General features: G+C 38.7%; 41 protein-coding genes (2 of these 41 running past the window's edge). 17 read left to right on the plus strand and 24 right to left on the minus strand.

The genetic code is table 11. The features are described 5' to 3' along the window. Together FLEMA_RS69605 and FLEMA_RS69610 are read left to right on the plus strand one after the other, a co-directional pair. On the plus strand, window positions 1–242 hold the end of the coding sequence (locus FLEMA_RS69605) for a DMT family transporter (RefSeq protein WP_044171867.1). The gene continues 631 nt to the left of window position 1, outside the view; 242 of the gene's 873 nt are visible here — the last part of the coding sequence; its start codon lies beyond the left edge, outside the window; the stop codon is at window positions 240–242. A 231-nt stretch (window positions 243–473) separates the two neighbouring features. Continuing rightward, a complete protein-coding gene (locus tag FLEMA_RS69610) occupies window positions 474–1556 on the plus strand; it encodes a M15 family metallopeptidase (protein ID WP_081681321.1) in 1083 nt (360 codons plus the stop codon). Between the two features lie 97 nt (window positions 1557–1653). Here FLEMA_RS69610 and fmt read toward each other — a convergent pair whose 3' ends face one another. Continuing rightward, window positions 1654–2577, minus strand: a complete 924-nt coding sequence (gene fmt, locus FLEMA_RS0122355) for a methionyl-tRNA formyltransferase (protein ID WP_229359440.1) — start codon at window positions 2575–2577, stop codon at window positions 1654–1656. A gap of 394 nt (window positions 2578–2971) precedes the next feature. On the opposite strand from fmt, the gene greA reads away from it, so the two are divergent. From greA to FLEMA_RS69635, 4 genes are all read left to right on the plus strand, one after another. Then, window positions 2972–3445, plus strand: a complete 474-nt coding sequence (gene greA / locus FLEMA_RS69620) for a transcription elongation factor GreA (protein WP_044171870.1) — start codon at window positions 2972–2974, stop codon at window positions 3443–3445. Window positions 3446–3704: 259 nt separating this feature from the next. Beyond that, window positions 3705–5768 carry a BatA domain-containing protein gene (locus FLEMA_RS69625; protein ID WP_044171871.1) on the plus strand — a complete coding sequence of 688 codons (2064 nt, stop codon included), beginning with the start codon at window positions 3705–3707 and terminating at the stop codon, window positions 5766–5768. Window positions 5769–5832: 64 nt separating this feature from the next. Further along, the gene (locus tag FLEMA_RS69630) at window positions 5833–6303 is read left to right on the plus strand and encodes a redoxin domain-containing protein (RefSeq protein ID WP_044171872.1); all 471 of its coding nucleotides are present in this window, start codon (window positions 5833–5835) and stop codon (window positions 6301–6303) included. After that, window positions 6303–6893 carry a DUF6992 family protein gene (locus FLEMA_RS69635; RefSeq protein WP_052354105.1) on the plus strand — a complete coding sequence of 197 codons (591 nt, stop codon included), beginning with the start codon at window positions 6303–6305 and terminating at the stop codon, window positions 6891–6893. Before FLEMA_RS69630 ends, FLEMA_RS69635 begins: the two co-directional genes overlap by 1 nt. 93 nt (window positions 6894–6986) lie before the next feature. Here the strand turns inward: FLEMA_RS69635 and FLEMA_RS0122475 are convergent, their stop codons facing one another. The 6 genes from FLEMA_RS0122475 to FLEMA_RS0122540 all read right to left on the minus strand — a co-directional run bounded on the left by FLEMA_RS0122475 (window position 6987) and on the right by FLEMA_RS0122540 (window position 15719). Further along, window positions 6987–9821 carry a T9SS type A sorting domain-containing protein gene (locus FLEMA_RS0122475; RefSeq protein WP_081681322.1) on the minus strand — a complete coding sequence of 945 codons (2835 nt, stop codon included), beginning with the start codon at window positions 9819–9821 and terminating at the stop codon, window positions 6987–6989. A gap of 296 nt (window positions 9822–10117) precedes the next feature. Beyond that, complete coding sequence (locus FLEMA_RS0122495) at window positions 10118–12964, minus strand: T9SS type A sorting domain-containing protein (RefSeq protein WP_044171874.1); 2847 nt, start codon at window positions 12962–12964, stop codon at window positions 10118–10120. 283 nt (window positions 12965–13247) lie between these two features. Beyond that, window positions 13248–13691, minus strand: a complete 444-nt coding sequence (rplI, locus tag FLEMA_RS0122515) for a 50S ribosomal protein L9 (RefSeq protein ID WP_026996022.1) — start codon at window positions 13689–13691, stop codon at window positions 13248–13250. A gap of 95 nt (window positions 13692–13786) precedes the next feature. Then, entirely contained in the window at window positions 13787–14038 is a 252-nt protein-coding gene (gene rpsR / locus FLEMA_RS0122520) for a 30S ribosomal protein S18 (RefSeq protein ID WP_026997792.1), read from the minus strand. Window positions 14039–14115: 77 nt separating this feature from the next. Then, a complete protein-coding gene (rpsF, locus tag FLEMA_RS0122530; RefSeq protein WP_026996023.1) occupies window positions 14116–14478 on the minus strand; it encodes a 30S ribosomal protein S6 in 363 nt (120 codons plus the stop codon). Window positions 14479–14729: 251 nt separating this feature from the next. Beyond that, window positions 14730–15719 (minus strand): DUF8428 domain-containing protein, encoded by a 990-nt coding sequence (locus tag FLEMA_RS0122540; RefSeq protein ID WP_026996024.1) that lies wholly within the window; start codon window positions 15717–15719, stop codon window positions 14730–14732. Window positions 15720–15939: 220 nt separating this feature from the next. Between FLEMA_RS0122540 and FLEMA_RS69640 the strand changes: the two genes are divergently transcribed. Continuing rightward, complete coding sequence (locus tag FLEMA_RS69640; RefSeq protein WP_044171875.1) at window positions 15940–16605, plus strand: YggS family pyridoxal phosphate-dependent enzyme; 666 nt, start codon at window positions 15940–15942, stop codon at window positions 16603–16605. Window positions 16606–16652: 47 nt separating this feature from the next. On the opposite strand, the gene FLEMA_RS0122570 is transcribed toward FLEMA_RS69640, so the two are convergent. The 5 genes from FLEMA_RS0122570 to FLEMA_RS0122595 form a co-directional block, all read right to left on the minus strand. Continuing rightward, on the minus strand, window positions 16653–17357 hold the full coding sequence (locus FLEMA_RS0122570; RefSeq protein ID WP_026996026.1) for a peptidylprolyl isomerase: 705 nt from the start codon (window positions 17355–17357) through the stop codon (window positions 16653–16655). A gap of 213 nt (window positions 17358–17570) precedes the next feature. After that, the gene (gene hemC / locus FLEMA_RS0122575) at window positions 17571–18497 is read right to left on the minus strand and encodes a hydroxymethylbilane synthase (protein WP_044171876.1); all 927 of its coding nucleotides are present in this window, start codon (window positions 18495–18497) and stop codon (window positions 17571–17573) included. A 102-nt stretch (window positions 18498–18599) separates the two neighbouring features. Then, window positions 18600–19724, minus strand: coding sequence for a DNA polymerase III subunit (locus FLEMA_RS0122580; RefSeq protein WP_026996028.1), 1125 nt, complete (start codon window positions 19722–19724; stop codon window positions 18600–18602). A 108-nt stretch (window positions 19725–19832) separates the two neighbouring features. Continuing rightward, a complete protein-coding gene (locus FLEMA_RS0122585) occupies window positions 19833–21020 on the minus strand; it encodes a GlmU family protein (RefSeq protein WP_026996029.1) in 1188 nt (395 codons plus the stop codon). Between the two features lie 188 nt (window positions 21021–21208). Next, window positions 21209–21454 carry a type B 50S ribosomal protein L31 gene (locus FLEMA_RS0122595; RefSeq protein ID WP_026996030.1) on the minus strand — a complete coding sequence of 82 codons (246 nt, stop codon included), beginning with the start codon at window positions 21452–21454 and terminating at the stop codon, window positions 21209–21211. Between the two features lie 777 nt (window positions 21455–22231). Between FLEMA_RS0122595 and FLEMA_RS0122615 the strand changes: the two genes are divergently transcribed. The 4 genes from FLEMA_RS0122615 to FLEMA_RS69655 all read left to right on the plus strand — a co-directional run bounded on the left by FLEMA_RS0122615 (window position 22232) and on the right by FLEMA_RS69655 (window position 27696). Continuing rightward, window positions 22232–24712: a ribonucleoside-diphosphate reductase subunit alpha gene (locus FLEMA_RS0122615; protein ID WP_026996031.1), complete on the plus strand. Its 2481-nt coding sequence runs from the start codon at window positions 22232–22234 to the stop codon at window positions 24710–24712. 147 nt (window positions 24713–24859) lie between these two features. Continuing rightward, window positions 24860–25315: a regulatory protein RecX gene (locus FLEMA_RS69645; protein WP_044171877.1), complete on the plus strand. Its 456-nt coding sequence runs from the start codon at window positions 24860–24862 to the stop codon at window positions 25313–25315. Between the two features lie 336 nt (window positions 25316–25651). Further along, a complete protein-coding gene (locus FLEMA_RS69650) occupies window positions 25652–26824 on the plus strand; it encodes a pyridoxal phosphate-dependent aminotransferase (protein WP_044171878.1) in 1173 nt (390 codons plus the stop codon). Between the two features lie 23 nt (window positions 26825–26847). After that, complete coding sequence (locus FLEMA_RS69655; protein ID WP_044171879.1) at window positions 26848–27696, plus strand: prephenate dehydrogenase; 849 nt, start codon at window positions 26848–26850, stop codon at window positions 27694–27696. Between the two features lie 103 nt (window positions 27697–27799). On the opposite strand, the gene FLEMA_RS0122700 is transcribed toward FLEMA_RS69655, so the two are convergent. From FLEMA_RS0122700 to FLEMA_RS69670, 4 genes are all read right to left on the minus strand, one after another. Beyond that, complete coding sequence (locus tag FLEMA_RS0122700; RefSeq protein WP_044171880.1) at window positions 27800–28411, minus strand: DUF4230 domain-containing protein; 612 nt, start codon at window positions 28409–28411, stop codon at window positions 27800–27802. Between the two features lie 132 nt (window positions 28412–28543). After that, window positions 28544–29821, minus strand: a complete 1278-nt coding sequence (hemA, locus tag FLEMA_RS0122715; protein WP_026996036.1) for a glutamyl-tRNA reductase — start codon at window positions 29819–29821, stop codon at window positions 28544–28546. A 442-nt stretch (window positions 29822–30263) separates the two neighbouring features. Next, window positions 30264–31097 (minus strand): group I truncated hemoglobin, encoded by an 834-nt coding sequence (locus FLEMA_RS76585; RefSeq protein WP_081681323.1) that lies wholly within the window; start codon window positions 31095–31097, stop codon window positions 30264–30266. Window positions 31098–31308: 211 nt separating this feature from the next. Next, complete coding sequence (locus tag FLEMA_RS69670) at window positions 31309–31734, minus strand: hypothetical protein (protein ID WP_044171881.1); 426 nt, start codon at window positions 31732–31734, stop codon at window positions 31309–31311. A gap of 441 nt (window positions 31735–32175) precedes the next feature. On the opposite strand from FLEMA_RS69670, the gene FLEMA_RS69675 reads away from it, so the two are divergent. Continuing rightward, window positions 32176–33090, plus strand: coding sequence for an SDR family oxidoreductase (locus FLEMA_RS69675; protein WP_044171882.1), 915 nt, complete (start codon window positions 32176–32178; stop codon window positions 33088–33090). A 188-nt stretch (window positions 33091–33278) separates the two neighbouring features. Here the strand turns inward: FLEMA_RS69675 and FLEMA_RS0122780 are convergent, their stop codons facing one another. The 5 genes from FLEMA_RS0122780 to recG form a co-directional block, all read right to left on the minus strand. Further along, window positions 33279–36776, minus strand: coding sequence for a T9SS type A sorting domain-containing protein (locus FLEMA_RS0122780; protein ID WP_044171883.1), 3498 nt, complete (start codon window positions 36774–36776; stop codon window positions 33279–33281). 354 nt (window positions 36777–37130) lie between these two features. Continuing rightward, window positions 37131–38180 carry a GTPase ObgE gene (gene obgE / locus FLEMA_RS0122790; RefSeq protein WP_026996039.1) on the minus strand — a complete coding sequence of 350 codons (1050 nt, stop codon included), beginning with the start codon at window positions 38178–38180 and terminating at the stop codon, window positions 37131–37133. A gap of 110 nt (window positions 38181–38290) precedes the next feature. After that, a complete protein-coding gene (locus tag FLEMA_RS0122795) occupies window positions 38291–38863 on the minus strand; it encodes an adenylate kinase (RefSeq protein WP_026996040.1) in 573 nt (190 codons plus the stop codon). A 496-nt stretch (window positions 38864–39359) separates the two neighbouring features. Next, a complete protein-coding gene (locus FLEMA_RS0122815) occupies window positions 39360–40154 on the minus strand; it encodes a DUF3050 domain-containing protein (RefSeq protein ID WP_026996041.1) in 795 nt (264 codons plus the stop codon). A 141-nt stretch (window positions 40155–40295) separates the two neighbouring features. After that, window positions 40296–42395, minus strand: a complete 2100-nt coding sequence (gene recG / locus FLEMA_RS0122820; protein WP_044171884.1) for an ATP-dependent DNA helicase RecG — start codon at window positions 42393–42395, stop codon at window positions 40296–40298. 325 nt (window positions 42396–42720) lie between these two features. On the opposite strand from recG, the gene FLEMA_RS69680 reads away from it, so the two are divergent. The 5 genes from FLEMA_RS69680 (at window position 42721) to FLEMA_RS69700 (ending at window position 51128) form a co-directional block, all read left to right on the plus strand. Continuing rightward, window positions 42721–45144 (plus strand): T9SS type B sorting domain-containing protein, encoded by a 2424-nt coding sequence (locus FLEMA_RS69680; RefSeq protein ID WP_081681324.1) that lies wholly within the window; start codon window positions 42721–42723, stop codon window positions 45142–45144. Window positions 45145–45283: 139 nt separating this feature from the next. Beyond that, on the plus strand, window positions 45284–47713 hold the full coding sequence (locus FLEMA_RS69685; RefSeq protein WP_044171886.1) for a T9SS type B sorting domain-containing protein: 2430 nt from the start codon (window positions 45284–45286) through the stop codon (window positions 47711–47713). Window positions 47714–48036: 323 nt separating this feature from the next. Further along, a complete protein-coding gene (gene nuoB / locus FLEMA_RS69690; protein WP_044171887.1) occupies window positions 48037–48588 on the plus strand; it encodes an NADH-quinone oxidoreductase subunit NuoB in 552 nt (183 codons plus the stop codon). 192 nt (window positions 48589–48780) lie between these two features. Next, complete coding sequence (locus tag FLEMA_RS69695) at window positions 48781–49269, plus strand: NADH-quinone oxidoreductase subunit C (RefSeq protein WP_044171888.1); 489 nt, start codon at window positions 48781–48783, stop codon at window positions 49267–49269. Window positions 49270–49304: 35 nt separating this feature from the next. After that, the gene (locus FLEMA_RS69700; RefSeq protein WP_044171889.1) at window positions 49305–51128 is read left to right on the plus strand and encodes an ABC transporter ATP-binding protein; all 1824 of its coding nucleotides are present in this window, start codon (window positions 49305–49307) and stop codon (window positions 51126–51128) included. A 157-nt stretch (window positions 51129–51285) separates the two neighbouring features. On the opposite strand, the gene FLEMA_RS0123075 is transcribed toward FLEMA_RS69700, so the two are convergent. The 3 genes from FLEMA_RS0123075 to FLEMA_RS0123085 form a co-directional block, all read right to left on the minus strand. Beyond that, window positions 51286–53262, minus strand: coding sequence for a glycoside hydrolase family 127 protein (locus tag FLEMA_RS0123075; RefSeq protein WP_026996047.1), 1977 nt, complete (start codon window positions 53260–53262; stop codon window positions 51286–51288). Between the two features lie 5 nt (window positions 53263–53267). Beyond that, window positions 53268–56489 carry a VCBS repeat-containing protein gene (locus FLEMA_RS69705; RefSeq protein ID WP_159102691.1) on the minus strand — a complete coding sequence of 1074 codons (3222 nt, stop codon included), beginning with the start codon at window positions 56487–56489 and terminating at the stop codon, window positions 53268–53270. Between the two features lie 225 nt (window positions 56490–56714). Continuing rightward, window positions 56715–57671: the end of a VCBS repeat-containing protein gene (locus FLEMA_RS0123085; RefSeq protein WP_044171890.1), read on the minus strand. The gene runs 2382 nt beyond the window's last position; only the last 957 of its 3339 coding nucleotides appear in the window; its start codon lies off the right edge, out of view; it ends in the stop codon at window positions 56715–56717.

Consider the following 57671-nt stretch of genomic DNA (forward strand, 5'->3'; position numbering starts at 1 on the left):
GGTCGGTATTCTGGTTAGTAGTTCCAGTGTCTATTGGAGCAGTACAGTTATGGTTATACTTACTCAAAACCGATGCCGTAAAAGCCTCGTTGTGGTTGTTTTTATGTCCTATATTTGGGTTTGTGTATGCCTCTTTTCTGCTCAACGAACCTATTACTACTTATACCTACGCTGGTACAGCTTTAGTAATAGTAGGCTTATACTTAGCCCAAAGAACGAAAATATCTCGTACCGAAAAATAAGTTTTTCAAACTCCCCTATGCTTAAAAAACTAAATTGTGCATTCACTATTTTTCACCTAACCAACAGTATAAAACCTATAAAATATCAGCTCGTTAGACCCGATATTTGGTTATAATCCCGTTGAGAGCGTATTTGATGTGATAAGAGACCTTCATTCTCTAAAAAATCAATATTATATTTGCTAGCAGATATAACATATATTCCCCAAACCCTCTCTCTCAATCACTTTTATGAATCATTCACCTAGATATTGTCTTTTTTTGGCAGCTTGCCTCTTGCTCTTGGCTTGTGGTTTTATCAAAACAGATATAGAACACGCCCCTTGGCAAGATCTAGGTTGCGATTCTACCCAGCAAGTAAGCGACTTGTCTATCTACGACCTTGCCCAACCGTTTTATGAATCAGATACTCTTTTAGAACAAAATATTGTACCTCGGGCTGTTTTTGTAGCTATTGCAGCACATGACGGTACTATCAAAGCTACAGGAGTAACTCCTCTTCCAGAACAACATCCTCAGCTTATTACAACACCTGTGGGGGTCAACTCATTAAATAGTACTTGGATTGAACAAGAGTTTCTTGGAGGATTGGCCACAGCACCACGCTATTTGTACACGCGTTGGGAACAACTTTTGCTTAACGACCGTAATGATTTTTTGGCCAAGCGTGATACAATCAAGTCATTGATGGCACAAAAACATAAAAGTATTAGGGTAATTTCGGATTTGAGGTCGATTGCCAACCAAAGAAAATATCTAAAACGAAAACGTACGGCAGCTCCTGTGTCTATGCACAATTTTGGGCTAGCAGCCGATTTTGCCATTATGCGTGGGCGACGTATTTCTAACAATCTTGCCAGTTATCGTCCTCTGGACACGCTCACAGCTCAATTTGGCTTAACTTGGGGAGGCAATTTTGTAGGCTTTATGGATGTTGGACATATTCAGTATTTCAAAAATGGAGCCGAACTTATCCGTAAATATCCAGTACTTCGCTACGAATTTGAGCCTTACCGTCCACATTATTTGAGTACTATGCAAAAAGCCGTAGCCAATGGAAAACTACAGAAATCTGAAGATACAGCCGAGCTATTAACTACGATGAACGAGTTGCGCAAAAATCAGGCTTGCCCTTGTCACAACCCTCATGTTGCTATTCCTAAAGCAACCATTCAGCGTATTCAAGAGAAACTACAAGCGGCTAGTTATCAACAGTCAAGCGATTTATTATTGGTAGGCGATTTAGCTAGTCAAACGATTTCTTTGGTAAGTGCCAAAAGCACTATCAGCTATCAGTTAGGCAAATGGAGATAAGAAGAGGTAATGGTTTACCTCTTCTTTCAGTAAGCATATTGAATAACAAATCTTAGTTTTTAAAATAAACCAATAACTATCAAATAGTTAGTAAAAACTACAGTTTATTCCCTCTTAGAAAATCCCCTATATTCATTCGTTTTTTCATTTCGAGCTGCAATTCTTCTATGGCCAAAAAGGCATCCGAACACTTGAAATACAAATAGTTTTTGTTGTCAGATACCCACTGACCAACCGATACATCACTGGCAGGCTCAAAGTTGTTGACAATACGTGTCTTGTAAACCTTACAACCTTTTTCCTGTAGGGTAGTCCAGGCAGCAGGATATGGCGATAAGCCTCTTACAAAATCATAAACAGCCTTGGCTGGCTGATTCCAATTGATTTCACAAGTTTCTTTAAAAATTTTAGGAGCATGCTTTAACTCCTGATTTTCGTTTTGAGGCTCTTGTGGATAGCTACCAGCCTCGATAGCCCTAACGGTTTTTAGCACCAAATTAGCCCCAATGTGCATCAATCGCTCATAAACTGTCCCTACGTTGTCGTCTTCATGAATAGGCTCTTTTTCTTGAAAAATCACCGAACCTGTATCTATTTCATGTTTTAGGAAAAAAGTTGTAACCCCAGTTTCTTTTTCACCATTGATAATCGCCCAGTTGATTGGAGCAGCCCCTCGGTACTGTGGCAATAGCGAACCATGCAAATTAAACGTACCCAAAGGTGGCATATCCCAAACCACTTCGGGGAGCATCCTGAATGCTACTACAATCTGTAAATCAGCTTGGTAACTTTTCAGCTCGTCTAAAAAAGCGGGAGCTTTTAGCTTTTCGGGCTGTAATACTGGAATCTCAGGAGCATGGTTCAGCACATATTCTTTTACAGCCGACATCCCTATTTTTTGTCCACGCCCAATAGGCTTATCAGGAGCAGTAACTACCGCTACCACATTACAGTTGTTTTCCACCAATACCTTCAGGCTTTCCACTGCAAACTCGGGCGTACCCATAAATATAATTCTCATAACACTGGTAGTTTTATTGTAATCACGCAATAAAAATGAGGCCAAGGCGTTGTCAACAACACGCAAAATACTCGCTATCAATTATTGCGTTATATTTATTCTTTTAAAAACACAAAAGTAATTTCATTTTGAATTAGACAGAAAAAAAATTACCTTTGTAATCTCAATTCAAAAAATATGAAACGAGCAACAACAATAACAAATAAAATATAGCTTCGATTTTTCTGCAAAGGTCTCAAAAAATCTTGTAGAACGGTTCGAGGCCGTTCTTTTTTGTTTGTTAGGGTTTTGTTTATTTTTTCAGATTTACTTTTTTTGCTGGCAACCACTTGTCAGTAATTTTTTTTGTATACAGTTCAAAATAGTCAATAACTTATAAACATAGCATAATAGTATGGCAAAGATACAGTATTACACGCAGGAAAAACTAGAGGAACTAAAAGCAGAGTTACACTACTTGAAAATTCAAGGACGTGCAGATATGGCCAAACAAATCGCCGAGGCCCGTGACAAAGGAGACCTTAGTGAGAATGCCGAGTACGATGCAGCTAAAGATGCCCAAGGGTTGTTGGAAATGAAGATTTCAAAAATGGAGGAAATTGTATCCAATGCTCGTGTATTGGACGAATCGTCTATTGACACATCGAAAGTATCTATTTTGTCGAAAGTAAAAATCAAAAACCGTAGAAATGGAGCCGAAGTAACCTACACTTTGGTATCGGAAGAGGAAGCCGACTTAAAAGCGGGCAAAATTTCGATTTCATCGCCATTTGGAAAAGGTTTGTTTGGTAAAAAAGTAGGCGATGTGGCCGAAATCACCGCTCCTGCTGGAAAATTAGAGTTTGATATTTTGGATATTTCTCGGTAATCACTGTGTTGGGCAACACCCCAACCCTTCTTTTTATCGAAAATAGAATTATTGGAATAAATTTTGCAAAAGCCCTTATTGAGATCAATCAATGAGGGCTTTTTTGTAGCTTTATGTTTTCTTTACAAATAGGAATTCTCCTTTTTCAAAAAGATATTCATCGATTGCTCTGATTTTTACGTAATATTTGTCTTGGTAAGGCGTTGATTCCTTCACTAACCATGATAATTATTGATACAATAAGACCTATATTTAGTACATGCAATTTCTATATCCAGCCTTTTTGTGGGGTTTATTAGCAGCGGCTATTCCTCTGATTATCCACCTGTTTAATTTTCGCAGGACCAAGAAAGTATTCTTTACCAATGTAGCTTTCTTAAAAGCTGTAAACACTACTACTTCTTCTTTCCGACGACTGAAGCACTTGCTTATTATGGCAAGCCGTATTTTGGCTATTATTTGCTTGGTATTGGCATTTGCTCAGCCTTTTTTACCTCCAAAATCTGGCTCTGGTATTAGTGCCAACGCCATTACGAGTATTTATATCGACAACTCGTTGTCGATGCAAAACGAACTCAATAGCAAAAGCTATCTTGATAAGGCTATCAATAAGGTTGAAGAATTACTAATGGCTTTTCCGCAAGGTTCAAGGTTACAGATGCTCACCAACGATTTTTCATCGCAAGAACATAGTATCGAAAATACGCAGAAAATCAAGGAACGTACCACTACCATTAATTATACCCATACGCCTCGTACTTTCGAGAATATCCTAAAACGTCAAGCTAGTTTGGCGGCAAAACATTCGTCACAAAATCAAAATCAATATATTTGGTTTTCAGATTTTCAGAAAAGTACTGCTGGCAATTTGACCAATATCAAGCTCGACTCCACGTCTCAATTGTTTTTAGTACCCGTTCAGGCCAAGGCTATTCAAAATGTATTTGTAGATTCGGTTTGGTTAAATACCCCTTTTGTGCGTGAAATGCAGGTAAATTCGCTTACAGTCAAGCTGTCGAATACTGGTGAAAGGGCAGTGCAGAATTTAGCTGTAAAACTTTTTATCGACGATGTCCAAGTGTCGTCGTCGGTGGCCAATATTGCTGCTAGTGGCTCGGCCAATGCTGTTTTTAATTTTACGGTAAAAGACAAAGGATATAAAAAGGGGCGTATTTCATTTGACGATACCCCTATTACTTTCGACAACGACTATTATTTTGTACTACACGCCGCTCCGAGTATTCAGGTAGTGCATTTGTTTGGTCAAACAGCTCCAGAGCGATACATCCAAAATGTATTTGCCAATGATAGTGTTTTTAACCTCAAAAGCTATTCTGCCAATAATACCGATGTTGGGCTTATCAAAACCGCCGACCTTGTTGTATTGGAAGGTGTACAGGTAATAGAAGGTAGCGTAAAGGTAGCCTTAGAAGACTTTGTCAAGGCTGGTGGCTCGGTATTGATTGTACCAGCTCAATCGCCAGACTTGAGTAGCTACAATAGCTTTTTATCACAATATGGCATTCGCAGTATTCAGGCCAAAACAAATAGCCAGTCTGAGTTGAGTATTTTGGCTGAACCAGCCAAGTCATCCAGCTTTTTTATGGATATTTTTGATAGCTCAACCCAAAAAGAGCTTCTCCAGATGCCTAGCGAAAGTGCGGTATTAACTTGGCAGGCTGTTGGCGAAAAGCTTTTACAGTTCAGAAACAATCAGCCCTACCTGACAAGCTCCAAAGTTAATCAAGCCACTGTATATTTGTTGGCTTCACCATTGGCCAAAGAATGGGGCGATTTTGCCAGAAATGCTCTATTTGTACCCATTATGTACAAAATTGCTGCTTTGAGTGTACGTCAAGAACCATCGGCGTATTCCTTCAAAGAAAATACATTTACCATTGATGTTAGCAATGCTCCTCAAAATGCCAGTTTCAAACTAAAAAGAGGTAAACTAGAGATTATTCCAGTACAATATCTCAATGGTAAGCAGCTTACAATTGAGCTACCCAAAGCTAATCAGCTAAACGATAATCAAGAAATTGAATCGGGATATTATGAATTAATGCTCAATGGTAAAACCGAACGTTTGCTGGCATTCAACCACGACCATACCGAATCACAAATGGATTTTTATAGCACCGACGAGCTAAAAAGTATTTTTGCGGGTAAGAAAAACGTTCAAATTTTTGACCAAATAGACGATAGCAATTTTGTAAAAACGTTTAAAGAACAGAACTTTGGTAAATCGCTTTGGAAGTATTTTTTGATAGCAGCTTTAGGCTTTTTGGCTATCGAAATACTTTTAATTCGTTTTTTCAAATAATTTTTTATTTCATTCTTAGTAACAATTCTTGTATCACTTAGTTATTATTAAAAACTCTCTTAAAATGGCATTACAAAAAGGCGACCAAGCTCCAGCATTTACACTTTATAATACCGAAAAAGCAGAAGTATCTTTATCAGATTTTAAAGGTAAGAATGTTGTTTTATTATTTTTCCCATTTGCATTTACAAGCGTTTGCACCACCGAATTGTGCGAAATGCGTGACAATATTGCTACTTATGCTAGCCTCAATGCCGAGGTTCTTGCTGTATCGGTTGATTCTCTATTTACGCTAGGAAAATTCAAAGAAGAACAATCTCTTCCATTCCATTTACTTTCCGACTTCAACAAAGAAGCATCAACAGCATACGACAGTATTTATGAAACCTTCGCTTTTGGTACAAAAGGTGTTTCAAAACGGTCGGCATTTGTTATTGATACAGAAGGAGTTATTCAATATGCCGAGGTATTGGAAAGTGCTGGAGATGTACCAAATTTTGCCAATGTACAAGAAACATTAGCATCTTTAGCATAATGAAAAAAATCATATTGTTCATTATTGGGCATATTGTGGGGTCTAGTTGTTATGCACAGCTAGACCCTCATTTATTTAATCAAGAACGTCTCGAAATTAACCGAAGAGGAATGCTTGTACTAGGTGGATGGTCGGTCGGGAATCTTGCTACAAGTGGTATCTTGATTGGTCAAAGTAGTGGTTCAGAAAAGTATTTTTATCAGATGAACCTGTATTGGAATGCTGTAAACGGAGCTTTGGCTGGACTTGGTTACTTACAAGCCAAAAAACAAATCCGAGCGGGTATATCGCCCAACCAATCGCTCATTGATGAACAATATGGTACAGAAAAGGTATTTTTGCTCAATACTGGACTCGACGTTGCCTATGTAATAGGTGGTGCATATTTGCTAGAAAAAAGTAAAAACAGTTCAACCCAAAAGGATTTACTCAAAGGCTATGGACAGTCAGTAATTATGCAAGGCAGTTTTTTGATGTTATTTGATGGCATTATGTATGCCGTGCATCGCTCGCATGCCAAAAATCACGTCGATTGGCTCAAACATATAGCCTTTGATGGCCGACAGGTTTATATAACGTGGACATTTTAGGTATATATTTCTATCATAAAAAAACCTGTAGAATAGGCTTTAAAGCTATTACTACAGGTTTTTTATGAATTATAATTATTTTCTATGCCTGTTTTATCGAAGTATTTCTATTCTTTTGGTACTGGTAAAGTTATCAGCTTTTACCCTCAGCAAATACCCACCTATTGGCAAATCTGTCAAATCAATGGTTTTGCGAGTGTCAAACGCAGGCATTGTACCTGTGTAAACCAATGCTCCAGCATTATTATAAACTTCAATTTGGGTATTTGTCCACACAAAACGGGTATCTAAAGTAAATTGTCCATTGCTAGGATTTGGATAAATAGATAGCCCAGTGTCATCATAAAGAGAGAAGTATTTTTTATCAGAAATAGGCGACAAACAACTTTTTGAACCATAAAACTGAGTTGTATAAACCTTACGAGCCGTTACCCGAACATCGCCTGTTTCACTAAACTTGATTTCGCTAGTAGTAGCCGTCAAATTTGAGCCGTTGAGTTCCCAGATATATTGGTCAGCTCTTTTGTTGTTGATTCCCAATGTATAAGGGCTCACACGTATAATATCATCCAATACTACTTTATCTGGATTAGGTTTTACCGAAACATATACCACAGGAGATGCACTCGAATTACAATTATTTTGGTCTGTTTGAATAGCTCTAAATGAACCCGATACATTTACATTCAAGCTTTGAAGGGGGTATCTTGAGGTTATTCCATTCTGAACTACAACCCATGTAGGCAGGTTATTTCCAACCAAGCTCATTTGTAAAACGGTATTCTCACCATCACAAAATACAGTATCTTTTGTTGATAAAACCGTTGGAGTAATAGGAATTTGGTTGACTTTCACACTCAATGGAGATGAAGTCAACGACACACAGCCTTTGCTATCAATGGTTTGTACAGTATAATTGCCTGCTTGTGTTACCCTGATATTACGAGCAACAGCCCCCGTATTCCAACGATACGAAACAGCACTAATATTAGATGATTGCAAAACTACGCTGGTATCCGAGCAAATGGTAGTAGGGCCGTTCGGTACAATAGAAGGTGTTGCTGGCAACGGATTTACGATAACCACTGTTGCAGCCGATTCAAGCGAAGAACAGCCTTCTGTATTTATCGTTTTTACTTTAAAACTACCACTTTGATTAACCTGAACAGAAGCAGTTGTAGCACCACTCGACCATAAATACGAATATCCACTTTGTCCCGACGAAGATAATGTTACTCGTGAATCAGCACAAAACTCTAAAGGTCCATTGGCCGAAATCGTTGGTACTGCTGGTGTATTTTTTAAGAAAGTAGTAACAGGACTTGCTAATGTAGACAAACATCCATAATTATCTACTACTTGTACCGAGAAACTTCCCGCCTGATTTACTCTGATATTTTGGGTTGTACTACCATTGTTCCATCGATAAATTACCCCTGAGTTGGCACTTAATGTGAGGCCATCATTGATACAAACACCTACATTACCAGAAGGGCTTACAGAAGCCGTCTGTGGCATTGTAGTACGAATTATAATTGGAGGTAACTGAATCACATTGCCTCTGCTGTCGAGCAAACGTGCATAATAAGTACCACTATTCAGCGAAGCAATGCGTTCTCCCGAGAAAATAGCACTATTAAAATTAACACTATTTGACCACTGGTATTGCGAATAACCCGAAGGTAACGTTACATCAACTTTATTGTCGCTACAAGCATACGATACGCTTGGCAAAAGGGTTGGAGCTTGTGGTTGTGAATTTTGAAAAAATGTAGTTGTCAATGCTGAGTTCCATGCTTGAGCCAATTGAACAAGGCCATCGCCCCAAAAGTGAAGACATTCCGAGCGGCCGGGGTTTTGAATACCATCAGTAGAAGGCCCTGTAAATACATTCGAGGTTTCGCTAATTACCGCTTTTTGCCCTTCTAATACCTCATTCCATGATTCAGAAACATTGGCAGGATTACAGCTAGTCGGTGGTGTACTTGCCGAGGTAAGCGATACCATCCAAGAAATATTTTTCCCTGAATGTTCACGGGTTTTATTAATTACGGTTTGTAGCCTTGCTTTATAATCCGACCTAGATGTTTTGAATGGTACATTATCGGCTTCGCCCTGACACCACAATACCGACCTTACGCCTAATAATGGCACAAAGTAGTTAAGCACCGATTTCATATTAGAATAAGGCAAGCCATTGGGATAATACCCTCCTAAATAAATATTATAAGCGCTACCACCTTGTGAGGTTACCGACCAAGTTTCGACAGATGTTCCGTTGAACCCTACATTTAAAAACAAAATAGGAACATTAAGTTTTTGAGCCAATAAATCGCCCAAAACGCCCCAGCAGTAAGCTCCTTTACCACGAGGAGCAATCGTTGTGTTGACATCCAGCCTAGAGAATGGACTTAGTGTAGCATAATCGTTACCACCGTTAATGACATCATTGCCATTGGCAAAAACATTGACTCTATCGTCGGTAGCAGCTTTTTGACTAGAATTATACAGCCCTTCGGCATTGGACTGACCTGCAATAATAAAAACTTCACCTACCCCTACCCTATCTATACTGGCAACACTCCCTACTACAGTGTTGTTTAGAACTCCTCTAATTTCTAACTTATACCATCCTTGATTGATGGTCATTGTACTTGCAAAATTACCATTCAATGGTAAATCCTGTAAAGTTTTCCAATCACTCCAAGTACCTGCATCACCTTGTCCAGATGCAATAGGTATCAGCCTTGCTTCTATTCTATCTACCTGCTGCTCGTAAGTACCAGTCACAGAAATGGTCGAAACACCCGATTGGTTTCTTTGATAAACAGCTCGACTTAGAGGTGAAGTAATTTTAAATTGGCCAAAAATAGGAAGCCCCAAAAGCATCATACAGATAAAACCTGTCAATCTTCTCAAAAAGAACATACAATAACTTTATAGATTAAGTAATCACTATACTACTAAAGGTTTATTACTAATGGTTTCAAAGGCGTAATCGCCTTTAAATACTCACAATTGCTCTAAACGCAAATTTTTTATGGGAGAACTATAACCATTTCATAATCAACTATTCAACAAAATAACAGCTAATTTATTGATTTCGTGGCCTGACCAATAGCAAAGTTATTAACTGGTCAAAAATATATAACTATTGCCTTAAAAAATATAATTCTACCAAAATCGTATTAATAACGTTTGATAGAATTATATTTTTTCCTCTATTATCGAGTAATAATAATTTGTTTAGTCAGCTTAAATGTTGGAGAATCTACTTGGACTAAATATGTACCTGAAGGCAACTGGCTTTTCCCTTTATTCAAATCCAATACTTGCGATGATGAAAACACAAATTTGTCAGACGTAAATACTTCTGTGCCATCCAATGTATATACCCTAACAACCGCCCCCGACAAATCATACTTGGTATCTATTGTAAATACTCCTGTACTAGATGGGTTTGGATAAATAGACAAGCCTTTGTCTTCAGCAAATTTGAAAGTCGTTGCTTCAGCATAGTCTTTCAGCTTAGGGTCGTAATAGGTTATTAATGATGTTTCTGGCGAATAACATACCAATGGATTGGTGGATGCTCTTACGCTATATTGTTTTTTTGTCATCAAGGTATACAGCCCTTCCTCTGTTACACGCAATAACGTATCTTTTACAGGCAATACTTTGCCCGAAGCACTCCAGATGTATTCATCTACAGCTTCGCCTGAACGAGCAACCAACAGATAGGGCCCTTTTCTAAAAATAATAGGAGCTACAGGATTAGCTTTTTTCACCGCCCAGATAGCATTAGATGGCTTTGAGGCACACCCTTTGGCATCGACAACATAGCCACGTACTAAGGTTGTAGCCACAACATCAATAATACTAACATTTTCGCCTGTAGTTCGGTTATTACGTTCCCAGTTAAAACTTACATAGTTAGCATTAGCAGGCGTTACACTAATACGAGCTTTTGTTCCTTCACAAAAAACAGTATCAGTAATTGCTCGAATTGTTGGCGTAGATGGAAGTGGATTCACCAAAGTTGGTACAATCTGTGAGGCTTGTGACAAACAGCCATTTGATCCTATAGTTTGAACAGAAAATAAGCCTGCTGTATTGATTTCAATTTCTTGGGTATTTTTGCCATTACTCCACAAATAGCCACTAGCTCCTACAGTCGATGAACGCAGTCTGGTACTTGCCCCATCACAAAACTCTGTCGAACTAAGTTGTGAAATAGTAGGCTGGACAGGTCGAGGCTTAGAAACTAAGGTAACTCCGTCAGAATAGGGCGACAAACATCCATTCTGGTCAATAATTCTTACACTATAAGTACCATTTTGACCAATATTGAAAGTTTTGGTACGAGCCAATGTCAGGTTTGTACTATTTGCTTTCCATTCATACAACGCACCGTCGGTAGATGTAAGACCTACCGTTGTTCCTTCACAATAATTAAGATTAGCATTTGCTGTAATTTTGGGTGCTTGTGGAGGTGTATTTGCCGTAACGGTTACTCTAGGAATAGAAATAATATTGCCATTTGGCTTCGTTATTTTAGCAAAATATGTACCCGAACCCACCGTAATATCTTTAGTATTTCCTACGATTTCAAAATTACTATTAACCCATTGGTAAGCATTGTATCCTGCGGGCAAGCTCAATTTCAAACTTTGGTTAGAAATACACGACAAATCTACAGTAGGGATTGTATCGGCCATGATAGGTTCGTACAAATCAAAAAAGTTGCGTGGGTCGGAAGCACTAATTGGACTAGTGAGGGTATTAATCCAAGCCGTTGATACTTCGTCGAGGCCAGTACCTGTAAAGTGTACACATTGATCTCTGTCACCAATTTTATCTACTTGAATATTGTCGGTAAATGGTCCTGGAAAGATTGGAGAGAATGATTGGTCACCAATAGCCAAGTTCTGAGCTCTTACAATAACAGGCGAAGGCTTTGGTGGTGTGGTACTTGTAGGGCTTCCACAGTTCAACACTCCCGAATAAGACGTTCTTGCTACAACCCAAGTAAGGTTATCATTTCCTAAATCTTGGCGTGTTTTTCTGATAAGGCGTTTTAGGTTATCCAAATAGCTAGCTTCAGTTACTGGCAAAGGCTTACGCTGAGCTACAGGTAACTTGGTATTCTCTGCTTCAGTAGATAAGTTCAATAAGTTTTGGGTTTCGCCCTCCATCCACAAAATTGCTCTTACACCCAAATTGATTCCATAGTATCCTAACACGGCTTTTAGGTTGGCATAAGGATACCCAGGAATGTATCTATTAGAATTGCTTGCATCAAACTGAAAATCACTTGGTGTACCTACTGTTGGGTTTTCGGCACTTTCACGCCATACTCTTACCGATGCACCACCCCATCCTACATTAAAAAACATTACTGGTACATTGAGTTTACTTACCAAGGCGTCACCTACCTTACCCCAATAATAAGGGCCAATACCCAATGGGCCAACAGTTACATTTTTTGATAGCTGAGAAAACTCTACAATCGAAAAAGATTCGGTAGACTTAGTTACAAAACTTGAATTTTTAGGGTCATAATTTAAAATATACGACTGTGGTGTTCCAAAAGCAGGATCATTCATAAAATTGGCACAATTGACTCTATCGTCGGTTGCGGCGGTTTCATTTTGAGCACGTTGCCCACTACCACCAGCATTTGACTGCCCTGCAATCACCAATACTTCGCCAACCCCCACACGGTCGATTTTGCTGATATTGCCTACCAAAGCACCACGAAGAAGGCCACGTACTTCCATAACGTACCATCCTCCTTTTACTGTTACAGTACCTTTAAAAAGCCCTCCTGTAGGGTTTGACTTAATAACTGTCCAGTCTACTGCTGTACCCATACCTACTTTTACGGGAGTAAAACGCACCTGAATGGTATCGATAGGCTGCGAATAACTACCGACAATAGTAATAACAGCTTTATTAGACAAATCACGCTGAAATACCTGACGGATAACGGGCGACGTAATAGAAATTTGGGCAAATGCTAGTTGACAAATTGAGGCAAAGCAAAATAACAGTAATAATCTTTTAAACATATCCACTTATTATTTAAGGGTGGGGTTGAGTCAACAATTATGAATATCAATTGGTAGGCCATAAATCGGGTCTATATCCGTTTATAGGGCTACAATGCAGTTGAAAGTACTTCAGTGTATTGCTATATAGACGCTATTATGACCCAAATAGTTGCGTTTCATTGGGACAAAACAGGCATTTTCTTAGAATAATCCTACAAAAATAAGAAAAGCATCCCAATAGTGAGATGCTTTTCTTATTTTTTTGCAAAACTAAATTTCGCAGTAAAAGGCTGATAAAGAACTAGTCAGCAATTACATTGAATTTCACTTTGTGTTTTACATCTTTGTGAAGGTCAAGTGTTGCAGTGTATTCACCAACAAACTTCACTTCAGAATCCAAAGAGATTTTCTTACGGTCAACATCAAATCCTTTTTCTTTCAAAGCTTCAGAGATTTGGATGCTAGTAACACGACCAAAGATTTTACCACTTTCACCTACTTTAGCAGCGATGTCAAGCGTTAAGTCTCCGATTGAGTCTGACAATGTTTGAGCATCTAACTTGATTTTCTCAACTTTGTGAGCAATTTGCTTGATATTCTCAGCAAGAATTTTCTTGTTAGATGGAGTTGCCATTACCGCAAAACCTTGCGGAATGAGATAGTTACGGCCGTAACCAGGCTTAACCGTAACAACGTCGTTTTTATAACCAAGACCTGCGATGTCAGTCTTTAAGATGATTTCCATTTTTGTAAAAGATTTTTAGTCGATGATTGGCTGAGTAATTACTCAAAACAATCCTAAACTTTTAACTTTAAACTGGGCGATTTTTCGCACCAAACCTATTTCAAACCGTCTGCAACGTAAGGCATTAGAGCCAAGTGACGAGCACGTTTTACAGCTTGAGCTACTTTTCTTTGGTATTTCAATGAAGTACCTGTGATACGGCGAGGAAGAATTTTTCCTTGCTCATTTACCAACTTCAATAAGAAGTCTGGGTTTTTGAAGTCGATGTACTTAATGCCTGATTTTTGGAAACGGCAATATTTTTTGCGTACTACGCTTTTGTCAACTGGTTCGTTTACTAAAGTCATGATTTCTTAATTTAAAAGTTCGCTAATTTGAAAACTTGAAACATCGTAACTACATTACTATACCTCAAATCAACTCATTACTCTGCTTTTGCTTCTTGTTTTTTACCTACTAAACCTTTTCTCTTACGCTCGTTATAAGTAACAGCGTGTTTGTCAAGTCCAATTGTCAAGAAACGAATAATTTTCTCATCACGCTTGTACTCGAGTTCCAATTTAGCAACCAACGATGGAGCTGCTTTAAATTCAAAAATTTGGTAATAACCAGTGTTTTTGTTTTGAATAGGGTACGCCAGCTTACGAATTCCCCATGCTTCCTCGTTAACGATTTCAGCACCGTTATCGGTCAAAACTTTTTTGAATTTTTCAACGGCGTCCTTTGTCTGCTGTTCTGACAAAACGGGAGTTAAGATGAACACCGTTTCATAATTACGTAATTCCATAAAAATGTATGTTTTATAAACTGTTTTTTAAAAGGACTGCAAAATTAAACACTTTTGTTTAATTTTCAAAACAACTATTACAAAGTTTTTGATTATCAATGAGATATAGGTAATATAAGGCCATAAATAGCTATAATTATAGCCTCATGCACCACTATAACGCAACAAAGGCACAAAGTGAGTTATGCTACAGTGAGCCAACTTAACACCTTGTGCCTTTGTTATGGAGTACCGAATACCGTTTTCTAGTATTATTTTACTTCAAAAACACCCTCTCCGATTCTAAAACCTTCTGAATATAGTTCTATTATATGCTTGCCTTCTTTGTAGGCTTGCCCTCGGCTATAGATAAATTCTACGGATTGATGTGAGTCATCGTAAACAATTTTTTGCTTGGCAGTAAAAGTTACATCACGGCCTCTATAATTAAATGTACCCGAGCCTGTGGCCATATCAGCTACTGTAGCACCTGTAGGGTCGATAATACGCAGATAGATAATCTTGGCTTCTTTGGTTGTCAGCGAATTTTCTTGCAAATAAAAAGTTATTCGGATTTTGTCTACTTTTTTGGCTTTATAAATACCTCCATCACTTTCTTTGCCTTTGCTCGAAATAGCATATACATTGATACTTTCGGCATGTAATGCTGCCGCTAGCGATACTTTATCGGAAAGTTCTTTGTTTTTGGCTTCTATTTCTTTGGCTCGCTCGGCTAATTCTCTTTGACGTAACGAATAGGTATTGGCCGAATCTGACAATGCCTTTTGTGCAAAGGTAATATCTTGTAGCAAGCTTTTAGCTTCACGGCTTAATGAATCATTTTGAGCTACCAAAATACCATTTTCCTTTTTCAAACGAATAATTTCGACATCTTTTTGCCCCAATAAGGCTACATAGTTTTTGATTTTAGCCTCGTATTTTTTCATCGAAAAACCATTATCAAGCTTTTCTAAGGCCAACTTATCTTCCTCTAATTGTTTTTTGGCCTTTACCAATTCTCGAATATCGCCTCCCAAACGCTTTATTTCTGTAATCTTGGCATTGAGCTGATTCGCAATTGAATCTAATTTGGTGTTGGCGGTTAGTAGTTCTTCGGCGTGCTCCGACTTTAGGTCTTCAATACTTTTGTTGTGTTGACGTTCTCTGAAGTACAAAAAGCCTAAAGCTACTGTCAAGATGGCCAGTATGGCGACTGCTATCTTTAGTTTTTGTTCACTCTGTCTGTTTGGATTATACTCCATTGTAAAGGTAATTTTTAAAAGTTTCTTGAGGTTGACAACGGTTCTCAGGCAACCACAAAGTTCATAATTAGAAACGGTATATTGATGCAATTCATTTTACAAAACTAAGATATTACGCAAAATAGTAAAAGAACTTCAATACTATTGCCAAAAACTAAGTAAGAATTAAAATATCTCTCCAGTATATTTGCAATAAATCGCTCAAAATCTGAAATATTATATGAATATCGCTCAAAATATAGAGAATATCAAAGCTCAATTGGCAAATACTTCGGCTCAGTTGATTGCTGTTACCAAAACCAAACCTATCAGCGATTTGGAAGAGGCTTATCAAGCAGGCTGTAAGGTTTTTGGAGAAAATAAGGTGCAAGAAATGGTATCAAAATGGGAGGTTTTGCCCAAAGATATTAGTTGGCACTTGATTGGGCACCTCCAAACCAACAAGGTCAAATACATGGCTTCATTTGTAAGTTTGATTCATTCGGTAGATTCTTTTAAACTCCTTCAAGAAATTGATAAACAGGCCCAAAAACATAATCGTGTGATTGATTGCTTGCTCCAAATTTATATTGCTCAAGAAGATACTAAATTTGGGCTTTCAGAAGAAGAAGCCATTGCAATACTCACTTCTAGCGAATTGGCTCAGCTTCACAATATCCGTGTTGTTGGCCTTATGGGTATGGCTAGCAATACTGACAACCTCGAACAAATTCGGTTAGAATTTAGGGGCTTAAAACAGCTATTCAACCGTTTTTCACAAGAATATATACTTCCTAATACTGCTTGGAAAGAAGTTTCGATGGGTATGTCTGGCGATTTTCAGATTGCTGCCGAAGAAGGTTCAACCTTGGTGCGAGTTGGCTCTGCTATTTTTGGCCATAGGTAAGTATTTCTTATGGTGGGGTTCAACCTTTCAACTGAACCCTACCATGTTTATTCCCAAGTATACCCGTATAGTTTTGTAATCTTTTTCTTCTTTATTTTTTTACAAAAAACCTTCATCGGAATATCTTTGAGCGGACGATTATTCTTGTCTCGTGGCTGGCTTGCTACTGAGTCTATTACCCAAAGATTATCCAAAACTTGTCCAAAAACAGTATAGTTTCCATCCAAATGAGGTGTCCCTCCTAGTGTTTTATAAACGTTTTGTTGCTCTGGCGTGTACACTCGCAGGGGGCTTCGCTTCATTTGTTCGGCCAAGGTTTTTTCATCCCAAACCTTGCCTTGTACTATATAAAACTGGCAACCCGACGAAGCTTTTTCTGGGTTATTATCTCTGGCGGCAGCCAATACTCCTTTTTTATGAAACAATTCAGGGGTAATTTCGGCAGGAACACGGTAGCCTACATCGCCTTCTCCCAGCAGTTTTCCAGCTTCTGCGTTCTTCGATTCGGGGTCGCCTCCCTGAATCATAAAGGTGTTGATTATTCTATGAAAAAGTAGACCGTCATAGAATTTCTTATCTACCAGTTTTAGAAAGTTTTTTTTGTGCAAAGGGGTTTGATTGTGCAAAATAGCGTGCATGTCGCCCCAAGGCGTACTAAATGTAACCAAATAATCTTTGCGTTTGGACTGAGCCACCAGATGGGTACTAAGCCCTAATAAACAAATTAGGGTAAATAGACTAACACATTTCATAGCTTAATGATGAAGTTAAGGGAATACCTAGCAGGCTAATTAATACCGTTATGAAAATTAGTAAATGTCCAGTTTTATTAGAATAATCTCCGATATAAAGGATAGAAACACTTCCTAATCGAAAGCTGCATTTAAGACATATTTTGACAACCTACTCATCTCTTCGGAAAGGGCTACGCCTGCTCATACAAATGCCTAATATAGCCTCACTATTTATAAATTAGCTTTTATTTCTTGTAAAATACGGTCGCCACCACGCTGCAAAATCTTTTCGGCCAAGGCTTCGCCTAGTGCGTCGGGGTGGGTGCTAGTAAGTACTTCTTTGATGATTTCTTTGCCGTCTAGGCTAATAATCCCACCAGTCAAAGTAACTTCGTTGGTGTCGGTATTGTATTGGGCCAAACCAAATACAGGAATACTACAGCCGCCTTGTAAACGCTTCAAGAAGGCTCTTTCGGCCAACAATTGTTTTTCGGTATGAGCATGATTCAGCAAAGTTCTGATTTGGGCTTTGAGCGAAGCATCCAGATTCACTGCACATTCTATGGCTACCGACCCTTGCCCTACTGCTGGCGTAAATGTTTGAGTAGTAATTAATTCGGCAATGTGTTCTTGATAACCCATCCGATGTACGCCCGCATAGGCTAGCAACAAAGCATCACACACGCCACTTTCGAGCTTACCCATGCGTGTTTGCAAGTTACCACGCATATCTACAGTTTGAATATGCGGGTAAAAATGCTTCAACATAGCCACACGGCGAGTTGAAGATGTACCCACTACAAAAGGTTTACCACTTTCGAGCGAAAGACTTTTATCAAAACTAATTAATACATCATTGACCTTCTCACGTTCGGTAAAAGCAATAATTTCAAAGTTTTCACCCAAATCAGACTGCAAATCTTTGGCCGAATGCTGTGCAATATGAATTTCGCCCGACAGGAGTTTTTCTTCTAGTTCTTCTGTAAAAACGCCTTTTGAACCTATTTTAGACAACGAGCGGTCCAGAATTTTGTCGCCTTTTGTTTCAATAATCACAATCTCGACAGGTAACCCACCTGCTTCTAATGTTTCTTTGACAAAATAAGCCTGCCATAAAGCTAATTTCGACCCTCTCGTTCCAAGTTTAATTGTTTGCATGCTGATTTGTAATAAGTAATTGGGACTCTTTGAAAATTTATTAAAAAACTCATAAGTTACCGAATAAGCTTTTAGCAACCTATCATCGTAAAGGTATTGTTATTAAAATCTTTTGAAAAGCTGTGCTATTTGCAAAGATAAATCTAAATGCAAAATTTTGGCACGAGCATTTCTTTCCAAATAATAATGTGTTTGGGTTAGCTCCTGAACAATATATTCTATAGCTTGAAGCTTAACTGCTTTTGAAAAATTTTGAACAAATATAAGCTCGTCGCCCTCTAAACGTACCAAACTTTCTGCTCCATTTTTCCAAAGTAACAAATCCCTAAAAATATTCAAGGCGTATTCCATCATGCCTTTTTGGTCTTCCTTCGGAAAAGCATCAAACTCTTCGGCCAGCTTGATAAGTGCTGCAATATCCATTTTGTACGACATTCGCATCCAGTTGGCAAACCAAAGGTGTTTTCCCTCCAATTCCTTGAAAGCCAAAGATAAGGCTTTGCTCATGTTGCCCTCCGAGAGATACGCAATTTGACGAGCTCTAGTTTGTTCAACTTGCTTTTTTTCTACTAAATACCGCACAACGTCTTCATCCGAAAAAAGAGGAACGCTTACCTTCTGAGTCCGAGAAAGAATGGTTGTAAGCAATTTGTTGGCATCGTTACACACCAACAAAAAGAGCGTTTTGGCTGGTGGTTCTTCAAGTATTTTTAAAAGAGCATTGGCCGAGCTTTGGTTTAGCATTTCGGGTTGCCAAATCAATAAAATTTTGTATTCAGCCTCAAAAGCCTTCAAAGATATTTTCTGGATAATCTTTCGTGCTTCTTCTGCCGAAATATTACCTTGCTTATTACCTTCTACCCCAATGTGTTCGAGCCAGTCGGGTAATTGTCCATAAGGACTTTCGGCCAAAAAGTTACGCCAAAGAGGCATATATGCCTCTGAATCGGCTTCTTTTATTTTCTTGGTAGTAGCTGTCGGGAAAATGTGGTAGAAATCAGGATGAACCAATTTTTTCATTTTAGCACACGACGCACATTTTCCACAAGCATCACTAGGTTGTTTATCTTCGCAATTGATATAAGTTGCATACGCCCAAGCCAAAGCCAAATTAGCAGAACCCACCGTACCATGAAATAGCTGAGCATGAGCCACATGATTAGACTGTACCGAATGAATAAGGGTTTGTTTGATGGCTTCTAAACCAGGTATTTCTTGAAAAAGCATAATGAGTTTTATGGATGAACCAATATAACCAACTGGTTTACAAATATTTGCTATTATATAAAGTTGTATTTTACCATTTTCAACAAACACAGTTTGGTATTGAGCGTTTTATTCGTTGCTCAGAACATTTTTAGGGAGCTGGGTTTGTTCAAAAACAGCCTTTAGGATATTCTCCTCGATTTCGTCAAAATCTCGTCCACGCCTTTCCATCACTGCTCTAGCTACTTGATTGGCCTTACGAAGATGGTACGTTTTGAAACCACTACTTCCTCCCCACGAAAACGAAGGAATATGCTTGGGCTGAAAATCTGCCCCAAATATATTACAATTTATGCCAACCACCGTTCCAGTATTGAACATTGTATTGATACCACACTTAGAGTGATCGCCCATAATGAGTCCAACAAACTGTAATCCAGCGTTTTCAAAACGATTAGTAACATAGCTCCACAGGTCTACATTAGAATAATCATTTTTCAGGTTTGAGTTATTGGTATCGGCTCCCCAATTACACCATTCGGCAATCACCGAGTTACCCATAAAGCCCTCATGCCCTTTATTGGAATTACCAAAAATCACCGAGTTGCTTACTTCGCCTCCTACCTTACAGCCAGGACCAATGGTTGTATTGGGCCGCATTTTTCCATCCAAATTGATAACAGAGCCTTCCAAAATAGCAAATGGCCCTTGGATTTTAGCTCCTTCCATAATTACCACATCTTTGCCAATATAAATGGGGCCTTTTTCAGCATTTAGCGTTGCGGCCTTGATGTTTACTCCTTCCTCTACAAAGACTTGAGACTCGTTATAAATAGCCGTAAAACGGTCGGTAATAGAACAAGAAGTACGCCCCTTGGTAAGACGCTCAAAGTCAGCCTTAATTTGGTCGCCATTCATCAAAAAAACATCGGTAATATGCTTAATCAAACGTACCGAATTGTGGTAGTAAAGGGTATTCAGATGGGCAATATCGGTGGGTAGTTCTTGTCCACGATAGCCCAATAAAGTAGTATCTTGTACCAAAGCGGTATTGGGAGGCAATTGTGCCAAAACCTCAACAAGGGCCCAATCAGGACACAAAGAACCATTAATAAATAGATTATCTTGACTATCGACAAGTGGATATTTGGCTTGCAGATAGGGTTGTGTAGCAAACGAAACCTTAGTAGCTAAGTAGTGCTCCCATTTTTCTGTGATGGTATCGATACCCACACGGATTTCACAAACAGGGCGAATAAAAGTTAAGGGAAGTAGTTGAGCCCTAAAAGTTGGGTCATCGAATAAGACGTAATTCATCGGGTATATTAGCGTTATTGTATATGCGTTTTTACGATACTTTTGCTCATTGGGTGGCAAAAAACAGGTAATATATTACTTTACTACGACAAATTTATTAATCTTCTGTTCAAAACAAAAGCCTCTTAGACGAATCTAAGAGGCTTTGAAAACTTAATGCCATACCTAAACGATACGAGTAAGTTTGCTTATTTCTTCTGACCGAAACGTTTGTAGAATTTATCAACACGTCCAGCAGTGTCAAGCAATACGTTTTTACCAGTATAGAAAGGGTGAGATACCGATGAAACCTCGATTTTGAACACTGGGTAAGTTTCGCCTTCAAATTCAGTTGTTTCAGTAGTGTTTACACAAGACTGAGTCAAAAATTTGTGGTCAGCAGACAAATCGTGGAATACCACTGGTCTGTAATTAGGATGAATGTCTTTTTTCATTGAAATATTTTGATTTTGAGACGATTCCCTGCCGTCTCGGGTTATGATTTAGCGTTTCGATTATTCGTGGGTGGGAGTTTTGCGTTATTCAAAGGCCAATTATCTGAGGATAAGGCAATAACGTTTCACAAATAAGAGCCTCGAAACGGGACGCAAATTTACATTTTTTTTAGTGCTTTCAAAAACTTTTTTTTAGGAAATTATTCATAAACAACCATTTACTAGGTTAAGATTTTTTTTAAAAAAAATTATTCTATTAATATTCCAAGTTGAGGTTTGCCTAGTGAACTGATTATCTAAAGTTTGAGTTGTACAATATGAATAAATGCTTGAGTACACTAATCAGACAGATGATTTTTTTCATTGCGTTAGGTACATAAAATTAGTAACTTTGAAAAACAAAAAGCCTTACTGAAGTCCAAACATCCCCGCTCGTATTGAGCATTAAATTGTTTATTAAGAAAACTATTTTGGTTAATAGAAAGTACCTTGATGCATCAAACTTTTGTAAAGCTAAAATAGGAGCAATCAATCTCAAGCCTGTAATAAAACATCAACAAGAAAGGTGATATTACAGAGTATCTAGGCCAGTTAATTACTGATTTATTAAAATAATATTACACTAATATTGTTATTTTCAACGATTAAAAGCTAAAACACAGTAGCTTGCTAATATGGCTACGCAAATAAAATAATATTCAAATTAAGGACTGAAGATTCATTAACAATTATATTCTGTTGGTGGCTAACCTTTAACCCCTAAAATCAATAGTTAATATGTACGTTATCAAAAGAGATGGCAGACGAGAGTCTGTAAAGTTTGACAAGATTACCGCCCGAATCGAAAAACTTTGCTACAGCCTCGACCCTTACTTTGTGCAGCCGCTAGAAGTAGCTAAAAAAGTTATTACTGGCTTATATGACGGCGTTACCACAACTGAATTAGATAATTTGGCAGCTGAGACGGCAGCTTCCATGACAACCAAACACCCAGACTATGCAGTTTTGGCGGCAAGAATTGCCATTTCTAACTTGCATAAGAATACCCAAAAGTCGTTCTCGGCAACGATGAAACGCCTTTACAATTATGTTGATCCCAAAACTGGCGAAAATGCCGCTTTGTTGTCGAAAGAAGTATATGATGTCATTAAAAAGCATGCGGGCGAATTAGATGCAGCTATTATTTATGACCGTGATTTTGGCTACGATTATTTTGGGTTCAAAACGTTAGAAAAATCATACCTCCTTAAAATGGAAGGTAAGATTGCAGAACGCCCTCAGCACATGTTGATGCGTGTGGCTGTAGGTATTCATGTCGACGACATTGAGTCGGTTCTCGAAACTTACAATTTATTATCTGAACGTTGGTTTACTCATGCTACTCCTACCCTTTTCAATGCTGGTACACCAAAACCTCAAATGTCGTCTTGCTTCTTGTTGACTATGCAAGATGATTCGATTGAGGGTATTTATGATACATTAAAACAATGCGCCAAAATCTCGCAATCGGCTGGTGGTATTGGCCTTAGTATTCATAATATCCGTGCTATGGGTTCTTATATCAAAGGAACTAACGGTACATCCAATGGTATCATTCCGATGCTTCGTGTATTTAACGATACTGCTCGCTATGTTGACCAAGGCGGTGGCAAACGCAAAGGTTCTTTTGCTATCTACCTTGAACCTTGGCATGCCGACATATTCGACTTCTTACAATTGAAGAAAAATCATGGTAAAGAAGAAGTACGTGCTAGAGATTTATTCTACGCTCTTTGGGTACCTGATTTATTTATGCAACGTGTAAAAGACAATGATACATGGTCGTTGTTCTGCCCACACGAATGCCCAGGCCTAGCCGATACTTATGGCGATGAGTTTGAAGCATTGTATACTAGTTACGAAAAATCGGGTAAGGCTCGTCGTGTTGTAAAAGCACAAGACTTGTGGTTCGAGATTCTTGAGTCTCAAACAGAAACAGGTACGCCTTATATGTTGTTTAAAGACCACGCCAACCGTAAGTCGAATCAAAAGAATTTGGGTACAATCAAGTCGTCAAACTTGTGTACTGAAATTATGGAGTACACTTCAAAAGACGAAGTAGCAGTATGTAACTTGGCCTCTTTGGCTCTTCCCAAATTCTTGAAACAAAACGAACGTGGCTTCTTTGAATTTGACCACACTCGCTTGTACGAAGTAACCAAAGTAGCCACCAAAAACCTCAACAAGATTATCGACCGCAACTACTACCCTGTAGAAGAGGCTCGTAAATCAAACCTTCGCCACCGTCCAATTGGATTGGGTGTTCAGGGCTTGGCCGACGTATTTATTTTGTTGAGAATGCCATTCGAGTCGGAGGAAGCTCGTAGATTGAATAAAGATATTTTTGAGACCATCTATTATGCTTCAATGGAGGCTTCAATGGAATTGGCCGTTAAAGAAGGCCCTTACGAAACATGGCAGGGGTCTCCTATTTCTCAAGGTATATTCCAATTTGATATGTGGGATGTAACGCCAGATTCTGGCCGTTGGGACTGGGAGTCGCTTCGTACCAAAGTAGTAGAGAATGGTGTTCGCAACTCGTTGTTGGTTGCTCCAATGCCAACAGCTTCTACTTCACAAATTTTGGGTAACAACGAATGTTTTGAGCCATACACTTCTAATATTTATGCTCGTCGGGTATTATCAGGTGAATTTGCGGTAGTAAATAAACACTTGTTGAAAGACCTTGTAAAATTAGGTTTGTGGAGCGACAGCATGAAAAACAAATTGATTTCGGCCAACGGTTCGGTACAATCTATTCCTGAAATCCCTCAAGATTTGAAAGAATTGTACAAAACAGTTTGGGAAATCAAACAAAAAGCGATTATCGAAATGGCTGCCGACCGTGGAGCGTACATCTGCCAGTCGCAATCATTGAATATCCATATTCAAGACCCGAACTTCGGTAAGTTGACTTCTATGCACTTCTACGCATGGGAAAAAGGCTTAAAAACAGGTATGTATTATTTACGTACCAAAGCCGCAGCTGATGCTATCAAATTTACTGTTGAGAAGCAAGCCGATGTAGCCATTGAACATGCAAATGTTGTACATGAACACGCCTTAAATTATGAAGCTTATGCTAACCAAGCAGCACAAGCCAAGGCATCAGCCAGCTCTTTTACAATAGCTGGACTCAACAATGTAACCGAGCAAAATTGGTCTGCAATGCAATGTTCATTAGACGACCCAGAAGGTTGTGAAGCATGCGGGTCTTAATGTATGCTTGAGGCTTTGAGCAATCGGCCATCAGCAGTTTGTTTAAACCTCAAAAAAGCCCTCAATCTTGTTCGGATTGGGGGCTTTTGGCGTTGAGATAGTTTAGTTTTTTATACCTTCGTGACTAAGATAAGTTTTTAGAAAAATATGAATAAAGAAGCCCTAAAAAAAGCAGCTAATTTTTGTGCATACCAAGAACGCACCCACCGAGAAGTAAAAGAACGACTCGATGAATGGGGTATTTGGGGAGATGAAGCCGACGAAATTGTGGTATGGCTTATCGAAAATAACTATTTGAATGAAGAACGCTTCGCCAAAGTTTTTGCTGGTAGTAAGTTTAGGGTAAAACAATGGGGCCGTCTCAAAATACGGCAGGAACTCAAAATGCGAGGTGTTTCCGATTATTGTCTACAAATGGGCATGAACGAAATTGATGATGATGATTATATCAATACCCTACAGCAATTAATTACCAAAAAACAAGCAGAAATAAAAGATACAAACCCACTTGTTGTCAAACAAAAATTATTACGATATACCCTAAGCAAAGGTTACGAACAAGATTTGGTTTGGGAGGTTTTGAACAAGTGGCCCAAAGAGTAAAAACAAAAATTACAGGCAAAGCAACTATTAGGCTAGTATCTAGTACATTCTATTACTCAGAAGCTTCCAAAATTGGAATACTAATTTTCTATAAAAACCTTTGTCAAATAAATTTTTTCAAACTACCTTTGAAGTCATGAACCAGTCAATCAACACATACCGTGCATATTACTACTACGCTTTACAAGCATAGGTCGGTTGTGTTATGACTCAATTTTTGAAAATCAAAAAACTAATGATACACAAACCGACTCTGAGAGTCGGTTTTTTTTTGTCCAACGCAATTATTTAAGCCTGATTACCTACCGAAAACATTTCGGTTTTTAAGTAAAAACAATGACCATAAAACCAGCATCCCGAATGAACTTGGTTCAAGAGTACTATTTCTCTACCAAGTTAAAGCAAATTGCCGATATGCGTGCCTCAGGTATTGATGTCCTCAATCTTGGTATTGGCAGCCCTGATTTGCCACCATCGGCCGAAACTATCGAAGCTTTGGCCGAAACAGCAACTAATCCCAAAAATCATGCCTATCAAAGCTATGTCGGAATACCTGCTTTGCGTGAAGGATTTGCCAAGTTTTATCAAACATTTTATGGGGTAGCCCTCAATCCTGTTCATGAAATTTTACCATTGATTGGCTCGAAAGAAGGTATTATGCACATTGCTATGGCATATTTGGAAGCTGGCGATGAGGTATTAGTACCTAACCCAGGCTATCCTACGTATCGTGCGGCCTCGTTGTTGACGGGTGCAACGGTTGTTGATTACGACCTTTCGGAAGAAAATGGCTGGCTTCCCGACTTAAAGGCTCTTGCTCAACAGGATTTGTCGAAAGTCAAATTAATGTGGGTCAATTATCCTCACATGCCTACTGGGGCAAAAGCTACAACTGCTTTTTTTGAAGAATTAAGAGATTTTGCATTAACTCATAATATATTGATTGTCAACGACAACCCTTACAGTTTTATTCTCAACGATAATCCACAGAGTATTTTGGCTATTGACGGAATGAAAGAGGTAGCCTTAGAATTAAACTCGCTCTCAAAATCGCATAATATGGCTGGTTGGCGAATGGGCGTACTGGTTGGCAATGCAGAATACGTTAGTCATGTTCTTCGCTTTAAATCCAATATGGATTCTGGGATGTTTTTGCCACTGCAAATGGCGGCTGTCAAAGCCCTCGAAAATCCTATATCATGGTATAAATCTCTCAATGAGATTTATAGAAAACGCCAACAAAAGGTTTTTGAAATAATGGATTTACTCAGTTGCCAATACGATAAAAACCAAACAGGGATGTTTGTTTGGGCCAAAATTTCATCGGAATATGCTAATAGTTATGACCTATCGGACGAAATCCTCCAAAAAGCTGGGGTATTTATTACACCAGGGGGTATTTTTGGCTCGGCTGGCAACAATTATATTCGTATTTCTTTGTGTGCCGAGATTGGCTTATTTGAAGAAGCAACTATAAGAATCAGAAAATCTTTGGGAATCTGTTCTTAACATTTTTAAATTATCCTCAGAAAATGACTATTTCAATCATAGGACTTGGGCTTATTGGTGGTTCAATGGCACTTAGTCTCAAAGAAAGTGGTTTTGCCGATACTGTTATTGGGGTCGATAACAAAACCGAACACGTAATAAAAGCACTTGAACTCAAGCTTGTTGACCGAGTGGCTTTGCTCAAAGATGCCATCTCTCAATCGGATATTATTATATTGGCTGTTCCTGTAGATGCTCTTCTCAAACTTTTACCCGAAGTTTTGGATGTTGTACAAGAAAATCAGGTTGTAATTGAGGTAGGTTCTACCAAAAAACCTGTTGTAGATATTATCAAGAATCATCCGAAACGAGCCAATTTTGTAGCAACTCACCCTATGGCTGGTACTGAATTTTCGGGGCCAGAAGCAGCCATCCGAAACCTCTTCGACCATAAAACTTGTGTTCTTTGCGATATTGAAGACTCAAAACCTGAATTGGTTGAAGTTATCAAAAAAATGTATGTCGATGGCCTAAAAATGCGATTAAGTTATTTAGATTCTACTTCGCACGATGTACACACGGCCTATATTTCGCATATTTCGCATATTTGTTCTTTTGCATTAGCCTCAACGGTTTTGGAAAAAGAAAAAGACGAAGAAAGTATTTTCAATTTGGCTAGTTCGGGTTTTGAGTCGACAGTACGTTTGGCAAAATCAAATCCAGATACATGGATTCCGATTTTTCGCCAAAACCAAGACAATATTATCGACGTACTCGACGAATATATTAATACCCTTCTTAAATTTAAAGGGCTGATGCTGGCTGATGGATATGATAAGTTTAAAGAATACTTAACCCAAGCCAATGACATCAAAAGAATTTTGAACAAATAGGAAAAACATAAGTCATCCCAGATTTTTGCATTAAACAAGGCGGTCGAAATTAGTTTTTCGACCGCCTTGTTTGATTAATAGTCCATAAATGACTCGTGTTTTTCTATCTCAATGGTCTGCTAGTATCTTTCATGGCGTATTTCAGAACAACCTTTCTTCCCGACACCTTTTCGATAAAAGGTTTGAGGATTTGCTCGGCTGATTTTTTGGTTTGCTCTAATATTCCCATTTCTTTAGCCGATTGTTCTACTTGTAATTCGGCTTTTTGAAAGGCATTATCTACCAGTTTGGCTTCGTCCATAAAAGCATACTGGGTATCATAAACCCTCGATTTGGCATGGTCTATTTTAAAATTACAGATTTCTGGTTCGGGCAAATGTACCACTACCGTATCGGTAAGTTCTTGCAAATCAGCTACTTTTATTTTAGTTAAATCTAAACACCCTGTTGCTTCACCCGTTACAATCAATAATACTTTGGCATCAGGCAAAAAATCTTTTCTTATCTTACTTTCAACAACGTCCCTAAAATTATACTTGACCAATTCTAGTTTTCCCATTGAAGTAATCTGTTGGAGCAATACGTTGTGGCTAATTTCTGGCTGAGCGTCGTCTGACGAAAATAGCCCTTTGATTGATTTGAGATTTTCCCAAAGCCAAACACCTCCTGCTATTAGCAGGAATAGAAGGAGCAGACGGATAATACTTTTTACCATGTTTTCATGAAGTTTATTTGACTATACAAGGAATATAAGAACATATAAGAGGAAAGAAAAGTATTTTAAATAAAAAAGCCTACAAGTGATTTGTAGGCTTTTGGGTATAATATCTTGCAAATACTAATTATCTTAGTGTGAGTAAGCAGGTTCTGACTGTTTTTCGAGGTCGAACAATTCGTTGATTACATCTACCAATTGGTCGGCTTCGCCACGTTTACAAGCTGCTTTTAATTGAAGTACAGGAAGTTTAATGATTTTTTGGACAATCCCCATCGTAATCTTCTCTAATTTCTCTGATTCTTCAGGAGACAGATTTTTCAAATGACGCGATACCTCTTCCTTGCGGATTTGTTCTAAGGCATTTTTTAACTTATTGATAGTTGGCGAAACAACCATTTCTTTGGACCAATCATCAAAACCCGCAGTAGCTTCAGTAATAATACGTTGTACATGAGGAATAGCCTCTAAGCGAGTTTGCAGAGCTTCGTCGGCACGTTGGCGAAGGGTATCTATATTGTATACCAAAACACCTGCTACATCTTCCAAATTTTCTTCGACACTTCTAGGAACAGAAAGGTCGATAAAATATTTGAAAGTTAGGATTTCCATTGACTGCACCATTTCTTTGGTAATCAATGGTTTGTCTATCATTACAGACGAAATAATAACGTCGGCTCTTTTAATTTCTTCTTTTACATCGGCAAAGTCGGCAATTCTAAAATTATGACCTTGAGCGATTTTTTCGGCTTTAGCCTTAGTACGGTTCATAATGGTGATTTCAGCAAACTCTTTATCGGCCATGTTTTTACAAACATCAATCCCGATTTCGCCTAATCCAAGAATCAATACTTTGGGAAGAGCAATATTTTGGGTAACTTCTTCAGTAAGGGCTACAGCAGCATACGAAGTTGAGGCAGCACCATCACGGAATGAGGTTTCTTGGGCAACACGTTTATTGGCAAAGAAAATCGTGTGCATAAGGCGGTGTAAAAATGGCCCCGCCATGTTCAAGTCGGCAGCAATCTGATACGACTGCTTCACTTGGTTAGGAATTTGCAAATCGCCAACAACTTTTGAATGTAACCCTGTGGCTACTTCAAAAAGATGCTGAACAGCCTGTGCTTGTGTGTTGAATTGTTGGAAATATGCAAAATATTCGTCTGTACTAAGTATGCCTTTTTCATGCAATAACAGCTTTATAATCTCTGAATTACGGTTTTCAGCAGATACATAGTAAACCTCTGTACGATTACAAGTAGATACCATGAGTATTTCTTGAATGTCAAACAAGTCTCTTATTTTCAAAGAGAAGTTTTTGATTTCATCCTCATTTAAAGCCACTTGCTCACGAACCGCTAACGGAGCAGACTTGTATGATAAACTGATTGATTTGAATTGATTTTGCATAACCCTTAACTATTCCAAGTACAAAATTACAACATGAATGGACATTAATAACTCCAATTTTAGCTAATTATTTATACCTAGAGTTAATTTAGAATCAGTATAAATAAATTTCTTATTTTAGTAGAGCAAGTCTTGGAAATATACAATTTTTCGGCACTTTTTCTTTACTAAATTTGATACTGCGAGTTACTAAAAAATGTAACTCCCTTGAATGATTTATATCAGGTTTGGACATGACAATATCCGTATCTTCAATCAAAATGAAGATGCCATTATTGGCAAACTACAACTGTTGGAGGGAAAATAACTGAGAATGTTTAAAGAGCAAGAAGCATTTATACGTATTAGAGAATCTCTATTGCTGAAAAAATTAGAATTGCGAGCAAAACACCTCATACTCCTTTTGCCACAGCCACTACTCGCAATTCTATAATGGTTAGGCTTATTGTCCTACAATATCAGCTCTCATACTTCCTAATGCTGTTAAAAGCTCAATTTTAGCTTTTGACTGCACATTGAATTTTACTAACGACGCTGTCAAATCTTCTACAAGGGCATTGAAATGAGCATCTGTAATTTTCATTCCTTTATGAGCGGTTTTCATGTCAAGCCCTGTGTATTTCTCTGTACCACCCGAAGCCTGCCCTACTTGGTTGATCAAGTTGTTTCTTAGCTTAGCCAAACGAGCGGGGTCGGCAGCAGCAGCAGCAAAAAACGAATTGATACGTGAGTCTGCAGCCACTTTGCCAAGAAAATCATCGATTACAGCCGAAATACCCGCATTGGCACCTAAACGAGCGTACAATGGTGTAGCCCCTTCTACGATATCGCCTTTCATACCAGCCAAAGCTGTCAATAATTCTGTTTTTTCGGTAGTTGGTACTTTAAATTTATCTAAAGCCAACGACAAATCTTCAACCAAAGCATTGAAATCGGCCTCAGCAACGCCCATGCCTTTATGAGCTGTTTTCATGTCTAGGCCTGTGTATTTCTCAGAACCACCTGTAGCCATGCCTACTTGATTAATCAGATTGTTTCTTAACTTGGTTAAACGAGCAGGGTCTGAAGCGGCATCAGCAAAGAAAGCATTGATACGGGCATCGCCAGCAACATTGGCTATAAACTGGTCGATTACTGCCGAAATAGCAGTGTTTCCACCCAAACGTTCATACAAAGATTTTGTAGGAGTAGTTGTATTATCATCATTTTTACAAGATGTAAACACAAGCGTTCCCGACATGAGGAGTATTCCCCATAGTTGAAATGATTTTTTCATGTTTTTGCGAAATTTGATTGGTGATTACATACGCCTTCCATGCCCACAGTGGAAAGCCTCTGTGACTAAGTTTAAGAGATTTGGGGCAAAATTATTAGGAAAATTTTAAGAAAGCATCGAGAAAGAAATGGACAATTCTCGATACAAAAACAAACAAAGTAGGATTATAAAGTAATTGGATTATTGTATATAAAGTAAGGAGTATGTTATGCTATCTAAAACACAAGGTTTTCTTAGCATCTAATACAAAATCTATGTAACTCATTGGAATCGGACATTTGGGGCCTTCCATCTGGCTAAACTCTAGCTTGGTTACTTGCAAATCGTGCGATTCAATCAAGTTTTTAAGGCTAGCTTCCGATACCTCGTCGGCATGGTAGGTAATACTAATCGCCTTATTTTTTCTGTTTACAGTAGAAGCCGTTACCCCTTGCGAAGCTGTGATTTTTGAGGCAATAGCCACACTATCTTGTTGGGATATATCATGATTCAAATTAAAAACAACTAATTCAATTGGTTTAAGGTTGAGTCTATCTGCCAAGGATGGTTCTTCCCAGTTAGCATATACGACAAAAGCAAGAAGCAAGCTGGCCAATGTAATACCCGTAACTTTTAAGATTTTGTTTACCGTTTTCATAAGACATTGTAAGGATTTAATTAAGCTGATGTTTTCAAAAATAGACTAACTACTCAGAATGACTACATTTGTTTTACTACTAATCAAAGTATACATAAATTACATTATGTTTTCTAGTACGCTCATATCTACGCAGGCTTGGTTGGTTTGGATTGGATAGATTTTAAAATTTTTATTTTTTTTCAAAAATACCCTTCTTATCACTATTCTTACTCAAACGATTCTAGCATGATTCTCTAACAATAAGAAACGTCTACAACGAGCTTTATCAACCCAAAATAAACATCATCCAATAGCGATGTCCTTATTGAGGGAAGCTTTTTTAGCCAAAAACAAAGTCAATATTAGAATCATTTTGTACCTATAAAAATACCTTTTTACCTTGCGTTAAAATATAACCATTACTTATCATTAGTATTTCCGTAAAACCTCCTCAAAATCGTGTCTAAAAAAACAATTCTTATTACTGGCTCGAATGGCTTATTAGGTCAAAAATTGGTTTATCTATTGCATAAAAACCCAACGATTCAATTGGTGGCTACTGCCCGTGGACCAAACAGGCTACCTTTTACAGAAGGGTATTCGTATTATGAAATGGATATTACGCAGCCTCAGCAAATTACACAGGTGCTAGACGAAGTACGTCCCGATGCTATTATTCATACGGCCGCTATGACCAACGTTGACCAATGCGAAGGTGATAAGGAGGGATGCTGGGAGCTGAATGTAAAAGCAGTGGAGTTGTTGGTAGAAAACTGCGAGCGATTGGGAATTTATTTGTGCCATGTATCAACCGACTTTGTATTTGACGGACAAGATGGCCCTTATTCGGAAGAAGACACCCCCAATCCTATTTCGTATTATGGTCTAAGCAAATACAAAGCCGAGCAAATTGTACAACAAGCTCCTATCCGCTGGAGTATTGTACGAACTGTGCTGGTTTATGGCATTGTATCGGACATGAGCCGAAGCAATATTATTCTGTGGGTTAAAAATTCGCTAGAACAACAAAAGGCCATTCAGGTAGTAAACGACCAGTTTAGAACCCCCACCTTGGCCGAGGATTTGGCTATAGGTTGCTGGTTAATTACCGAAAAAGAAGCAGAAGGTATTTTTCATATTTCGGGAAAAGACTTTTTGACACCCTACGAAATGGCTATCAAAACCGCCGATTTCTTTTCGCTAGACAAAAACCTTATTACTGAAGTTAATGCTAGTATATTTACACAACCAGCCAAACGCCCTCCTAAAACAGGCTTTATTTTGGACAAAGCCATCAATACATTAGGCTATAATCCTGTAAGTTTTGAGGAAGGAATTGCCATTTTAGCCAAACAAGTTCAGGCATTGTCTTAGGCATAAATTTAGTGAATAAGTGATTATTCTTTATGTCTACCTTGCAGCAATAAAGACGTAATATTTTGTATCTAAAAATAATATCAAAAAAGCGGTCGAAAATTGTTTTTCGACCGCTTTTTTGATATATAATTGGAGACTAATTCTATCATTCAGAATACCTCCTGTTATATAACTATCCCAAGAGTTTATCTCATAATCAAAACCGTTTTGGCTTTATCAAATCCATCCATCTGTACTTTAATAATAAACGATGACGATGGATAGTCGTTGAGATTAATTTGTTTTCGGGTATCAAATTTTTCAATCTTATATTCTTTCAAAAGTCGCCCCATAAAATCATACACCAATAAGTCTGCTCCGATTAAATCATCAATTACCTCGACCGTAACAATACCTGTACTTGAGGGGTTTGGATAAATACTTAAACCTTCAAAAGTTGGGTCGGTCTGGAATACTTTTACGGCCGAAAGTTTTGAATAACAGACCAATTTATTATCTGGCAAATCTACCGATGTATAAGTAAAGCTTGAACGAACAGAATAATTAGCATCGAGTTTTACTTTAACTACTTTAGTAAATAACGACATCACTTTATTGTTTAATCGCCATTCGTAGCCATTGGCGTCGCCTGTACCCGATGCCTCGAGCGTATATGTACCTACTTGCGAAATAACAGGCATTGCTGGCGTATTTCTTACATCGATAAAACGGGCTGTCGACGGGCTAGAAAAACAACCATTACCATCTTGTACCCTTACGGTATAATTTCCTACTTTTTTGGCATACCATATATTATTATCGCCTCGTCCTAATGAATCTGTATTAACCCACCAATAAGCTCTTAGGTTACCCGTGGTACTCAACATGACGCTATCGCCATCGCAAAAAATGGTATTTCCCCCTGCTAGAATAGAAACCGTATTGGGCAAAGCATACGTTTTGGCTTCTATTGGTGTTGAAGGTTTTGACAAACAGTTGAATCTATTGATCGTCTGAACGGTATAAGTTCCTGGCAAATTCACAGCAATACTTCTGGTATTGGCCCCTGTACTCCATTTATATCCAACTTCGGCCGATGAGTTAAGTGTCAAAGATTTATCAGCACAAAATGGATTTGAACCCACCAAAGTTATAAATGGCGTAGCTGGTAGCTCGTTAACAGTAACTTTTACGGTATCTGAAAATGCCACCGACTTACAGCCATTGGCATCTGTTACTTCAACGGCATAGTTGCCTTGTACTTTTGCTTTGATTTCTCTTGTAAATACCGATAACACACCACCATTCAAGGTCCAGCGGTAGCTTACTCGTCCTGTTGGCAGGGTATTAGGCAAGCTCGAACGCAAAATAGAGCTATCTCCTTCACAAATTACTTTGCTGGTCAGTGCCGTAATAACAGGTTTTTGAGGCAAAGGATTGATCGTTACAGTTTGTATAGAAGAATAAGCTGAATTACAGGTTTTGTTATCTTCCACCTTTACACTAAAACTTCCCGACTTTCTTACCACAATGGTATCTTTCTGAGAATATTCTGCTTGGGTAGCTTCGTCTCTCCAGCTAAATTTCACGACGTTGGTATTGGCATATAAAGCCACTAATGTTACAGTACCACCATCACAAATATTAGTAGGGGTCAACGCATAAATAGCAGGTGCTTGAGGTGCTTCTAATACTGTAATAATAGTCGAGGCTGAAGGTTTTGAAACACAGCCTTTGGCAGATTTGGTCTGAACCGAATAGCTTCCCGACTTGTTTACGGTAATAGCTCTTGCTTCGCCAAAAGATGACCCTAATGTTTCTACTTCGCTCCAGATATAAATCGTTTCAGAAATAGACGAAGATAATACTACACTTTTGTCGGGACAAAAAGTAAGAGGGCCATTAGCCGTAATAGTTGGTTGAGCTGGTAATGGGTTTACGATTACCTGTACTTCGTCGGAAGGAGAAGTAGATTTACAGCCTTTATCACTAATGGCTGTTACCTTAAACTTACCCGAAGCCGTAATATTGATTGACTGGCTACTAGCACCCGACGACCAAGCGTAAGCAAATGCAGGAGACGAAGTTAGAGTAACACTGCCGCCATCGCAAAACTCCAATGCTGTATTGTTGGTAATGGTAGGTTTGGCTGGTCGGCTATTAATCGTTACCACCAAAGGCGACGATGCAAATGATTTACAACCCAAATTATCGGTATAAACCAAGGTATAATTACCTGCGGTTTTGATAACCTGTGTACGAGTAGTTTTTAAGTTGTTCCATAAATATGTGCCTGTGGTAGCATTATTATTGGTACTACTAAATAGTACGCTATCGCCACTACAAACACCAATATTAGTACCATCGTTGAGAATAGGGTTTTCTGGATAAGTAACCACATTGACGATTGGCGTAGCGGGGCGTGGATTCATCGTAGTAGCTGTAACATTCGACCTTGGCGAATAACAGCCATTAGCATCCAATGCTCTTACTGTTACCGTTGCCGAACGAGCTATGATGATTTTGTTATTACCAGTCGTAGTTGTATCGGCACTTCCCGAACGGCTCCATACATTGCGAAATCCCGAATAAGAAGACGTAAGCCCCACACTAAAACCTTCACAAAAGGTCAAAGCACCATCGGCTGTAATAGTTGGTTTGGCTGGCAAAGTATTTACCACTACCACTGTAGAAGCCGACACAGGCGAGATACAACCCGCCGAACTTGTAAAAGTAAGGTTATAAGTACCCGCAGTTTTTACAATAATACTTCTAGTGGTTCTGCCATTGTTCCATAAATACGACCCCGAACCCTTGTCGTTTGAATTGAGGGTGATACTATCGCCCGAGCAAATGCTAATATTAGCACCTTCGGCTATTATTGGGGCTGTTGGAACTGGATTGGACGTAATAGAAATAGCATTAGAAACTGGCGAAATACAGCCATTGGCATCACGAGCCACTACGGTAATAGTATTAGAAACCCGAACAATGATTTTGTTTGAGCCTGAAGTAGTAGTATCGCCCCCAACTGACCTCGACCAAATATTGCTTCCTCCTGTATAAGACGACGATAAACCTACACTTCCTCCAGCACAAAACGTTGTGGCGGCATCGGCTGTAATAGTAGGTCTGGCTGGAGCAGAAGGATATAGAGTTAGCGAAATAGCATTGGAAACCACCGAACACCCCGAGGTAGCATTAGTGGTTCTAACACTAAAAGAATAAGAGCCTCCAGTAGAAATAGAATTTCCAGCTACCTCTAGCGACTGCCCCGTACCTACAGTAGTAGCTCCGTTGCGTAACCAAGTATAATTAGCCCCTGACGAAGCATTGAGGGTAACACTGCTACTTCCACAAAAAATACCAGAGGTCGACGACGAAGGCGTAACCGTCAAGGCACTTGGTACAATACCAGAAACGGTATAAGCCGCCACCGAAACCCAAGCACCCAAAGCCGTTTCTTTATAACGTGCCGAATAAGTACCCGGTGCTACCGTAACGGTACTGTCGGCTCCTATAATACTGGCCGTTTGGGTATTAGTCCATTCATACGCAGCTTTGCCTTTGGGAAGCCTCAATTTTACCGTACCGCTTCCAGTACAAGTATAAGAACCCGCAACAGGTGTGATTGCCACTTGTCCGTGGGTAAAAAAAGACAGTAAACAACTAAAAATAAATACGTAGTAAAACTTGATGCTCATGTTCATATATTCTATTATTTTGCTCTTATCAATTTTTCATTTAAGCGATAAAATCGTTGTTTTATCTTTTAGAAAAACACTTTAAAATCCATCTTAATAAAAAGCAATTAGTAACAAGCAAGAATCTCAATAATAAGATACAGAAAGCCATAATCTAGGCATAAAACCCAACATTATGACCCTACCACACCTTCAATGAAAAAACCTTACTTATAGTATATTAGAGCTATTATTATTGAAAAAGTCACCCTATTCGCCTCATAATAGCTCGGTAGTACTTTATAATAGATAATGTATCGACATCCAAATACAAGCTCAACGATGACTAATACATTATTTGAAATTAATCAAAATTTAGTCAGCTATTTCGGGGGTACTCTCTTCTTCTGCTGCTGGCAATGGAGGCTGAGCAGCCTGAAGAGTTTTCCAAAGTAAATCTTTTAATTCAACTAAGCCCTGTTGCATCACCGACGAGATTTGTACATAAGGGATACCCGCAGGTAGTTGGCTTACAATACGTTGTGCATCTTCGTCCGACTCTACTAAGTCCATTTTTGAAATTGCTATAATTCTTTCCTTATCCAACAAGGCTGGGTTATACATTTTCAGCTCATTGAGAAGGATATTATATTCCTCTTCTATATTTTCGGCATCGGAAGGAATCAAGAAAAGTAAGATAGAGTTTCTTTCGATATGACGTAAGAAACGAGTACCAAGACCTTTTCCTTCGGCTGCCCCTTCGATAATCCCCGGAATATCGGCCATAATAAATGACTTAAAATCACGATAAGCTACTACACCCAAATTAGGAACAAGTGTTGTAAAGGGATAATCGGCGATTTCGGGTTTGGCTGCCGACAAGACAGATAATAAAGTAGATTTTCCTGCATTGGGGAAACCCACTAAACCTACGTCTGCCAAAACCTTTAATTCTAAAATAATCCACATATCTTCACCAGCTTCGCCAGGTTGAGAATGGTGTGGAGCTTGATTAGTGGAAGTTTTGAAGTGAACATTACCCAAACCTCCACGGCCACCATGAAACAAAATTACTTCTTGGCCATCTTGTGTAACTTCGGCAAGTACCTCGCCAGTTTCAGGATTTTTGGCAATTGTACCTAACGGCACTTCTATAATCATATCTTCGCCCTGAGCACCCGAACGACGGCCGCCCTCTCCACCTTTGCCGTCTTTGGCAAAAATGTGCTTCTGATATTTCAAGTGTAAAAGTGTCCAGTGTTGAGCATTGGCTCTGAGGATAATATGTCCTCCACGACCACCATCACCACCATCTGGGCCACCTTTGGGGACGTGTTTCTCACGACGAAAATGTGTTGAACCTGCTCCGCCATGTCCCGAACGAACGTTGATTTTTACGTAGTCAATGAAGTTTGATGTCATAATTGTAAATAGCTATGGACAGATTTTGTCCGAAATTATAAAAGTTGGCTTTAGGCGGTTTTCTATTAATAAACTACCTAAAGCCCTCAACAGAACTACCTGTTGCTATCAGTTTATTTTACTGCATCGATGGCAGTACATATATTTGTAAAGATTTCTTCAATCGCACCAATTCCGTTTACTTTTGCTACTTTACCTTGGCCTTCGTAATAGGGTAATACATGAATCGTTTTTGAAAAATACTCATCTATTCTTTTCAATAACTTATCTGCATCGTCGTCGGCACGACCACTAATTTTTTGACGTTCTGCAATACGATTTTTGATTTCGTCCTCATTTACGTCTAATTGAACTACACCACTGATACTTTCTCCATTTTTTTCCAAGAAAGCATCCAAGGCTTCTGCTTGTGGAACCGTACGAGGAAAACCATCAAAAATAAATCCATTGGCTTGTGGATTATTTTTCACTTCTTCTTCCAGCATTTCGATTGTTATCGAATCTGGTACTAATAAGCCGTCTGCAAGTATTTGCTTTACACGCTTACCTAGCTCGGTATCATTGGCAATGTGTCCACGGAACATATCACCCGTAGAAATGTGTACTAAATTGTATTTGTCAATCAATTTGGCAGACTGTGTTCCTTTACCTGCACCTGGAGGTCCAAACAAGACGAGATTTAACATTGGTTTTACCGTTATTTTGTGAGTTGAATATTATGTTTTGTTATAAGAGTTGCAAATTTACAAGAACCACATTGAATTATCAGCTTATCTACTAATAAATTAGCAAAAGGACTTATTTTACAATTCTAAGAATTAACCAATATTCGGTCTTGGTTTTAGTGGTTTATAGTACCAAAACACCTCAAAAAAGGGGTAAACCTTTTATTCTATCGACAAAAAGAAAGCGGAAAACCCTTTTGTCGTGGGTTTTCCGCCAAGGATACTGAACAATTTCAGAGGTCAGATTGTGGATTTATTAAGCTTATTTCTCTTTTCTAAGTCAGCATAACTGGCGAATATATTCGCTAGCTACTTGGGAAAATACTTATGAAGAAAATGAGGGATGTTCAATAAACAATACTGTATATCTGTTTACCCTAAAAGTTTTGGCTCTACAATGAGCGATTCTCAATCCAATAATATATCATCTTCCTCCTCATTCAGTTCTCTTCTGGTTTTATGAATTTACTTCACTCAAGGCTAGTTTTTGTACTTTTTCTTCTACACCATCCCAGAGTTTTTTACGCATTTCCAAAGCCTTCACCGAATAGTCGATTGCTTCTTGCCACTTGGTAGCGTCGTTGCCACACAATTCTTCTACCATTTGTAGAGCCAAATGGCTATGGTGGTCGCCATCTACTTCGATATGGCGTTCAAGGTAATAGGTAAATTTAGAAATTTTTTCAGGCATTGAAGCATTCAAATCTTTTACCATCGCAATAAACATATCGGGAATGAGGTCTTCACGGCCAAATGTAAATACGGCTGCCTGAATATGAGGCTGATTAGTTGCTATTACCTCAAATGTAAAATTCACAAAATCACGGACGCTGTCCGATACGCCTACTTTTACAAGAGCATCGTTGACCGATACCTTTTGGGTAATCAGGCTCAAAAATTCCTTGATTTGTTCAAGATCGGCATCGGCTTGGCTCATGGCATCCAGATATAGCTCGAAATGGCTCATTCTATTGCCAACTTCATCAACGTCGCTTTCCTCACCATTCACAATTTCGTTGATTAAATAGCGAGTTTGAGCACTTCCTACAGGAATCCAAGGTAACTCGACACACGTAAGGTTACGTTGTAGAGCTTTTAGAATCGACATAAAATCCCACACGGCAAAGATATGATCTTTCATAAAAACCTGAAGGTGGTCGATTTGACTAATACGCTGATATACAGCATGATTGGTAAGTGATTCACGAATCGGGCTAATAGCCTGCTGAATCTTTGTTACTTGTGTATTCATTTCAATAATGATAAGATAAAATGCTATGCCCTTTACATACGTATTTGTTTGGGGAGCTGGATTGTATGTTCTGTACTAATACTTGTTTTGAATAACCCGTCTAGGGCTCAATTTGTTCTGAGCTTGTATGGGCAATACCCCTTAACTAATGCGAGACCAACTACTATGTTCGGTTCTTTGCGAATCTATTTGTTCTTTTATCATGGCGTGTTGGGGCAGTTCCAAGTCGTGGTCTTCATCCAGAATAGCCTGTGCACATTCTCGGGCTACTTTTAGTATTTCGCCATCTTTGGCCAAATCGGCTATCAACAAATCGACAATACCACTTTGTTGTGTACCCGATATATCGCCTGGGCCACGAAGCTGTAAATCTACATCGGCAATTTCAAAGCCATCGGTAGTACGCACCATAGTATCTATGCGTATTCGGCTGTCTTTCGACAATTTCACATCGGTCATTAAGATACAATAACTTTGCTCGGCACCACGCCCAACACGCCCCCTCAACTGGTGTAATTGAGCCAAGCCAAATTTTTCGGCACTTTCAATAATCATTACCGAGGCATTGGGTACATTTACACCAACCTCTATTACAGTGGTAGCTACCATAATTTGGGTTTCGGCTTTTACAAATCGTTGCATTTCAAAATCCTTATCGGCCGATTTCATTTTGCCATGTACAATACTAATATTGTATTCGGGAAATGCCCTTACAATACTTTCGTAGCCATCCATTAGGTCTTTGTAATCCATTCGTTCCGATTCTTCGATAAGTGGATATACAATATACACCTGTCGCCCTTTTTTGATTTCATCACGAATAAAACCAAAAACAGTAAGCCTATGAGCATCATAACGGTGAACGGTTTTGATAGGCTTGCGGCCTTTGGGCAATTCGTCAATCACCGATACGTCTAAATCGCCATACAAAGTCATTGCCAAAGTACGAGGAATCGGCGTAGCCGTCATCACTAAAATATGCGGGTGAATATATTTGTTTTTTTCCCAAAGCTTGGCACGTTGGGCTACTCCAAAGCGGTGCTGTTCGTCAATCACACATAAGCCCAAATTTTGGAACTGAACAATATCTTCTAAAAGGGCATGTGTTCCTACCAGAATTTTCAGCGAACCATCTAATAGCCCTTCATGAATACCTGTTCGAGCCTTTTTGCGTGTAGAACCAGTAAGTTTTTCAATCGAAATACCCAAAGCATCGGCAAAGACTTTGAGCCCTTGATAATGCTGGTCGGCCAGAATTTCGGTTGGAGCCATGATACAAGCCTGAGCCCCGTTGTCGATAGCCAAAAGCATACAAATAAATGCTACGATAGTTTTGCCCGAACCTACGTCTCCCTGCAAAAGTCGGTTCATTTGTTTACCCGAACGCATATCTTCAAAAATCTCTTTGATTACCCTTTTTTGAGCACCTGTTAAAGAAAATGGCAAATGGTTTTCATAAAAATCTTTGAGCAAATATGATTTCTTAAAAATTTGGCCTTCATAATCAACCCTTCTGAGGAGTTTCTGTTTGATTAATCGTAGCTGGTTATAGAATAGCTCTTCAAATTTCAGCCTTCTTTTAGCCTGATGAAGCCATTGTTCTGATAATGGCAAATGAATATTGTAAAGGGCATCTTTTTTGGCAATCAAGCGGTATTTTTTGAGCAAAAACTCTGGCAAGGTTTCTCGGATTAAAGGATACGCATTTTGCAACAAATTACGTTGCATAGTTGCAATAGCCTTTGAGTCGATATATCTTTTGCGAAGCTTATCGGTAAGGCCATAAACAGGCAAAAAGTAGCCCCCTTTTTCGTTGAGTCCTGTTAAAAGCTCCAGTTCAGGATGTTGCATTTGGGGCCTACCTTGAAAAAAAGCAGGCTTGCCAAATAGCACATATTCGGCACCTACACGTAAGTTTTTTTCGAGCCAAGTAATTCCCTGAAACCAAGTAAGCTCTAAGCTACCAGTACCATCGGTAAAAATACCCGTTAGGCGTTGTTTAAAACCCTCTCCTACTTTATCTACATTACGCAGTCGTCCTTTTATTTGGGCATATTCCATGCCTTCGTAAAGCTCGACTATATGATGAAATTGGGTTCGGTCTTCATAACGAAACGGGTAGTATTGAATCAGATCGCCAAATGTAAAAATTTGTAGCTCGGTATTCAATAGATTTCCTCGTTGTGGCCCTACGCCTTTCAGAAGCTCTATTTTGGTATCAAAAAAATAACTTTGCATCATTTCCAACGTAGTATAACTATTTATTTCTCAGGCAAAATTAATGTATTAGCTAAAAAATATAAATTTATTGTATCTTTCATTATTAATTTACTAGCTAAAGCGTTCAATCCGTCTATTCTGCACACTTTTTAGCAAACGTTCTTCACTTAGTAACAGTCTCATAACATCTTATTTATCAATTATAAAGTCAAGTATTTGAAAGAATATTGTAGCGAAGCCCATTTTTAGCACAATTATTGAGCTAAAAATGCCTGAACGCCATCCGCCAAGATGACTCGTCCGCTATTCATAACATTATATCGATTTTAATAAATCCTCATTCATTATGATGAAGAAGGTATTCCTTTGCTCATGTGTTTTAATATTATCTATTGCTTTGAACCACAAAGTAGTAGCCTCTTCGCTTGTCGGTGGAAATTTTGAGTTATTAAGTAATGGTGTAAACGGTAGATTCGTACTGAAGCTTCATCTTTACTATGATAAATCAAGTGGCCGCCCTTCGGCTAACGACGATAATCTGAAAGTAGGTATTTTTCAAAAAAGTAACAACCAATTAAAACAAAGTTTGACTCTTACAGCAAGTAGTTTGGTTGGAAATGAACTTACCTATAAAAACGATGATTGTGCCAATTCTCAAAATCTAAAGGTAATTACGGTAGACTATGAGGCCAATCTGTTGCTTCCCCCCAGTGATTTTACCGACCCCGCAGGCTATTATATTGCCTTAGACAAATGTTGTCGAGCTAGTGTCAGTAATATCAGCAATCCTACTACTACAGGTGCATTGGTATATTTGGCATTTCCTGCTCTTCTGCAAAATAGTGCCGACTTCATCAATTCTTCGCCCAAATTCAAAGCTCCATCGGGCGAGTATATTTGTAAAGGCCAAGCCTTCAGCTATGACTGTGGTGCTACCGATGTCGATGGCGATATACTTAGCTACCAGCTAGTAACACCCTATAGCGGTTCTAGTACGAGTAGCAATCCCAACCCTACTCCTACGGGTACGTCGGGCTTCCCTACGGTAACATGGACGGGCGGCGTTGATGCTACTACGGCTATTCCGGGCAATCCAGCCCTTACTATCAATAATGCAGGCATAATTTCGGTAACAGCTACAACCTTGGGGTCATTCTTGTTTTCGGTAGAAGTAACCGAAACACGCAATGGCGTTGTTATTGGAAAAGTACGACGAGACTTTGCCTTCAAGGTAATAGATTGTACGGCTGCGGCTCCACCTGTAGCTACTATTTTTGACGACTACAGCACAACGCCTGTTAGTACAGCCAATGTTTGCGAAAATGGTTTTGTACAATTATCTACTACCAACAATTCAAACTATAGCTATCAGTGGCAGAAAAACGGCCTTGACGTATTGGGAGCTACCACCTACGACTTCAAAGCTGAAGGGGCAGGTACTTATACCGTTCAGGTAAGTGCCAAAACAGGTTGTAGCAAAGCCAGCACATCGTCGCCAACAACACTAACACAAATTGCAGGCGAAGACTTAACGATTGATTTGAACTATACTAACAATTGTGACCAGTTTACTTTGATTGTTGTACGTACAGATGGTATGCCTTTTACCAATGCTAGCAGATTTGTATATCGTTGGTCAAATGGCATTGTTAATGTGGCTCTTAGAGCAAGCAATACCCCTGCCAATGCTGGCGATTACAGCGTAATAATGACACCCACATCGCCATCGTCTTGTAAATACATTATTCGCAAAACGATTCCTTATTCGCCTGCACCCAATGCTACTATTACTACGAGTAATGGTACAAATGAGTTTTGTGTAGGGTCACCTTTTAAATTAAGTGGCAACTTGGGCGGTGATTATAATTATGAGTGGACTAGAAACTTTAGTGTAGTACAAAATGGTATCAATCATGAGCTGAATGTAACTACTTCGGGAACGTACTCGCTCAAAATCTCTAACCGAGTAGGTTGTACAGCTACATCGACACCACTGACTATCACCTCAAAAAATATTACTCCTGTTACTTTTGGTGCAATCCCTCCTGTATGTACCGATGGCTCGCAACAAATCAACCTCAGCCAATATATTACGCCATTCGATGCTACCAATGGGGTTTTGGCGGCTCGTTCAATCAATATTTCAAGTACTATTGACAGTAAAGATTTTGGGGTTGGTACATTTCCTATTACTTATACGTTCAACAACCCCAATGGCTGTAAATCAACAGCAACCAGTAATTTATTGATTGATATAGCACCAAGGGTTACATTGGGCAATGACGTATTGCTCGAAGATGGCCAATCGGTTCAGTTGAGTAGTACTTTGGCAAATACAAATCTGAGCAATTTTACTTTAGCGTGGAGTCCTGCGTCGTCGCTGAGTAGTACCAATACACCAAGTACAATGGCATCGCCTACTACCACTACCACTTATACTTTAAAAGTTACGAATAATACATCGGGATGTAGCAAAACCGATGATGTAGTGGTATTTGTGACGAAAAAAATCGCTAATTCTTTTACACCAAACGAAGATGGCCTGAACGACTTCTGGGATTTATCGGACCTTATTACCGACCACCCTAATGCTTATGTGAGAATATTTAATAGGTGGGGGAACCAAGTATTTTCGACCCGAAATTATACTACAGACCCTTTTAAAGGTATCATTGATGACTATCAACTCAAAACCAGTACCTATTATTATATTATTGAGTTGAGAGAAGACTGGCCAAGCATGACAGGTTACCTTACCGTAGTAAGATAAGTAATGCTTTTAGCAAAGGGTATTGCTGGATCAAGGAATTTGTATAATTTTACAAGTACCTTTATCTAACAATACACCTTTATTTCGTTTTATACAGAAATAACAAAGCTTTATTCTCTAACTGATAACCTGCACTGGGATGAGACAAAAATTCTATAAGCTATTTTTCTTTTGCCTTTTCATTTCCTTACAAAGCTTTTCGGCCGACCCTTATATGGGTGGTTATTTGCAGTTGAGTAGAACCAGCTCTAATAACTATACACTCAATCTTCATTTGTATGTATCTCAAGCCGAACAGAATAATGCTAATAACTTGGCCAATGGATTGCTTACCAGTAACTTTGTTGCCAAAATATATCGTAAAAGAGATAATGCCGATGTTACCAGCGATGCCAATGCTACGGGGTTATTAAATCTTACTCCACGCTCGCTCACAGGTACATCGTTCAATTATCCATCTCCGCCAGCTTGCTCAAATCCCAATGATTTAAAATCTACTGATATATTACTTAGTTCTAATATTACCCTCGACCCTACCAAGTTTAATGATATTCAGGGATATTATGTAGTAGCCGAAACTTGCTGTAGAAATCAAACCTTAGCCAATGTACAAAATCCGGGCAACGAAAGTATGTTGTTTTATTTGTCATTTTCGCCATCTACTATTACTAACTCAACGCCTGTAATCAGGCAACCTGTCGGAAGTTACTTTTGTCTAAACAACTCCGTAACCCTGGCATTACCTGCAAGCGATGCCGATGGCGACCAGCTCGACTATTCATTAGGAACACCCTATCGGGGCTACAGCACCCCAACAGCCCCATTGGTATTACCAGCCTTGAACAACCCACCAGAAGTAGCTTGGGCATCGGGCTTCAATGCCACCAGCCCGCTACCCTCCACGCCTGCGGTATCTATCAATACCAGCAATGGTAATATTAGCTTTAAAGCAACATCCGTTGGGGTATATGCTATTACGCTGATTGTGAAAGAACGAAGAGGTGGGTCTATTTTGAGTGAAACTCATTTGGAGTATCAAATTATTGTAAAAGATTGTGGTACACCCGAACGCCCAAGAATTTTTCTTGAAGGAGGTAACCCAACGGTTCATGTCAATCCACTACAACTATGTACCAATAGCTTCAGGGTACTCGAAACACAAGCCAACCCCAATTATACTTATACATGGTACCATAACAATATTGCTGTACCTAATAGCAATACCAACAAACTCAGAATAAATGCCACTGGCGACTACAAAGTAACAGTAAACGACCCTACAGCCAGCTGCTTGAATACCCAAACCTCGGCAGATACCCGTGTTCTGCCATTGGTGGGCATTACTCTCAATACCAGTACTTCGTTGGGCAATACCATTTGTGAAAACCAAGCTCCAGGTACATTGTCGGCCACAATAAGCGGTGGCAATGCCAATGATTATTCTTTCAGCTGGTCGATCGATGGTACTAATTTCAACAGTAATCAAAATGTACCCTACCGCATATCAGGAACTTACAGGATTCTAGTAACACAAAATGCCATTCCTAACTGTACTTACGACAAAGAAGAGGTTATTGTAGTAAACCCATTGCCTGTAGCAACGATTAATAATATTACAGGAAAAACTTCTGCATGTGATGGCGAAAAAGTTCAATTAGAAGCTATTACCGAAGCTACAAGTACATTTATCTGGAAAAAAGATGGTATTAACTTTTCTACCAATACCCAAATAGATATTACAACAACAGGTAATTATTCTCTTACTGTAACGTCCGACAAAAACTGTGTTAAAAATGCCCCTGATGTCAAGATAGATGTCTACCCGATTCCAGTAGTAAATTTTGCCCCAATTTCGCCATTTTGTAGTACCGCCAATAGCCAGAAAGATTTAACTAGCCTTGTTCAGCCACAAGCATCGGGTGGTGTTTTTTCAGGAAAAGGAATGAGTGGATCGGTGTTTAATCCTATACTGGCAGGCTACGGCCGATGGCCTATTACTTATACCTTTACTAGCTCGGACGGCTGTTCTAACTCAGCCACTAGCGATGCCGTTGTTGATATTACGCCAGTAGTAAAGCTTGGCAACGACCTCACTATTTATAGAGGCGACGCTATCAAAATCAATGCAGGTGGTAGCCAAGGAGCTGATTTTACCTATACGTGGTCGCCTACCGATGGACTTGCCACTCCTATTGAATTCTCGCCGATGGCTTCGCCTACTGCTACTACTACTTATGTATTGGAAGTATCTTCTACCAGAAGTAATTGTAAAGCCAGTGCCGATATTGTCGTAAATGTATTTCCTAAACTAAAAATCCCTAATACTTTTACCCCCAATAGCGACCGTATCAACGATACATGGGAAATAGAAGGCGTGGAAGAATACCCCGAAATAGAAGTGAAAATATTTAACCGCTGGGGCAATGAGATTTTCTATTCGCAAGGGTACAAACAGCCTTTCAATGCTATTAAAGATGACCAAAAATATCCTTCAGGAACATATTATTATGTTATCAAGCCCAATGTAAACCTACCTGCCGAAACGGGTTATCTAACGATTGTGAGATGATTTGATAAAATTGAGCATATAATGAACCAAGTAATAAGTAAATTTGTGAACTAAATACGGTTCTCTATAAATACTCAGGAATTAAGGTATATAGCAAAAGCATATCATTGCTCCTATGATTATTTCCAAGTAATTGTCCTCAATAGATTCTATTTTTACCATTATCGAGTTAGGCCGTTGCTGATTAGTATATGCCATATCAGCAAAATACCTCAACTCGATAATGTTTTCCAAAATTGGACACTTACTTACTTGGGGCATTTGTATCTTTGTAGACCTTATCCTTTTACACACTTGGTTAGTTTTAGTATAATTTCCTCAATATGAAAGGCTTACTCGATCAGCAATTCGAAGAAAATAATATAGTATTAAGTCAGGTCGAAGACCTTATCAATTGGGCACGACTCAGCTCGCTTTGGCCTATGGGCTTTGGTTTGGCTTGCTGTGCTATCGAAATGATGCAAACGATGGCATCGGGCTATGACCTCGACCGCTTTGGGGTTTTTCCTCGCCCTTCGCCTCGCCAGTCCGATGTTATGATTGTAGCAGGTACGGTTACATTCAAAATGGCCGACCGTATCCGTCGATTGTATGAACAAATGCCCGAACCCCGTTATGTCATTTCGATGGGTAGTTGCTCTAACTGCGGTGGCCCTTATTGGGAACATGGCTATCACGTTGTAAAAGGCGTTGACCGCATTATTCCTGTCGATGTGTATGTACCAGGGTGTCCGCCTCGCCCCGAAGCGTTGATTGGGGGCTTTTTAAAATTACAAGAAAAGATTCGTCAAGAAACACTGGTTGCTCCAAAAGCCATTTTGGAAATGGAAGAAGAAGAGGCTCGCAACCAAAAACCTGACTTTGCCATAGCCTAAAGCAAAATGTCATTCACATTATTAGAAATATACGAAAACTGAGGTATTCACTCGAATTTAGGATGATAGAATGGGCTGAAATACCCGTTTCGTTCATTCACAAAGGTAGCATAAGGCTAATCATTCTGAAAGCAAAGAGCCGCCCTCTAACGCTTTTCCATTATTCGTTCACTACTAGATAACTATTGATAGATGACAATCTCAGAAATTAAACATATTCTTATCGAACAGTTGGGTGCAAGCATCATTCTTCAAGAAGACCATCAATCTATTACTGTTCCAGTGGCACAAATTGCCGATATTTGCCAGATTTTGTATCAGCACGAAGATTGCTATTTCGATATGCTATCGTGCCTTACGGCTATAGACAATGGCGAAGCCAAAAATACCATGGAGGTAATATACAACCTTTATTCGATTCCTTACGAGCATAAAATTATGCTAAAAGTGGTATTTGACAGAGCCCTTCCCAACGAGGCTCCTCCGCAAGTTCCAACGGTAAGCCATATCTGGAAAACAGCCGATTGGCATGAAAGAGAAGCTTTTGACTTGATGGGAATACAATTTAGCAATCACCCCGACCTCCGCAGAATTTTATTGCCCGAAGACTGGGAAGGCCATCCACTCCGTAAAGATTATCAAGCACAAGAATATTATCATGGGATTCAGGTTAAGTACTAATCTATAGCCCATTTCTTTTATTAACTCACATAGTTTTGAAAACATATCTTCGCATTTTACAATATACTCAGTCTTTGAAAAAGTATATTGTGCCTTATTTTATTTTATCGCTACTTGCGAGTTTATTCGGAATCCTCAACTTTACGTTATTGATTCCTTTGCTCAACGTGCTATTTAATCAGGTAGCACCCAAGGCCGTTGAAATGCCCTCTTTTTCACTTACAGCCTCTTATTTCAGCCAATCGTTCAATTACTTTTTTTATGTAATGTTGCAGCAATATGGCCGTATTGGGGCTTTACAATATGCCTGTGGAGCTATTATTGTATCGGTATTTTCGGCAAATGTATTTCGTTATTTTTCTCAAAGAATGCTCAAAACAGTCGAAGCCGAAACCATTGCATCACTCAGACAAGCTGTTTTTGAAAAAACGGTTAGCTTACATTTGGGTTTTTTCAACAACGAACGCAAAGGCAACTTGATGTCGCACCTTACTACCGATATTCAAGAAATAGAAAATTCTATTGCTCGTGCTTTTACGGCTTCGCTCAAAGAGGTTTTTTCGTTGGTAATGTACTTTGTTTTTTTGTTTAGTTTGTCTGTAAAACTCACCCTATTTTCTATTCTTATTTTGCCTATTTCGGGCGGTGCTATTGCTACTATTACCCGACGGCTACGCCGAAAAGCTCAGGAAGTTCAAGAAAACTTGAGTAGTATTATTAGTACCCTCGACGAGATTTTTGGAGGAATGAGGGTTGTAAAAGCCTTTAATGCTGAAAAAACCATTACCAAACAATTCGCACAACTCAACGATACGTACAAGCGGTCGGTATTACGAATGGTGTATCGTCAAGAAATGACATCTCCTACTTCCGAAACCCTTGGCGTTATTGTCGTTGCTGGTATTTTGCTATATGGTGGCTCGTTGGTAATTAATCATGAGGGAGGCTTTGATGCTGCTACTTTTATAGGATATATTGCCCTTTTCTCGCAAGTTCAACGCCCAGCTAAGGTAATTGCCGATGCTTTTAGTGGTGTGCAACGAGGCGTGGCATCGGCCGAAAGAATTATCGAACTGATGGATACTCTGCCCACCATTCAAGATAAATCCAATGCTATTACACTTCCAGCTTTTGAAAAAGGTATTGAGTTTAAAAATGTAGGATTTAGTTATGATGGCGAAAAACAGATTTTAAACAATGTTTCGTTTACGATTCCTAAAGGCAAAACTATTGCCTTGGTAGGTGAGTCGGGAGGAGGAAAATCTACTTTGGCCGACCTTGTTCCTCGTTTTTATGACCCTACACAAGGGCAGATTTTGTTGGATGGAATTGATTTAAGAGACATTTCGGCCGAATCGCTTCATAATCAAATGGGTATTGTAACTCAGGAATCTATTTTGTTTAACGATACCATCGAAAATAATATCGTATTTGGCAGTATTGCAACAGAAGCTCAAATTATTGAAGCGGCTACAATTGCCAATGCTCATCAGTTTATCAGCCAAACAGCCGAGGGTTATCAAACGGTTATTGGCGACCGAGGTAGCCGCCTTTCGGGTGGACAACGTCAACGCTTGAGTATAGCTAGAGCTGTATTGAAAAACCCTCCTATTTTGATTTTAGATGAAGCTACTTCGGCATTAGATACTGAGTCGGAAAAGTTGGTTCAGGAAGCCCTCACCAATTTGATGAAAAACCGTACTACGCTAGTAATTGCCCATCGCCTTAGTACAGTACAAAATGCCGATAGCATTATTGTTATTAGTAAAGGCCAAATTGTAGAACAAGGTACACACGAAGAGCTCCTCCAAATACCCAATGGCTATTATGCCAAACTTAGCAATATGCAAGGAAGCTAGATAGCTGTAAATGAGCAAATTGAGAGTTATTCGTCAGATTAAGCTCTTCATATAGAACACTCCTCAACAAAGTGTATAAGTTAAAAGTGACAGGGTTTTAAAACCTCGTTACTTTTAACTTATATACTTTACGAGATACAAAAATCTATGAGAAGCATTAATTTTTCCCTAGCCAAACTGCCATCGGTTTAATATCTCTGTGTCCCCAAACTACATAAGGAACCATCTGAATAGGCACTTCTTGTTTTCCTTCGTTGGTATTTATCCAGCCTTTTCCTTTCAAAACGGTTACTCCGTTCAATAAATCTTTTTGATATTCTGCCGTCAAAGGTGCTTGTTCGTTCAAGGAAATGTCTAAAGCGTGATTGTTATTGTCTTGTGCTTCTACGCAAAATAACATTGGCCCTCTTTGAACAGCAACTTTATTTGTATTTGCTTTGATATTGGCATTACTTGTCAAAGTTTTGTTTTCCATCGGGAAACTGATACTTACTTTATCGCCACTTTTCCAAGCATGATTTATCAGTGCGTAGCCATTTTCTATTTTATAAGAAACCGCTTTCCCGTTTAATTTAATGATGGTTTTGGCAGATGAAGTAGCGTTGAAATAATATAAATCGCTAGGTACGGCTTCGTTTTGCGACCATCCTGGAATACGAATACGCAAAGTAGCAGGCGTTAACTTTGACGTTTTAACCGATAAATTTACATCGCCACTCCAAGGATAATTGGTCGTTTGGGTAAATTGAATGGTTTGATTTTTTACTGCTAAAGTAGCCTCTGAATTCATAAATAAGTTGACGAAAACGCTGTTATCTTTTACGGCATACACATAACCCGAAACCGAAGGCACAAATCTTGAAAGATTGGAAGGACAACATGAACAGTCAAACCATGGACTGCGACAAGTAGCTCCTTGATTGAATTTCTCTTTTCCATCAAATACAAGTGGATTTGGATAAAAGAATTTGTCCCCTTCTAAAGACAAACCCGACATCAAACCATTGTACAAAGTCCTTTCTAAAACGTCCATGTATTTAGATTCGCCATGCAATAAAAACATACGGTGATTCCAATAAACATTGGCAATAGCCGCACAGGTTTCTGCATAAGCGTCGTTTGGTAAAGCATAGGCAATATCAAAACCTTCGATACCATGTGCAGCACCCAAACCACCAGTCACATACATTTTTTTACTAACAATATCTTCCCAAAGTTTATCAATTGCCTTTAGGTACGCTTTATCGCCTGTAATAGCTGCAATATCAGCCATCGACGCATACATATAAACTGCACGCACAGAATGCCCTACGGCTTCGTCTTGCTGAGTTACAGGCAAGTGGTCTTGTGAATAAGCAGGACTATCGAAGTCGGTCTTTTTACCTGTAAGTGGCTGATGACCACGTCTTTCAAGCAATAGTTTTGCTAAGTCAAGGTACTTTTTATTATTGGTTACTCTGAATAATTTAATCAAACCCAACTCTATTTCCTGATGCCCCGAATAGCTTTGTAAACCCTTATTGAAACATAAATCATAAATCAAATCAGCATTTTTAGTGGCAATATTCAAGAATGACTTTTTGCCCGTAGCAACATAATGGGCAACCGCCGCTTCGTACATGTGACCAGCGTCATAAAATTCGTGGCTCATTTTTTCACCCAAAAATCTACCTTTAGGGTCATAAGAACAACATTGGAATTTGTTGTAATCATTCGCTTTCAAGGTCCAAGCAGTGTACAAATAGCCATCATCTTCCTGAGCAGCAGCTATATACGAAATCACTTTGTCCAAATAAGCGTCTAATTTAGGATTACGCTCGTTCATCAAAGAGTATGAAGCCCCTTCGATGATTTTATAAACATCCGAATCATCAAAGCCAAAACTTCCTTTGAATTTTCCTTCTTGGAGTCCGCCAGCAAAAATAAAATTATTGATTCTGCCTGTTTCCTCGCATTTCTGAAAAGCATAAGGAATCGTTTTGTTTTCAACGGTGTCCAAACGACTTTTCCAGAAACCGCCTGTTACTTTTACTTTGGTAAAATCAATCGGTTTGATGGGATAATCATAAGAAAGTTTTTGGGCATTGGCATAAAAAGCCAAAAGCCAACACGACATAATGAGTACTTTTTTCATAGTATTTATTGTTGATTTTTAAAAAATTGAAATAATTGGATATGTTCGTTGTTATTGGCTATCAAAAGACAATCACGATTTCCAAGCCGAATAGTTTGAATATCACGTACTTCTTTTGAAATATTTAAGCCACTTTGATGAGCTGGAATATGATTAAAATTACCTTTTGAATTGCCTTCTGAATATGTACCAACACTTGCTTTCATCATGCCCAAATTGGGCTTGAATCCTGAGAAATTACCGCCAGAAACCAAATCAATGTTTCCATCTTGATTAAAATCTTTGGTACAAAAAGCGTAAATCGGTGCAAACTGAAACTGTTTCGGAAGTACTTTTATATGAAAATTACTTTGCCCGTCATTGATTAATTGTAGCGATTCAAACGTTTCTACTTGTTTAATCACTGCATTTTTTTTGAGTGCTTCTGGAAAAATATCTTTTAATTGGCTCACCGCAAAAAACTTATACTCATGAAAACGATTTTGAATCATGGGCATCTGCTTTTTGATTTCGTCCAAGCCTTCATAAAGTCTTTCTTTCCCATTTCTGAAATGGCAAATAATGGGGTCGGTAGAAAAACTATTGTCGAAATCTTTCACCATCAATGTCACAGGATTTTCTGTACTGGCTCTTAAATCTGAGTTAATACCTCGGTTTCCTGCCAAAATATCAAGGTCTCCATCATTGTCTAAATCACAGGCTTTCAAACAATTCCACCAACCTGCTGTATGCTCAATAATTCTTTTTGAGAAAGTGCCGTTCGCTTCTCTTTTCAAAATAGTAATTGGCATCCAATCTCCTGCCACGACCAACTCTTTACTTTTGGGCAACCATACCGCAGAAGTAACCATGCCTAAATTTTTGAAGATCGCTGTTTTTTCACTCTTGTCTAAAGTAAATTCTCCATTTCCTCGATTCATCAGCACATAACTATCTGCTGAAATACCATATTGTTTTACAATAGAACGCACTCCTACAAAAATATCCATTCGCTTATCCCCATCGAAATCTGCCGTCACCAAACAAGATTTATTACTCCAAAGTAAAGGCAATTCTTTGGGCGAACGACTAAAATTTCCTTTACCATCATTCAAGTATAATCTTAATGGCGTAAGGCTCGCCTCATTTGTTTGTCCTCCTGCACTGAGTATCAACAAGTCTAAATCGTTATCATTCTCAGCATCAAAAAATTGAATATCAGCATCTTCGTATTGTTTATCTGCAATAAATGCCGGCTGATTACCCAGTACAAATTTTTCGTTTTTCTGTAGATACAAAACACCTGCTTGGTTCATGGCTCCGCCTACAAAAAAGTCTTCTAAACCGTCGCCATTTACATCTGCCACTGCTACTTTCGGCCCTTGTGTTGAAAGCATTTGTGGCATTAAACGTTCATTGGCAAAATCAGAATAGGGGTTTTCTTGATGAACAAACTTGAGATTACTTTGCTCAGTAATATCTTGCCAAAGTTTTTGTTTTGCTTTTTCTAGTAAAGGTTTTTCAGGAAAAGCATTCTTTTCAGAAAGGATAAGTAATTGATTGACAGGCACATTTTCCAATAGTTGTACTTTACCATTTGCCCAAGTTACTTTTATTTCTTGAATCGTTTTAATTGCTCCTAAACCGAAATTCAAAATATAGTCCATCGAAGAAAGCCATCCACGAGTAGGCTGTAATTCCTGAACTATTATACCTTTTTGAGTGATTATTTCTACTTTTGCTCCAATACCAAAGGGATTTTTTCCTGCCCCTTTTAATTGAATTTTTAAGTAATGATTTTCTTCGGCATTCGATATGTTTTCATAGATAGAAGCCAAAGCATTGAGATTATTGATAACTAAATCTAAATCGCCATCGTTGTCTAAATCAGCATAAGCCGTTCCCATAGAATAACCCACCGTTGAAAATCCCCAAGCTTGCGAAACGTCCTCAAATTGTAAATTACCCTGATTTCTATACGCAAAGTTATGTTCTGCTCCACTTGGCATCATTTGCGAGAGTTTCAAAGAAGAACTTTTCTTGACATTTTTCTGATAAGTATAATTGATATAATCTAAATCATTTGGGCGACGATAAATGCCGTTGGAAACAAAAATATCCTTCAATCCATCATTATCTAAATCTGCCAAAAGTGTTGACCAACTCCAATCGGTAGCATCCACACCTGCCAATTGACCAATTTCTGAAAATTGGCAACCAATTTTTCCATCCAAATTTCCTTGATTCAATTGCAACATATTTCTTGGAAATTGTGCTTGATAACCAAAACTAAGTTTGAACTGAAAAATATCAAAAGGATCTGCTCCTGCCGATTGTTTTTTGACAATATCGTCGTCGGGCTTCATGTCTAAAGTCATAATATCCAACAAACCATCATTATTAATATCGGCAATGTCGCTTCCCATCGAAAAATTACTGGTGTAAGTCGTAGCTTCTTTACTTTTTTCTAAAAAAGTACCATCGCCCTGATTGAAATAGACATAATCGTTTTCATGGAAATCATTAGAAACATAAATGTCAGCAAAGCCATTATTGTCTAAATCAGCGACACCCACCGCCAATCCATAACTAGTAGCCCAACCCCAAATTCCAGCTTTTTCGCTAACATCAACAAATTTTCCGTTATCATTTCTTAATAATTTATCCCCTGCCAAAGGGTCTCTTTTATTGCGAAGACTCGTGTTAAGATATACTTCTGGGCTATGAACCGAATGATTCAATTGATATAAATCTAAATCGCCGTCGTTGTCATAATCGAAAAAAGCCGCTTGCTGACAATAACCCACCAAATCAAGCTGATACTCTTTTGCTCTTTCTGTAAACGTAAGATTATGATTATTGATAAATAATAGATTTCTACCAGTAAAACCCTTATAACCAGACATTTGACTCACATAAATATCTAACCAACCATCATGATTAATATCCACCATTACCACACCAGTTGTCCAATAATTTTTACCTGAAAATCCTTTTACACCTGCTTTTTCGGTAATATCTTCAAAGCTAATTTGTTCTTTTTCTTTACTTTGATTGAGGTACAAAGTATTGCCAGATTGATTAGCTGTAAAATACATATCGGGAAAACCATCATTATTGATGTCGCCAACCGCCACGCCACCGCCATTATAGGCATATAAATATTCGTTGAGGTTTACTTCTTCCGTTTCCAAAAAGCGATTCACGAAGTCAACTTTCGTATTTTTATTATCTAATAATTGAAACAAAGGTTTTTTATCAGAAGAGCAAGCAACAAACCAAAGCAGACAAAAAAAAGCTTGAACAACTCTTTTGAAGTATAAATCATTACAAATTCTATTTGCTTTTTTAAAATTCATTATTAAAAATTAGTTATCTAAAACCTCAGCCCCCAACCCCTCTCCTTCAGAGATGGGGCTTTAAGAATATCAAAAGTTCCCCTCTCTACAGGAGAGGGGTTAGGGGGTGAGGTTTTACTTTTCATTACAAAAAACCTGAAACTTAGCCCCATTTTTAGCGACCATTAATACTTCTCTTTTGCCAACTTTCAAGGTTTTGAAATCTCGGATTTGTCCTTCTACATAAATACCAGACGATTTATTCGGCATGACAGAAAAAGTACCGTCGCCTTTGCCCAATAAGCAAAGCCCACGACCAGCATCGTATCTACCTACTTCTGGTTTGGCTTCGTAGAGATTTCCACCCACAATCAAATCTGGAAATTCATCATGGTTTATGTCCGTAATATGAATGGCATAAATAGGAAAAAGCTGTGCTTGATATGGCAATTTTTGTATCCTAAATCCCTCCTTTTGTTGATTGATTAGTACGACACTTTCTAAAGTATTCACTTCCAATTTTGTTGCTTTTGACAACTGCTCATTCGTAAATAAATCATTGATTTTCTGATTCTTATAGCTTTCATTTTTCAAGTACTTTGTCTTCAAATAAGGCAATTGGGCTGTGATATTTTGGTGTAAAACCAATGGGTAAGATACTTCTCCATTATAAGTACACAGAATTTGCTCAAAGAAACCATTGTTATCAAAATCACTGGCAAAAAGTTGAATAGGCTTTCGTTCGGAAGCTCTAAATCTGGAATTTAATCCATGATTCCCGAGTATCAAATCTTCATCGCCATCGTTATCCAAATCAGCCGATTGAATGGTATTCCACCAACCTTTTATATTGGACACGCCTAATTTTTCGGAAATATCTTCAAATTTTCCATGCGAATTTTTGAAGATATGAATGCCCATCCATTCGCCGATAATTACCAAATCAAGCTGTTTATCTTTATCAACGTCAATCCATTTTGCATCACGAATCAACCCGATTTGATTTAAAGCAGGAGCAATTTTTGGCGTAATATTGCTAAAAACTCCTTTGCCATTATTTTGTAAAAAGTAGCCATTTTGTGGCAAACCATA

It is taken from the genome of Flectobacillus major DSM 103 (genome assembly GCF_000427405.1).
GTDB lineage: Bacteria > Bacteroidota > Bacteroidia > Cytophagales > Spirosomataceae > Flectobacillus > Flectobacillus major.

Excerpts from the sequence above, each read along its gene's own strand:
- FLEMA_RS69610 (WP_081681321.1), top strand. The coding sequence starts at position 474 with ATGAATCATTCACCTAGATATTGTCTTTTTTTGGCAGCTTGCCTCTTG.
- fmt (WP_229359440.1), bottom strand. The coding sequence starts at position 2,577 with ATGAGAATTATATTTATGGGTACGCCCGAGTTTGCAGTGGAAAGCCTG.
- greA (WP_044171870.1), top strand. The coding sequence starts at position 2,972 with ATGGCAAAGATACAGTATTACACGCAGGAAAAACTAGAGGAACTAAAA.
- FLEMA_RS69625 (WP_044171871.1), top strand. The coding sequence starts at position 3,705 with ATGCAATTTCTATATCCAGCCTTTTTGTGGGGTTTATTAGCAGCGGCT.
- FLEMA_RS69630 (WP_044171872.1), top strand. The coding sequence starts at position 5,833 with ATGGCATTACAAAAAGGCGACCAAGCTCCAGCATTTACACTTTATAAT.
- FLEMA_RS69635 (WP_052354105.1), top strand. The coding sequence starts at position 6,303 with ATGAAAAAAATCATATTGTTCATTATTGGGCATATTGTGGGGTCTAGT.
- FLEMA_RS0122475 (WP_081681322.1), bottom strand. The coding sequence starts at position 9,821 with ATGTTCTTTTTGAGAAGATTGACAGGTTTTATCTGTATGATGCTTTTG.
- FLEMA_RS0122495 (WP_044171874.1), bottom strand. The coding sequence starts at position 12,964 with ATGTTTAAAAGATTATTACTGTTATTTTGCTTTGCCTCAATTTGTCAA.
- rplI (WP_026996022.1), bottom strand. The coding sequence starts at position 13,691 with ATGGAAATCATCTTAAAGACTGACATCGCAGGTCTTGGTTATAAAAAC.
- rpsR (WP_026997792.1), bottom strand. The coding sequence starts at position 14,038 with ATGACTTTAGTAAACGAACCAGTTGACAAAAGCGTAGTACGCAAAAAA.
- rpsF (WP_026996023.1), bottom strand. The coding sequence starts at position 14,478 with ATGGAATTACGTAATTATGAAACGGTGTTCATCTTAACTCCCGTTTTG.
- FLEMA_RS0122540 (WP_026996024.1), bottom strand. The coding sequence starts at position 15,719 with ATGGAGTATAATCCAAACAGACAGAGTGAACAAAAACTAAAGATAGCA.
- FLEMA_RS69640 (WP_044171875.1), top strand. The coding sequence starts at position 15,940 with ATGAATATCGCTCAAAATATAGAGAATATCAAAGCTCAATTGGCAAAT.
- FLEMA_RS0122570 (WP_026996026.1), bottom strand. The coding sequence starts at position 17,357 with ATGAAATGTGTTAGTCTATTTACCCTAATTTGTTTATTAGGGCTTAGT.
- hemC (WP_044171876.1), bottom strand. The coding sequence starts at position 18,497 with ATGCAAACAATTAAACTTGGAACGAGAGGGTCGAAATTAGCTTTATGG.
- FLEMA_RS0122580 (WP_026996028.1), bottom strand. The coding sequence starts at position 19,724 with ATGCTTTTTCAAGAAATACCTGGTTTAGAAGCCATCAAACAAACCCTT.
- FLEMA_RS0122585 (WP_026996029.1), bottom strand. The coding sequence starts at position 21,020 with ATGAATTACGTCTTATTCGATGACCCAACTTTTAGGGCTCAACTACTT.
- FLEMA_RS0122595 (WP_026996030.1), bottom strand. The coding sequence starts at position 21,454 with ATGAAAAAAGACATTCATCCTAATTACAGACCAGTGGTATTCCACGAT.
- FLEMA_RS0122615 (WP_026996031.1), top strand. The coding sequence starts at position 22,232 with ATGTACGTTATCAAAAGAGATGGCAGACGAGAGTCTGTAAAGTTTGAC.
- FLEMA_RS69645 (WP_044171877.1), top strand. The coding sequence starts at position 24,860 with ATGAATAAAGAAGCCCTAAAAAAAGCAGCTAATTTTTGTGCATACCAA.
- FLEMA_RS69650 (WP_044171878.1), top strand. The coding sequence starts at position 25,652 with ATGACCATAAAACCAGCATCCCGAATGAACTTGGTTCAAGAGTACTAT.
- FLEMA_RS69655 (WP_044171879.1), top strand. The coding sequence starts at position 26,848 with ATGACTATTTCAATCATAGGACTTGGGCTTATTGGTGGTTCAATGGCA.
- FLEMA_RS0122700 (WP_044171880.1), bottom strand. The coding sequence starts at position 28,411 with ATGGTAAAAAGTATTATCCGTCTGCTCCTTCTATTCCTGCTAATAGCA.
- hemA (WP_026996036.1), bottom strand. The coding sequence starts at position 29,821 with ATGCAAAATCAATTCAAATCAATCAGTTTATCATACAAGTCTGCTCCG.
- FLEMA_RS76585 (WP_081681323.1), bottom strand. The coding sequence starts at position 31,097 with ATGAAAAAATCATTTCAACTATGGGGAATACTCCTCATGTCGGGAACG.
- FLEMA_RS69670 (WP_044171881.1), bottom strand. The coding sequence starts at position 31,734 with ATGAAAACGGTAAACAAAATCTTAAAAGTTACGGGTATTACATTGGCC.
- FLEMA_RS0122780 (WP_044171883.1), bottom strand. The coding sequence starts at position 36,776 with ATGAGCATCAAGTTTTACTACGTATTTATTTTTAGTTGTTTACTGTCT.
- FLEMA_RS0122795 (WP_026996040.1), bottom strand. The coding sequence starts at position 38,863 with ATGTTAAATCTCGTCTTGTTTGGACCTCCAGGTGCAGGTAAAGGAACA.
- FLEMA_RS0122815 (WP_026996041.1), bottom strand. The coding sequence starts at position 40,154 with ATGAATACACAAGTAACAAAGATTCAGCAGGCTATTAGCCCGATTCGT.
- recG (WP_044171884.1), bottom strand. The coding sequence starts at position 42,395 with ATGATGCAAAGTTATTTTTTTGATACCAAAATAGAGCTTCTGAAAGGC.
- FLEMA_RS69680 (WP_081681324.1), top strand. The coding sequence starts at position 42,721 with ATGATGAAGAAGGTATTCCTTTGCTCATGTGTTTTAATATTATCTATT.
- FLEMA_RS69685 (WP_044171886.1), top strand. The coding sequence starts at position 45,284 with ATGAGACAAAAATTCTATAAGCTATTTTTCTTTTGCCTTTTCATTTCC.
- nuoB (WP_044171887.1), top strand. The coding sequence starts at position 48,037 with ATGAAAGGCTTACTCGATCAGCAATTCGAAGAAAATAATATAGTATTA.
- FLEMA_RS69695 (WP_044171888.1), top strand. The coding sequence starts at position 48,781 with ATGACAATCTCAGAAATTAAACATATTCTTATCGAACAGTTGGGTGCA.
- FLEMA_RS0123075 (WP_026996047.1), bottom strand. The coding sequence starts at position 53,262 with ATGAAAAAAGTACTCATTATGTCGTGTTGGCTTTTGGCTTTTTATGCC.